At 67.6% G+C, this 53,618-nt stretch carries 63 protein-coding genes (2 of these 63 only partly in view); 19 read left to right on the forward strand and 44 right to left on the reverse strand.

The features are described from left to right. From infB to rimP, 4 genes are all read right to left on the reverse strand, one after another. Nucleotides 1-577 carry the 5' end (the start) of a translation initiation factor IF-2 gene (gene infB / locus VGV37_RS05400; protein ID WP_326878603.1) on the reverse strand. Its footprint begins 2,339 nt before the window's first position, so only the first 577 of its 2,916 coding nucleotides appear in the window; it begins with the start codon at nucleotides 575-577; the stop codon falls past the left edge of the window. Between the two features lie 237 nt (nucleotides 578-814). Next, nucleotides 815-1,480 carry an RNA-binding protein gene (locus VGV37_RS05405; RefSeq protein WP_326878604.1) on the reverse strand — a complete coding sequence of 222 codons (666 nt, stop codon included), beginning with the start codon at nucleotides 1,478-1,480 and terminating at the stop codon, nucleotides 815-817. Nucleotides 1,481-1,487: 7 nt separating this feature from the next. Then, complete coding sequence (gene nusA / locus VGV37_RS05410) at nucleotides 1,488-3,017, reverse strand: transcription termination factor NusA (RefSeq protein WP_326878605.1); 1,530 nt, start codon at nucleotides 3,015-3,017, stop codon at nucleotides 1,488-1,490. A 58-nt stretch (nucleotides 3,018-3,075) separates the two neighbouring features. After that, entirely contained in the window at nucleotides 3,076-3,603 is a 528-nt protein-coding gene (gene rimP / locus VGV37_RS05415) for a ribosome maturation factor RimP (RefSeq protein ID WP_326878606.1), read from the reverse strand. Between the two features lie 247 nt (nucleotides 3,604-3,850). On the opposite strand from rimP, the gene VGV37_RS05420 reads away from it, so the two are divergent. Then, a complete protein-coding gene (locus tag VGV37_RS05420; RefSeq protein WP_326878607.1) occupies nucleotides 3,851-4,246 on the forward strand; it encodes an NUDIX domain-containing protein in 396 nt (131 codons plus the stop codon). Nucleotides 4,247-4,355: 109 nt separating this feature from the next. On the opposite strand, the gene trmB is transcribed toward VGV37_RS05420, so the two are convergent. The 13 genes from trmB to tsaB form a co-directional block, all read right to left on the reverse strand. Next, nucleotides 4,356-5,066 carry a tRNA (guanosine(46)-N7)-methyltransferase TrmB gene (gene trmB, locus VGV37_RS05425; RefSeq protein WP_326878608.1) on the reverse strand — a complete coding sequence of 237 codons (711 nt, stop codon included), beginning with the start codon at nucleotides 5,064-5,066 and terminating at the stop codon, nucleotides 4,356-4,358. Further along, a complete protein-coding gene (gene metK / locus VGV37_RS05430) occupies nucleotides 5,067-6,239 on the reverse strand; it encodes a methionine adenosyltransferase (RefSeq protein ID WP_326878681.1) in 1,173 nt (390 codons plus the stop codon). A 158-nt stretch (nucleotides 6,240-6,397) separates the two neighbouring features. Beyond that, the gene (locus VGV37_RS05435; protein WP_326878609.1) at nucleotides 6,398-6,895 is read right to left on the reverse strand and encodes a helix-turn-helix transcriptional regulator; all 498 of its coding nucleotides are present in this window, start codon (nucleotides 6,893-6,895) and stop codon (nucleotides 6,398-6,400) included. 100 nt (nucleotides 6,896-6,995) lie between these two features. Next, complete coding sequence (gene lnt / locus VGV37_RS05440; protein WP_326878610.1) at nucleotides 6,996-8,591, reverse strand: apolipoprotein N-acyltransferase; 1,596 nt, start codon at nucleotides 8,589-8,591, stop codon at nucleotides 6,996-6,998. Continuing rightward, complete coding sequence (locus tag VGV37_RS05445; RefSeq protein WP_326878611.1) at nucleotides 8,581-9,450, reverse strand: hemolysin family protein; 870 nt, start codon at nucleotides 9,448-9,450, stop codon at nucleotides 8,581-8,583. The genes lnt and VGV37_RS05445 overlap by 11 nt, the downstream gene beginning before the upstream one ends. Then, complete coding sequence (gene ybeY, locus VGV37_RS05450; protein WP_326878612.1) at nucleotides 9,443-9,967, reverse strand: rRNA maturation RNase YbeY; 525 nt, start codon at nucleotides 9,965-9,967, stop codon at nucleotides 9,443-9,445. The genes VGV37_RS05445 and ybeY overlap by 8 nt, the downstream gene beginning before the upstream one ends. After that, nucleotides 9,964-11,016, reverse strand: a complete 1,053-nt coding sequence (locus VGV37_RS05455) for a PhoH family protein (protein ID WP_326878613.1) — start codon at nucleotides 11,014-11,016, stop codon at nucleotides 9,964-9,966. Before VGV37_RS05455 ends, ybeY begins: the two co-directional genes overlap by 4 nt. After that, on the reverse strand, nucleotides 11,013-12,389 hold the full coding sequence (gene miaB / locus VGV37_RS05460) for a tRNA (N6-isopentenyl adenosine(37)-C2)-methylthiotransferase MiaB (protein ID WP_326878614.1): 1,377 nt from the start codon (nucleotides 12,387-12,389) through the stop codon (nucleotides 11,013-11,015). The genes VGV37_RS05455 and miaB overlap by 4 nt, the downstream gene beginning before the upstream one ends. A gap of 47 nt (nucleotides 12,390-12,436) precedes the next feature. Further along, nucleotides 12,437-13,270, reverse strand: a complete 834-nt coding sequence (locus VGV37_RS05465; protein WP_326878615.1) for a lysophospholipid acyltransferase family protein — start codon at nucleotides 13,268-13,270, stop codon at nucleotides 12,437-12,439. A gap of 24 nt (nucleotides 13,271-13,294) precedes the next feature. After that, nucleotides 13,295-13,723, reverse strand: a complete 429-nt coding sequence (locus VGV37_RS05470) for a Fur family transcriptional regulator (RefSeq protein ID WP_326878616.1) — start codon at nucleotides 13,721-13,723, stop codon at nucleotides 13,295-13,297. A gap of 189 nt (nucleotides 13,724-13,912) precedes the next feature. Further along, nucleotides 13,913-14,329 carry a MucR family transcriptional regulator gene (locus VGV37_RS05475; protein WP_326878617.1) on the reverse strand — a complete coding sequence of 139 codons (417 nt, stop codon included), beginning with the start codon at nucleotides 14,327-14,329 and terminating at the stop codon, nucleotides 13,913-13,915. A gap of 334 nt (nucleotides 14,330-14,663) precedes the next feature. Next, nucleotides 14,664-15,152, reverse strand: coding sequence for a GNAT family N-acetyltransferase (locus tag VGV37_RS05480; protein ID WP_326878618.1), 489 nt, complete (start codon nucleotides 15,150-15,152; stop codon nucleotides 14,664-14,666). Then, complete coding sequence (gene tsaB, locus VGV37_RS05485) at nucleotides 15,149-15,826, reverse strand: tRNA (adenosine(37)-N6)-threonylcarbamoyltransferase complex dimerization subunit type 1 TsaB (protein ID WP_326878619.1); 678 nt, start codon at nucleotides 15,824-15,826, stop codon at nucleotides 15,149-15,151. Before tsaB ends, VGV37_RS05480 begins: the two co-directional genes overlap by 4 nt. A gap of 56 nt (nucleotides 15,827-15,882) precedes the next feature. On the opposite strand from tsaB, the gene ddpX reads away from it, so the two are divergent. Next, nucleotides 15,883-16,443: a D-alanyl-D-alanine dipeptidase gene (gene ddpX / locus VGV37_RS05490; protein WP_326878620.1), complete on the forward strand. Its 561-nt coding sequence runs from the start codon at nucleotides 15,883-15,885 to the stop codon at nucleotides 16,441-16,443. 2 nt (nucleotides 16,444-16,445) lie between these two features. Next, a complete protein-coding gene (locus tag VGV37_RS05495; RefSeq protein WP_326878621.1) occupies nucleotides 16,446-17,084 on the forward strand; it encodes a glutathione S-transferase family protein in 639 nt (212 codons plus the stop codon). Nucleotides 17,085-17,096: 12 nt separating this feature from the next. Here VGV37_RS05495 and VGV37_RS05500 read toward each other — a convergent pair whose 3' ends face one another. The 4 genes from VGV37_RS05500 to VGV37_RS05515 form a co-directional block, all read right to left on the reverse strand. Beyond that, a complete protein-coding gene (locus tag VGV37_RS05500) occupies nucleotides 17,097-18,269 on the reverse strand; it encodes an aminotransferase class V-fold PLP-dependent enzyme (protein WP_326878622.1) in 1,173 nt (390 codons plus the stop codon). A 44-nt stretch (nucleotides 18,270-18,313) separates the two neighbouring features. After that, nucleotides 18,314-18,904: a malonic semialdehyde reductase gene (locus VGV37_RS05505; RefSeq protein ID WP_326878623.1), complete on the reverse strand. Its 591-nt coding sequence runs from the start codon at nucleotides 18,902-18,904 to the stop codon at nucleotides 18,314-18,316. Between the two features lie 77 nt (nucleotides 18,905-18,981). After that, entirely contained in the window at nucleotides 18,982-19,608 is a 627-nt protein-coding gene (locus VGV37_RS05510; RefSeq protein WP_326878624.1) for a glutathione S-transferase family protein, read from the reverse strand. A 14-nt stretch (nucleotides 19,609-19,622) separates the two neighbouring features. Next, nucleotides 19,623-20,186, reverse strand: a complete 564-nt coding sequence (locus tag VGV37_RS05515; RefSeq protein ID WP_326878625.1) for a NifU family protein — start codon at nucleotides 20,184-20,186, stop codon at nucleotides 19,623-19,625. 171 nt (nucleotides 20,187-20,357) lie between these two features. Between VGV37_RS05515 and VGV37_RS05520 the strand changes: the two genes are divergently transcribed. The 3 genes from VGV37_RS05520 to VGV37_RS05530 all read left to right on the forward strand — a co-directional run bounded on the left by VGV37_RS05520 (nucleotide 20,358) and on the right by VGV37_RS05530 (nucleotide 21,625). Beyond that, a complete protein-coding gene (locus tag VGV37_RS05520) occupies nucleotides 20,358-20,789 on the forward strand; it encodes an antitoxin Xre/MbcA/ParS toxin-binding domain-containing protein (protein ID WP_326878626.1) in 432 nt (143 codons plus the stop codon). Next, a complete protein-coding gene (locus VGV37_RS05525; protein WP_326878627.1) occupies nucleotides 20,786-21,262 on the forward strand; it encodes an RES family NAD+ phosphorylase in 477 nt (158 codons plus the stop codon). Before VGV37_RS05520 ends, VGV37_RS05525 begins: the two co-directional genes overlap by 4 nt. 75 nt (nucleotides 21,263-21,337) lie before the next feature. Continuing rightward, complete coding sequence (locus tag VGV37_RS05530) at nucleotides 21,338-21,625, forward strand: cupin domain-containing protein (RefSeq protein WP_326878628.1); 288 nt, start codon at nucleotides 21,338-21,340, stop codon at nucleotides 21,623-21,625. A 4-nt stretch (nucleotides 21,626-21,629) separates the two neighbouring features. Here VGV37_RS05530 and VGV37_RS05535 read toward each other — a convergent pair whose 3' ends face one another. Both VGV37_RS05535 and VGV37_RS05540 read right to left on the reverse strand, forming a co-directional pair. Continuing rightward, complete coding sequence (locus VGV37_RS05535) at nucleotides 21,630-22,202, reverse strand: GNAT family N-acetyltransferase (RefSeq protein WP_326878629.1); 573 nt, start codon at nucleotides 22,200-22,202, stop codon at nucleotides 21,630-21,632. Beyond that, a complete protein-coding gene (locus tag VGV37_RS05540; protein ID WP_326878630.1) occupies nucleotides 22,199-23,071 on the reverse strand; it encodes a DMT family transporter in 873 nt (290 codons plus the stop codon). Before VGV37_RS05540 ends, VGV37_RS05535 begins: the two co-directional genes overlap by 4 nt. 146 nt (nucleotides 23,072-23,217) lie before the next feature. Between VGV37_RS05540 and VGV37_RS05545 the strand changes: the two genes are divergently transcribed. Then, entirely contained in the window at nucleotides 23,218-24,099 is an 882-nt protein-coding gene (locus tag VGV37_RS05545; protein ID WP_326878631.1) for a LysR substrate-binding domain-containing protein, read from the forward strand. Here VGV37_RS05545 and VGV37_RS05550 read toward each other — a convergent pair whose 3' ends face one another. The 7 genes from VGV37_RS05550 to VGV37_RS05580 all read right to left on the reverse strand — a co-directional run bounded on the left by VGV37_RS05550 (nucleotide 24,100) and on the right by VGV37_RS05580 (nucleotide 30,174). After that, entirely contained in the window at nucleotides 24,100-24,540 is a 441-nt protein-coding gene (locus VGV37_RS05550) for a hypothetical protein (protein WP_326878632.1), read from the reverse strand. It lies immediately after the preceding gene. A 4-nt stretch (nucleotides 24,541-24,544) separates the two neighbouring features. Then, entirely contained in the window at nucleotides 24,545-25,033 is a 489-nt protein-coding gene (locus tag VGV37_RS05555; protein ID WP_326878633.1) for a universal stress protein, read from the reverse strand. 4 nt (nucleotides 25,034-25,037) lie between these two features. Continuing rightward, on the reverse strand, nucleotides 25,038-25,784 hold the full coding sequence (locus VGV37_RS05560) for a TIGR02186 family protein (protein WP_326878634.1): 747 nt from the start codon (nucleotides 25,782-25,784) through the stop codon (nucleotides 25,038-25,040). Beyond that, nucleotides 25,781-26,695, reverse strand: coding sequence for a sulfite exporter TauE/SafE family protein (locus VGV37_RS05565; RefSeq protein ID WP_326878635.1), 915 nt, complete (start codon nucleotides 26,693-26,695; stop codon nucleotides 25,781-25,783). The genes VGV37_RS05560 and VGV37_RS05565 overlap by 4 nt, the downstream gene beginning before the upstream one ends. 171 nt (nucleotides 26,696-26,866) lie before the next feature. After that, nucleotides 26,867-28,000, reverse strand: coding sequence for a DSD1 family PLP-dependent enzyme (locus VGV37_RS05570; RefSeq protein WP_326878636.1), 1,134 nt, complete (start codon nucleotides 27,998-28,000; stop codon nucleotides 26,867-26,869). Beyond that, a complete protein-coding gene (locus VGV37_RS05575; protein WP_326878637.1) occupies nucleotides 27,997-29,436 on the reverse strand; it encodes an amidase in 1,440 nt (479 codons plus the stop codon). The genes VGV37_RS05570 and VGV37_RS05575 overlap by 4 nt, the downstream gene beginning before the upstream one ends. Nucleotides 29,437-29,757: 321 nt before the next feature. Beyond that, nucleotides 29,758-30,174, reverse strand: a complete 417-nt coding sequence (locus VGV37_RS05580) for a hypothetical protein (RefSeq protein ID WP_326878638.1) — start codon at nucleotides 30,172-30,174, stop codon at nucleotides 29,758-29,760. A gap of 166 nt (nucleotides 30,175-30,340) precedes the next feature. Here VGV37_RS05580 and VGV37_RS05585 point away from each other — a divergent pair, with 166 nt between their 5' ends. From VGV37_RS05585 to VGV37_RS05610, 6 genes are all read left to right on the forward strand, one after another. Then, nucleotides 30,341-30,637, forward strand: coding sequence for a DUF1330 domain-containing protein (locus VGV37_RS05585; RefSeq protein WP_326878639.1), 297 nt, complete (start codon nucleotides 30,341-30,343; stop codon nucleotides 30,635-30,637). 77 nt (nucleotides 30,638-30,714) lie between these two features. Further along, nucleotides 30,715-31,881, forward strand: a complete 1,167-nt coding sequence (locus tag VGV37_RS05590) for a M20 family metallopeptidase (protein ID WP_326878640.1) — start codon at nucleotides 30,715-30,717, stop codon at nucleotides 31,879-31,881. Further along, on the forward strand, nucleotides 31,881-32,726 hold the full coding sequence (locus tag VGV37_RS05595) for a MoxR family ATPase (protein ID WP_326878641.1): 846 nt from the start codon (nucleotides 31,881-31,883) through the stop codon (nucleotides 32,724-32,726). The genes VGV37_RS05590 and VGV37_RS05595 overlap by 1 nt, the downstream gene beginning before the upstream one ends. 74 nt (nucleotides 32,727-32,800) lie before the next feature. Then, nucleotides 32,801-33,991, forward strand: coding sequence for a vWA domain-containing protein (locus tag VGV37_RS05600; protein ID WP_326878642.1), 1,191 nt, complete (start codon nucleotides 32,801-32,803; stop codon nucleotides 33,989-33,991). A gap of 70 nt (nucleotides 33,992-34,061) precedes the next feature. Continuing rightward, nucleotides 34,062-34,319, forward strand: a complete 258-nt coding sequence (locus tag VGV37_RS05605) for a type II toxin-antitoxin system prevent-host-death family antitoxin (protein WP_326878643.1) — start codon at nucleotides 34,062-34,064, stop codon at nucleotides 34,317-34,319. Next, nucleotides 34,319-34,744 carry a type II toxin-antitoxin system VapC family toxin gene (locus tag VGV37_RS05610; RefSeq protein ID WP_326878644.1) on the forward strand — a complete coding sequence of 142 codons (426 nt, stop codon included), beginning with the start codon at nucleotides 34,319-34,321 and terminating at the stop codon, nucleotides 34,742-34,744. Before VGV37_RS05605 ends, VGV37_RS05610 begins: the two co-directional genes overlap by 1 nt. Before the next feature lie 90 nt (nucleotides 34,745-34,834). Here VGV37_RS05610 and VGV37_RS05615 read toward each other — a convergent pair whose 3' ends face one another. Beyond that, the gene (locus VGV37_RS05615; protein WP_326878645.1) at nucleotides 34,835-35,506 is read right to left on the reverse strand and encodes an RraA family protein; all 672 of its coding nucleotides are present in this window, start codon (nucleotides 35,504-35,506) and stop codon (nucleotides 34,835-34,837) included. 1 nt (nucleotide 35,507) lies between these two features. After that, nucleotides 35,508-36,752, reverse strand: coding sequence for a PLP-dependent aminotransferase family protein (locus tag VGV37_RS05620; protein ID WP_326878646.1), 1,245 nt, complete (start codon nucleotides 36,750-36,752; stop codon nucleotides 35,508-35,510). Between the two features lie 99 nt (nucleotides 36,753-36,851). Here VGV37_RS05620 and VGV37_RS05625 point away from each other — a divergent pair, with 99 nt between their 5' ends. Further along, entirely contained in the window at nucleotides 36,852-37,346 is a 495-nt protein-coding gene (locus VGV37_RS05625) for an Lrp/AsnC family transcriptional regulator (protein ID WP_326878647.1), read from the forward strand. Here VGV37_RS05625 and VGV37_RS05630 read toward each other — a convergent pair. The 3 genes from VGV37_RS05630 to VGV37_RS05640 form a co-directional block, all read right to left on the reverse strand. Then, on the reverse strand, nucleotides 37,339-37,935 hold the full coding sequence (locus VGV37_RS05630; RefSeq protein ID WP_326878648.1) for a GNAT family N-acetyltransferase: 597 nt from the start codon (nucleotides 37,933-37,935) through the stop codon (nucleotides 37,339-37,341). The genes VGV37_RS05625 and VGV37_RS05630 overlap by 8 nt on opposite strands. A gap of 72 nt (nucleotides 37,936-38,007) precedes the next feature. Continuing rightward, nucleotides 38,008-38,409, reverse strand: a complete 402-nt coding sequence (locus VGV37_RS05635; RefSeq protein WP_326878649.1) for a GcrA family cell cycle regulator — start codon at nucleotides 38,407-38,409, stop codon at nucleotides 38,008-38,010. 86 nt (nucleotides 38,410-38,495) lie between these two features. After that, complete coding sequence (locus VGV37_RS05640; protein ID WP_326878650.1) at nucleotides 38,496-39,152, reverse strand: extensin family protein; 657 nt, start codon at nucleotides 39,150-39,152, stop codon at nucleotides 38,496-38,498. A gap of 131 nt (nucleotides 39,153-39,283) precedes the next feature. Here VGV37_RS05640 and VGV37_RS05645 point away from each other — a divergent pair, with 131 nt between their 5' ends. Next, nucleotides 39,284-40,279: an NAD-dependent epimerase/dehydratase family protein gene (locus tag VGV37_RS05645; RefSeq protein WP_326878651.1), complete on the forward strand. Its 996-nt coding sequence runs from the start codon at nucleotides 39,284-39,286 to the stop codon at nucleotides 40,277-40,279. Between the two features lie 120 nt (nucleotides 40,280-40,399). Continuing rightward, nucleotides 40,400-41,500 (forward strand): DegT/DnrJ/EryC1/StrS family aminotransferase, encoded by a 1,101-nt coding sequence (locus VGV37_RS05650; RefSeq protein ID WP_326878652.1) that lies wholly within the window; start codon nucleotides 40,400-40,402, stop codon nucleotides 41,498-41,500. Here the strand turns inward: VGV37_RS05650 and VGV37_RS05655 are convergent. From VGV37_RS05655 to VGV37_RS05675, 5 genes are all read right to left on the reverse strand, one after another. Then, the gene (locus VGV37_RS05655; RefSeq protein WP_326878653.1) at nucleotides 41,497-42,732 is read right to left on the reverse strand and encodes an MFS transporter; all 1,236 of its coding nucleotides are present in this window, start codon (nucleotides 42,730-42,732) and stop codon (nucleotides 41,497-41,499) included. The two genes, VGV37_RS05650 and VGV37_RS05655, sit on opposite strands and share 4 nt — an antisense overlap. Before the next feature lie 159 nt (nucleotides 42,733-42,891). Beyond that, complete coding sequence (locus VGV37_RS05660) at nucleotides 42,892-43,227, reverse strand: DMT family transporter (protein ID WP_326878654.1); 336 nt, start codon at nucleotides 43,225-43,227, stop codon at nucleotides 42,892-42,894. After that, a complete protein-coding gene (locus VGV37_RS05665; RefSeq protein ID WP_326878655.1) occupies nucleotides 43,227-44,231 on the reverse strand; it encodes a glycosyltransferase family 2 protein in 1,005 nt (334 codons plus the stop codon). The genes VGV37_RS05660 and VGV37_RS05665 overlap by 1 nt, the downstream gene beginning before the upstream one ends. Beyond that, on the reverse strand, nucleotides 44,224-44,964 hold the full coding sequence (locus tag VGV37_RS05670; RefSeq protein ID WP_326878656.1) for a class I SAM-dependent methyltransferase: 741 nt from the start codon (nucleotides 44,962-44,964) through the stop codon (nucleotides 44,224-44,226). The genes VGV37_RS05665 and VGV37_RS05670 overlap by 8 nt, the downstream gene beginning before the upstream one ends. A gap of 94 nt (nucleotides 44,965-45,058) precedes the next feature. Next, entirely contained in the window at nucleotides 45,059-46,738 is a 1,680-nt protein-coding gene (locus VGV37_RS05675) for a glycosyltransferase family 39 protein (protein ID WP_326878657.1), read from the reverse strand. 394 nt (nucleotides 46,739-47,132) lie between these two features. On the opposite strand from VGV37_RS05675, the gene VGV37_RS05680 reads away from it, so the two are divergent. Genes VGV37_RS05680 through VGV37_RS05690 form a run of 3 tightly spaced genes read left to right on the forward strand, consistent with a single transcriptional unit; the run spans nucleotide 47,133 to nucleotide 50,309 of the window. Then, nucleotides 47,133-48,308 (forward strand): M24 family metallopeptidase, encoded by a 1,176-nt coding sequence (locus VGV37_RS05680; RefSeq protein ID WP_326878658.1) that lies wholly within the window; start codon nucleotides 47,133-47,135, stop codon nucleotides 48,306-48,308. An 8-nt stretch (nucleotides 48,309-48,316) separates the two neighbouring features. After that, nucleotides 48,317-49,495 (forward strand): amidohydrolase, encoded by a 1,179-nt coding sequence (locus VGV37_RS05685; RefSeq protein ID WP_326878659.1) that lies wholly within the window; start codon nucleotides 48,317-48,319, stop codon nucleotides 49,493-49,495. Nucleotides 49,496-49,541: 46 nt separating this feature from the next. Then, a complete protein-coding gene (locus tag VGV37_RS05690; protein WP_326878660.1) occupies nucleotides 49,542-50,309 on the forward strand; it encodes a GNAT family N-acetyltransferase in 768 nt (255 codons plus the stop codon). A 32-nt stretch (nucleotides 50,310-50,341) separates the two neighbouring features. Here VGV37_RS05690 and VGV37_RS05695 read toward each other — a convergent pair whose 3' ends face one another. From VGV37_RS05695 to hisS, 4 genes are all read right to left on the reverse strand, one after another. Next, nucleotides 50,342-50,833: a DUF4167 domain-containing protein gene (locus VGV37_RS05695; RefSeq protein WP_326878661.1), complete on the reverse strand. Its 492-nt coding sequence runs from the start codon at nucleotides 50,831-50,833 to the stop codon at nucleotides 50,342-50,344. 197 nt (nucleotides 50,834-51,030) lie between these two features. After that, nucleotides 51,031-51,888 (reverse strand): peptide chain release factor N(5)-glutamine methyltransferase, encoded by an 858-nt coding sequence (prmC, locus tag VGV37_RS05700; RefSeq protein ID WP_326878662.1) that lies wholly within the window; start codon nucleotides 51,886-51,888, stop codon nucleotides 51,031-51,033. Next, on the reverse strand, nucleotides 51,885-52,961 hold the full coding sequence (gene prfA / locus VGV37_RS05705; protein WP_326878663.1) for a peptide chain release factor 1: 1,077 nt from the start codon (nucleotides 52,959-52,961) through the stop codon (nucleotides 51,885-51,887). Before prfA ends, prmC begins: the two co-directional genes overlap by 4 nt. 5 nt (nucleotides 52,962-52,966) lie before the next feature. After that, nucleotides 52,967-53,618: the 3' portion of a histidine--tRNA ligase gene (gene hisS / locus VGV37_RS05710; protein WP_326878664.1), read on the reverse strand. The gene runs 593 nt beyond the window's last position; the window shows 652 of its 1,245 coding nt (coding positions 594-1,245); its start codon lies off the right edge, out of view; the stop codon is at nucleotides 52,967-52,969.

The raw sequence follows: 53,618 nt of genomic DNA on the forward strand, positions 1-53,618 counted from the left end.
TGCGCGGCACGGTGGCGCCGCCGCGACGCAGCGACGTCGGCGTGGTCGGCGGCGTCAGGATCCGGGCGGCGGGGCGCGGACCCAGCACACGTGTCGGCTCGGCCGGGCGTGGCGCGGCACTTACGACGGGCGCTGCCTCGACCTTCGGCGGCGGGGCGACGGGCGCTTCGGCCTTCGGGGCTTCAGCGGCCGGCGGCACCGCGACCGGCGCGGCCTCGACGACGACCGGTGCCGCCTCGACGACGGGTTCGGGCTTGGGCGCGGGAGCCTGCTGCACGGGGGCGACCACCACCGGAGCGACCGGGGCCGCAACTTTCTGGACGACCGGCGCCGGGGCCGGGGCCACGACCGGTGCCGGCACGGGTGCCGCCTCGACCGTCGGAGCATGACCGGGGCGCGGCGGCTCGATCGCGCGCTTCTTCTTGACTTCGACCGTCACGGTCTTGGTGCGGCCGTGCGGGAAGCTCTGCCGGACCTGACCTGAGCCCGCATCGATCGGCTTCTTCAGCTCGAGGCGGCCACCGGGGCGCGCGAGGCTGAGAGGGCGCTTGGTCTCTTGTTCGTTGCTGTCCGTCATGTCTTCCCGAAACCGTCCATCCACTCGGGTGCCGCGGCACCGTTGCCTGATCGCGGGCGCACCCAGAGCGCCCGCCAGAACTTCGCTCCCGTCTTCGGGCGTCTCCGAGGGGGAGAAGCCCGATCGCGGGGAAACAGCCGACCGGCCCGGAAGCTCCGATACCAGGCGACATCAGCCCCTTGCCCGGCCGCCTGATGGCGTCCGTGCGCGGAGCTATACTCCATCATCCGCGCCGAGTCAGGCGCGGTGTGGTCCTTCGTCCGTCGGCGCCGGACCATTCGGTGCGCGGAACCCGGCCAGACGAGCCGCGTCGACCCGCAACCGCGCCGCCAGCGCCCCTGCGCCGATCGCTCCGTGCACCACGTGTTCACGGCCGAATGCGGCGCCCAATTCGGCGGCATTCAGCTGATCCATCACCGGCAGCCCGGGAGCCATCGCAGCGACCTTGTGCCGTCCGCCGTCGGCACCGTCGGAGGCTGCGACCAGCAGACCGACGCCGCCCTTGCGGATGGCTTGACCGACCTTCTCGAACCCCGCAACCGCCTTGCCCGACCGTCGGGCGAGCCCGACCGCCTCGCGGCAGCGCCGGACCAGCAGCAGTTCGATCCGATCGGCGAGATCCGCGGGTATCGTGACCGAGCGGCGTGCCGCCCGATCGAATGCCCGCTTCTTCACCGCCGTCGCCACTATATCGCGACGGCTGGTCAACCACAAACCTCGCCCCGGCAAGGCTGCCCCGACATCCGGCACGATCACCGCGTCGGGGCCGACCACGCACCGGACCATCGTTTCCTTGGCGAGCCGCTCGCCGGTGACGATGCACCGACGCAGCGGTCCGCTTTCCGGCTCGTCCGGTGGCATCCCGTCCGGCGCGTCGTCCGGGATGCTGCCAGTCTCGTCCATCGTCCGATCAGGCCTCCGGTGCCGCGCCATCTTCCTCGGCGAACCAATGGGCGCGGGCGGCCATGATGATCTCGTTGGCCTGCTCCTCGGACATCTTGGTCACGTCCTTCAGCAATTCGATCAGCTCGTCGCTGGCAAGGTCGCCCAGGTCGTCCAGCGTCTTGATGCCGTTCTCGCCGAGCTTGGCGGCCATGCCGAGACTGAGGCCGTCGAGCTCGATCAGCGCATCCTCGACGCCCAGTTCCTGGCGGCGCTGCTCGAAGAGGGCGTTCTGCTGTTCGAGGAAGCTCAGGGCGCGAGCCTGGAGTTCGCCCGCGACATCCTCGTCGAAGCCTTCGATGCCGGCGAGTTCGTCGAGCTGCACGTAGGCCACTTCCTCGACCGAGGTGAAGCCTTCGTTGACCAATAGATGGGCAATGACATCGTCGACGTCCAGGGCCTCGATGAACAAGGCGCTGCGCGACTGCGTTTCCGCGGTCCGGCGCTCGCTCTCCTCGGCCTCGGTCAGGATGTCGATGTCCCAGCCGGTCAGCTGCGAGGCGAGGCGCACGTTCTGCCCGCGGCGGCCGATGGCGAGCGACAGCTGATCGTCGGGCACCACCACTTCGATGCGGCGCTGCTCCTCGTCCATGACGACCTTGGCGACCTCGGCGGGGGCCAGCGCATTGACGACGAAGGTCGCCGGATCCTGCGACCAGGGAATGATGTCGATCTTCTCGCCCTGCAGCTCGGCCACGACGGCCTGGACGCGGCTGCCGCGCATGCCGACGCAGGCGCCGACCGGATCGATCGAGCTGTCGTTCGAGATCACGCCGATCTTGGCGCGGCTGCCCGGATCGCGCGCCACGGCGCGGATCTCGATGATGCCGTCGTAGATTTCCGGCACTTCCTGGGCGAACAGCTTGGCCATGAATTGGGGATGGGTGCGCGACAGGAAGATCTGCGGGCCGCGGATCTCGGGGCGCACGTCGTAGATATAGGCGCGCACGCGCTCGCCCTGGCGGAATGTCTCGCGCGGCAGCAGCTCGTCGCGGCGCAGCATCGCCTCGGCACGGCCCAGGTCGACCACGACGTTGCCGAACTCGACGCGCTTGACGAGGCCGTTGACGATCTCGCCGATGCGATCCTTGAATTCGCGGTACTGACGCTGACGCTCGGCGTCGCGCACGCGCTGCACGATCACCTGCTTGGCGGTCTGGGCGGCGATGCGGCCGAAATCGATCGGCGGCAGCGGATCGGTGATGAAATCGCCGACCTGGGCCGACGGATCATGCAGCTGCGCCTCTTCTAGGCTCATCTGGGTCGCTTCGTTCTCGATCGGATCGGCGACCTCGCGAAAGCGCATCAGCTTGATTTCGCCCGTCTTGCGGTCGATCTCGGCGCGGATGTCGTATTCCTGGCCGTACTTGGAGCGGCCGGCCTTCTGGATGGCCTGCTCCATCGCTTCCAGCACCTCGTCGCGCTCGATGCCTTTGTCGCGCGCGACCGTGTCGGCGACCAGCAGGAGCTCGGGGCGGGCGGCGAGTGACTGTTCCATGATCGGTCTCACATAACTTCTGTCAGCGAGGGCGTTTCCGCCCGGCTCGTACGGTGTATCAGGCGGCGGGGTCTTCTTCGGGCTCGTCGCCCGGCAGCGGATCTTTGGGGGCGAAGGCCTTCAACAGCGCATCGGTCAAGAGCAGCTTCGCTTTGCGGACCTCGGTGAAGGGCACGGCGACCGTGGCCTTGTCGTCGGTCACGGTGAGGCGATCCTGCTCGTCGATGCCGACGATGACGCCCTTGAAGCGCTTGCGGCCGTCGATCAGGCGCTCGCTTTCGAACTTCGCGTCGAAGCCGGCGTATTTCCTGAAATCTTCGCGGCTGATCAGCGGGCGGTCGATGCCGGGCGAGGTCACTTCCAGCGTATAGGCGAGCTTGATCGGGTCCTCGACGTCGAGCAGGGCCGAGACGGCGCGGCTGATGTCGGCGCAATGCTCCACGTTCATGCCCGAGCCGTCGGCGGGTTCCGCCATGATCTGCAGAACCGGGCGACTGCCGCCACCGAAACTGACGCGCACCAGGCGAAAGCCCATGCTCTCCAGCGACGGTGCGATCATGCGCTCGATGACCTCGACTTCCCTCAACAGCGACCCTTTCCGGTATGGCGACGGGAGCGGCCGGGCCGCTCCCTCTCGAAAACTGAAAGCAGAAACGAAAAGTGGGCCCGCAGGCCCACCGATCAAGCTAACCAACCATCGGTGGGATTAGCAGCGCCGCATAATAGTCGGATGTTGCGGGACTGCAAGCAAACTCGTGGCACCGATCGCGCGGGCCTGCCGCGCGCACCTGTTCGGGATTTCCTCCAGTCCCGGGGGGTGGCAGGATCGCCGGATGGAACGAGAACCCCGCGTCGGCTGCGGCGCCGCCATCATCGTCGACGGCCGGATCCTGTTGATCCGGCGCCGGCACGCGCCCGAAGCGATGCATTGGGGCCTGCCCGGCGGCAAGGTCGAATGGCTGGAGCCGGTCGTCGCCGCCGTCGCGCGCGAGGTGCGAGAGGAACTGGGCATCGTCATCGAGCCCCGGCGCCTGCTGTGCGTCTGCGACCAGATCGACCAGGCCGCCGGCACCCACTGGCTGGCGCCGGTCTATCGGGTCGACCGCTACGAGGGCGAGCCCCGGGTGATGGAGCCGGACAAGCACCTCGCCTGCGGGTGGTTCCCGCTGGACGCGCTGCCGGTGCCGCTGACGGCGGCGACGAGGATGGCACTGGTGTCGCTGGTCTGACGTCCCCCCATCCCGTCACCCCCGGGCTTGACCCGGGGGGCCGCGTGCATCAGCCGATCCGGTCCTACGAGGTATTCCTCCGGGGGACGAATTTGGTCGGAAATGGCGGTTATTGTCGAGCCACCCGCTTGAACCGCAAGAACGCCGGCCGTCGTCCTTGCGTGATCGCTTTCGCCTCGTAGCGCGTCTGTGGCCAGTCTTCCGGGCGTTCGCGCCAGTCGGCGGGGCCGCGGGCCAGCCATTCGAAGTCGGGATGCGCGGTCGTACGGGCAAGCATCCAGCGCAGGTAATCGACATGGTCGGTGCCGAGGCGCAGTTCCGCGCCGTCGACCATCAACTGGGCCAGCCGGTCGAGCGTCTCGGTCGAGACCAGGCGGCGCTTGTGGTGCCGGACCTTGCGCCAGGGATCGGGGAACAGGATGAACACGCGGTCGAGCGACGCCGGCGGCAGGATGTCGAGCACCTGCCGCGCGTCCTCCGTCACGACGCGGATGTTCGTGCTGCCGGTGCGGGTGACGTGGCCCAGCATCGTGACGATGCCGTTCTCGAACACTTCGCAGCCGATCAGGCCGATATCGGGGTTGCGCTCCGCCTGCGCCGCCAGATGCTCGCCGCCGCCGAAACCGATCTCGAGCCAGACGACCCGCGGCTTCGCCGGAAAGATGCCGTCCGGGCCCTTGGCCGCAAGTTCGTCGAGCGGGAGTTTCAGGCTGGGCAGCGCCTCGTCGAGTAGGCGCTGCTGGTTGGCGCGCAGCTTGTGGCCGCGTCGCCGCCCATGCAGACGGTCGCGACGGGGGACCGTCGCGTCCGTTTCGTCCATTTAGCCGAAAACGCGCTTCAGCTCGTCGACCAGGTCGAGCTTTTCCCACGAGAAGCCGCCGTCCGCCTCGGGCTTGCGACCGAAATGGCCATAGCTCGAGGTGCGCGTATAGATCGGCTTGTTCAGGCCCAGATGGGTCCGGATGCCGCGCGGCGTCAGGTTGACCAGCTCCTGCAGCACGGTCGAGAGCTTCTCTTCGTCCACATTGCCGGTATTGGCGGTGTCGATATAGACCGACAGTGGATGCGACACACCGATCGCGTAGCTGAGCTGGATCGTGCAGCGGTCGGCGAGACCGGCACCGACCACGTTCTTGGCCAGGTAGCGCGCGGCATAGGCGGCCGAGCGGTCGACCTTCGTCGGATCCTTGCCGGAGAAGGCGCCGCCGCCATGGGGCGAGGCACCGCCGTAGGTGTCGACGATGATCTTGCGGCCGGTCAGGCCTGCATCGCCGTCCGGACCGCCGATGACGAAGCGGCCGGTCGGGTTGACGTAGAACTTGTCCTCCGGGCACATCCAGCCTTCCGGCAGGGCGGCCATCACGTGCGGACGGACGATCTCGCGCACTTCGGCGACGTCGATCGTGTCGGAATGCTGGGTCGAGACCACGATCGAGGTGGCGCCGACCGGCTTGCCGTTGCGGTACTGCAGCGAGACCTGGCTCTTGGCGTCGGGGCCGAGCAGCGAGGACTGGCCATCCTTGTGACGGGCCGTTGCCATCGAATGCAGGATGGTGTGCGCGTACTGGATCGGCGCCGGCATCAGCTCTTCGGTCTCGCGCACGGCGTAGCCGAACATGATGCCCTGGTCGCCGGCGCCTTCGTCCTTGTTGCCGGCGGCGTCGACGCCGACGGCGATGTCGGCCGACTGCTCATGGACGTAGCATTGGATCTCGGCATTCTTCCAATGGAAGCCGGCCTGCTCGTAGCCGATGTCCTTGATCGCCTGGCGGGCGGTCTCGATCAGCCGTTCCGACGTGACCGAGGCGGGGCCGCGGACTTCGCCGGCCAGCACGACGCGATTGGTCGTGGCCAGGGTCTCGACGGCGATGCGCGCCTGGGGATCGGCGCCCAGGTACAGATCGACGATCGAATCCGAGATCCGATCGCAAACCTTGTCCGGATGGCCTTCGGAAACGGATTCGCTGGTGAAAACGTAGTCGGTCTTGACCAAGGTCAACCTCTCATCGATGACGGCTTTCCCTGACGTCGGCCCCTTGCCGACCGGTGGGCGCACGACGGCCCAAGTCGCCAATCATGTTGGCGGCCGCCTTTCTTGCGAGAGAGGTTGGCTTCCCGTCAAGGGATTTGGTGATTCGACCGACGCGATGCTCAATTGTCCGAGCTGTCGTCACCCTCGACCGGCGCCAGGACCTTGGCCAGTTCGAACAGGCGGCGGCGCACCGACGGGTCGGCGATCCGATAATAGGCGCGTACGAGTTCGAGCGTCTCGCGCCGTGCCATGGGTTCCGCTTCGAAGGCGGCGGCCGGTGGGGGCGTCAGCCCCTGGCTCTGCTGGATCTGACGCATGGCCGTGACAGTGTCCGGGCTCATTTCGCCGAAGAAGAACTGCACCGGCACGTCGAGCACGCCGGACAATTCCCACAGGCGCGAGGCACCGATGCGGTTGGCGCCGCGCTCGTATTTCTGAACCTGCTGGAAGGTGAGGCCGATCGCCTCGCCCAACCGCTCCTGGGACAGGCCGAGCAAGGTGCGCCGCAGCCGGACCCGGGCACCGACATGGACGTCGATCGGGTTCGGCCGGTCCAACTTGGGACGGCGGCGGACGGGCGCTTTGCGCGGGGGCGGGCCGGAAAGATTTTGAGCCATGAACCAACAACCTGACGCTGATGAATGCAATGCGGAAGCACGCACCGCTCTTCTTCCAACGCATCGATCGATAATCGGTTCCTCGGCGGTTTCGCTCGGATCAGCGCCTGCGCGCCAGAACAAGGGCCGCGCCGCCTGTGACAAAAATCAGGAGAAAGAGAATGAGGTCGCCCCAACGGCCGTAGAGAGTGGCGGTCGGCAGGCCCGCCGGCAGCGGCACGTCGAGTACGCCCGATCGGCCGAGTCCGAGGCTGGCCAGCACGCGGCCATGGGCGTCGACCACACCTGAAATGCCGGTGTTCGCGGCACGGACCAAGGGCAAGCCCTCCTCGACCGCACGGGTGCGCGCGATGGCGAAATGCTGATGCGGTCCGGTCGAGGTGCCGAACCACGCATCGTTGGTGACGTTCAGGATCCAGGCCGGGCGGTGCTGCTCGTTGATCACCTCATGGGGAAAGATCGCTTCGTAGCAGATGATCGGCCCGGCCGGCGGCAGGGCGCCGAGCGCAATCGTCGCAGGGCCGGGCCCGGTCGAGAAATCGAAGCGGCGGGCGACGATCTGGTTGAACTTCAGGTATTTGTGCAGCGGCACGTATTCGCCGAACGGGACCAGGTGGAACTTGTCGTAGCTCGAGACCAGGGCGCCGGTCCGATCGATCGCCGAGATGTTGTTCCACGCCTTGAAGTCATCGCCGGTGCCCTGCTGCATGCGCAGGGTGCCGGTGATGACCAGGCCGTCCTTGGGCACGACCTCCGCGATGGCGGCCCGGGCATCGGGTTCCAGGTTGAGCGGGAAGCCGACGGCGCCCTCGGGCCAGATCTGGGCGGTGACCTTGTCGGCGCCGGGGCTGCGGGCCAGCGCCAGCAGCCGGAAGAACCGGTCGCGCTCCAGCGCCTGGCTCGACACTGCGGTCTGTTCGAACGCCGGCTGGACCAGGCGCAAAGTGACGCCGGCGACCAGCGGGTCGGGGCCGTCGGCCAGGCGCAGGCCGCCCCAGATCAAGGCCGCGGCGAGGCCAACGAGGCCGACGAGCGGGGCCAGGGCCGGCCGGCCGGCGTCGCCCAGGCGGGCCGGCAGAGCCGCGACCAGCACGGTCAGCAGGCTGACGCCATAGATGCCGATCAGCGAGACGGACTGCAGCCCGGCCAGCAGCGGCAATGCGTCGCCCGACCAGGCATAGCCGATGAGCACCCAGGGAAATCCGGTCAGGATATGGCCGCGCAGCCACTCGAACAGGCCCCATGCGGCGGCGAGCGCCAGGATGCGCCCGACGCCGGGGCGCCAGAAGAAGCGCCGGGCGAGAGCGAGGGCAGCGCCGTTGAACAGCGATAGCAGAGCGGGCAGGCCCAAGAGCGCGATCGGCACCATCCACCAGAACTGCGCGATATCGACGAACATCGCCTCCGCCGTCCAGTAGAGGCTAGGGACGTAGAATCCCAGGCCCCACAGGAACCCGTCGGCGAAGGCGCCGCGCCAGCCGGGGCGGCCGTCGGCCAGCCAGACCAGGCCGGGGAAGGCCAGGAACAGCAGCGGCACCAGGTTGAACGGCGGCATGCTTGCCGCGGCCAGCACGCCCAGCAGGATGGCAATGCCGGCGCGGCGCCAGCCCGTGGCCTGCCCAATCCGGCGGGCGAGACGCGGCAAGGCGGCGCCGAAATCGCCGCCGGCGCGAACCTGTGCTTCCTCAGATATCATCGCCGGCCGGTTCGATCTTAGGCGCACGCCGGACACGCAGGCGGCGCAGGCGACGCTGGTCAGCGTCCAACACCTCGAACACGATGCCCGACGGATGCTCGATCCGCTCGCCGCGCAACGGCACGTGGCCGGCCAGCATGAAGATCAGGCCGCCGACGGTATCGACCTCCTCTTCGGCATTGACCAGCAGCAGGCGGATGTCGAGCGCCGTCTCCAATTCCTCGATCGGCGTGCGCGCATCGACGATCAGGCTGCCGTCGGCCCGCTCCAGGATATGCGCCGGCTCGGTCTCGTCATGCTCGTCCTCGATGTCGCCGACGATCTCCTCGACCAGGTCCTCGATCGTGATCAAGCCGTCGATGCCGCCGAATTCGTCGACCACGAATGCCATATGGACGCGCTGCTGGCGCATCTGCGACAGCAGGTCGAGGACGCGCGAGGAGGGCGCCACGAACAACGCCTTGCGCAGCAGACGCGGCAATGGCGCGGTCTTGCCGGCGGCGACGTAGCCCAGCACGTCCTTGACGTGGATCATGCCGACCACATGGTCGAGATCGCCCTCATAGACCGGCAGGCGCGAATGGCCCTCGTCGATCAGCAGCTTCACGACGTCGGCGAACGGCGTGGCCAGATCGACCGCCACGATGTCGACGCGCGGCACCATCACGTCCCAGGCCGCCAGATCGCGCAGCTTCAGCACGTTTTCGATGAGCGCGCGCTCGTGGCTGTCGAAGGCCGCGGTGCCCTCGGCATCGGGGTCGTCGTTCTCGGCGGCCGCCCCGCTGGTCCATCGCTTGAAGCGATCCCACAGCGTCGGCTGCTCGCCGTCACGGGCCTTCGGATAGGAGGCGTCAGTCATCGATCGCGCCTGCCAGCTCTGTCACGTAGGGATCGGCGATGCCGAGCCCGGCCAGGATGCGGATCTCGAGCGCTTCCATCCGCTGGGCCTCATCCTCGTCCAGATGATCGTACCCCAGAAGATGCAGCACGCCATGCAGCACGAGATGGGCGACATGGTCGGCGAACCGCTTGCCCTGCCCGCCAGACTCGCGCTCGCAGGTTTCATACGCAAGGGCAATGTCGCCCAATTCGAGCGGCACGCCGACGAACTCCGGTTCCGGCACCATGCCCTCGGCGGTTTCCGTTGCCGGAAACGACAGCACGTTGGTCGGATTGTCCTTGCCGCGCCACGTACGGTTCAACTCGTGCACGGCAGCATCGTCGGTCAGGAGGATGCTGATGCCGGCCGGGCCGATGCCCGGGCAGGCGGCCTCGAGCGTCCGTCGGGCCAGGGCGGCGATCCAGACCTCGGTGTCGGGCAGCGCGCGATGCCAGCTCTCCGCCTCGACCGAGACGAGGATGGGAACGTCGCTCATGGGACCGGGCCAGGCTCCACGACGGGGTTCTCCGCATCGCGGGCTGCCGTGCGTTGGCGGTCGCGGGCGTTGTAGGCATGGACGATGCGCTGGACCATCGGATGGCGCACGACGTCGTCCTCGCCGAAGCGGACGGTCGCCACACCCTCGACCCCTTCGAGCGTGTCCAGCGCGTCCTTCAGGCCCGATTGGGTGCCGCGCGGCAGGTCGACCTGGGTGAGATCCCCGGTCACCGCCATCCGCGAGCCTTCGCCCAGCCGGGTCAGGAACATCTTCATCTGCACGGCGGTTGTGTTCTGCGCCTCGTCCAGGATGACGAAGGCATGGGCCAAGGTCCGGCCGCGCATGAAGGCGAGCGGTGCCACTTCGATGTCGCCGTTGCCCAGCCGCTTCAGGATCTGGTCGGCCGGCAGCATGTCGTGCAACGCGTCATAGAGCGGGCGCAGGTACGGATCGACCTTGTCCTTGAGGTCGCCCGGCAGGAAACCCAGGCGCTCGCCCGCCTCGACCGCGGGGCGCGACAGGATGATGCGCTGGACCTGGCCAGTCATCAGCATGTCGACGGCGGCGGCGACCGCCAGATAGGTCTTGCCGGTGCCGGCGGGGCCGAGCCCGAACACCAGGTCGTTCTGGCGCAGGGCCTGGATATAGGAGCGCTGTGTGACAGAGCGCGCGGTGATCTGGCGCTTGCGGGTGCGGATCGCCAATTCCGGCTCGGGCGGCGGCAGGGGCGCCGCGTCGGGCCGGCGCGGCTCGGTCGCGCGGGCCGGCACGATGCGCAGCACGGCGTCGACCTCTGCCTGGTCGAGCTCGACCCCGCGCCTCAGCCGGTCATAGAGCGTCGTCAGCACGATGCGCGCCTGCTCGACCGCGGAGGCCGGGCCATCGATGGTCATGACGTTGCCGCGCGCGGTCAGGCGGACGCCCAGGCGCCGCTCGATCCGGTCGAGATGCTGGTCATGCTCGCCGACCAGGTGGGCCAGCAGGGAATTGTCGTCGAACGCCATCTGCACGGATGGCTGCTCCGGCAGGTCGGGGGCGGGGCTCATGCTGCGTTCGCCGTTTCGTCGCCGACCAGCACCAGGTCTCCGCCCAGGCTCTGCAGGGTGGCGTCGGTGATATGGACCGGCTGGATCGTGCCGATCAGGCGCGGGTCGGCCAGCGCGTGAACGCCCTGCAGGTACGGGCTGCGGCCGATCAGCTGGCCTTCGTGGCGGCCGGGCTTCTCGAACAGCACGGGCAGGGTCCGGCCGATCATGCCGGCGAAGAACGCGCGCTGCCGGCGCTCCAGCACGTCCTGCAGCTCCAGCAGGCGCGCCTGCGCGAGGTTGTCCGGCACCTTGTCCTCGATATTGGCCGCCGGCGTGCCGGGACGTGGCGAATAGCGGAACGAGAAGGCCTGGACGAACCCGACCTCCTCCACGAGATCCATGGTTGCCCGGAAATCCTCATCGCGCTCGCCGGGGAAGCCGACGATGAAGTCGGACGAGAACACGATGTCGGATCGGGCCGCGCGGAAGCGGTCGATCAGGGTCAGATAATGGGCGGCGGTATGCTTGCGGTTCATCGCCTCCAGGATCCGGTCGCTGCCCGACTGGACCGGCAGGTGCAGGAACGGCACCAGTTGGGCCAGGTCGCCATGGGCCTGGATCAGCGCGTCGTCGACGTCGCGCGGGTGTGAGGTCGTGTAGCGGATGCGCTCCAGCCCGGGGATCTCCGCCAGTGCATAGGCCAGCTGCGCCAGGCCCCAGGTGCCGCCGTCCGGCGCCTCGCCATGGTAGGCATTGACGTTCTGGCCCAGCAGGTTGAGCTCGCGCGCACCCGCGGCGACCAGCCGGCGCGCCTCGACCATCACGGCCGCTGCCGGTCGCGAATATTCCGCACCGCGCGTGTAAGGCACGACGCAGAAGGTGCAGAACTTGTCGCAGCCTTCCTGGATCGACAGGAACGCCGACACGCCGGGCGCCACGCTCTCGGTCGGAAGGAAATCGAACTTCGCCTCGGCCGGGAAATCCGTGTCCAGGATGCCGCGGCCCTTGCCGTCGGGACCGGGCGCGGTGCGGGCGGCGCGGGCGACCATCTCGGGCAGGCGGTGATAGGTCTGCGGACCCAGCACGATGTCGACATAGGGTGCGCGGCGCATGATCTCCGCGCCCTCGGCCTGGGCGACGCAACCGGCGACGGCGATGATCATGTCGCCATCGGTCTTCGCCGATTTCAGCGGCCTGAGGCGGCCCAGTTCGGAAAACACCTTCTCCTCCGCCTTCTCGCGGATGTGGCAGGTGTTGAGGATGACCATGTCGGCGCCGTCGGGCGTATCGGACGGGCTGAAGCCGAGCGGCGCCAGGACGTCGGCCATGCGTGCCGAATCGTAGACGTTCATCTGGCAGCCATAGGTCTTGATATAGAGCTTCTTGGTCAAAGCGACCTCGGGTCCTGGCAAATCATCGGTCTGTCCAACGGGTGCCGTCAGGCCGCGACGGCGGCAGTCTGGGTAGGGACGGGCTCGATGCCCCGGCCGCTGTTGGCGCGGGCCAGCGCGTCGGCAATCACCTTCTCGCAATGTTCGGCCAGTCGCTTGCGCGAACCCAGCGCCTCGACCGTCACGGGCTCATGGAACTCGACCATGATCTCCGTCAGGCCCAGGCCCGCCAGATGCCAGAGATGGTCGGCGAGCGCCATGTCGCCGTACCAGGCGAAATAAGGGCGCATATGGCGCCCGATCGGCGTGCCGTTCAAGCTGACATAAGCGACGGTTACCGGCTGTACCGCCAGCGCATGGCCGTCGACCTGGATCTCGGCGGCGCTGAACAGCGCGCTCTTGAACGGTCTTAGCCGGTTGCCGTCGTTGCTGGTGCCTTCGGGAAACAGGATCAGGTTGTCGCCGGCCTGCAACCGGCCGGTCAGGCTGTCGCGCTGCTGCGCGGTCGAGCTGCGCACCCGGCGCTCGACGAACACGGTGCGCTGCAACTGCGCCAGGATGCCGAACACGGGCCAGCTCTTGACCTCGCTCTTGGCGACGAACGAGCCGGTGATGAGCGCGCCCAGCACCTCGATGTCGATGTAGGACGCATGATTGGACACGAACAGCGTCGGCCGCGCGGTCGAAAGCCGTCCGCGCACCGTGACGCGCAGGCCCAGCACCCGGCAGACCAGGCGATGATACAGCCGCGGCAGGTGCCGGCTGACGCCGCGCCAGCCGAAGGCGAGCGACAAGGCCTGGAGCGGGAGCGTGGTGGCCGTCACCAGCAGATAGCCCGTGAGCCGGGCGAGGCTCAGGCCGTTGGTCGCGAGCTTGGTCACGCGTCGAGCGAGCCCATCGGCGGCTCAGCCGGGCTTGCGGTCGGTGCCGTTGATCGGCACGGCATAGAGCTCCAGCCGATGGCCGACCAGCTTGTATCCGAGCTCCTGCGCGACCCGATGCTGCAGCTCCTCGATAACCGCGTTCTGGAATTCGATGACACGGCCCGACTGGACGTCGATCAGATGATCGTGATGGTCCGCCGGCCGCTCCTCGTAGCGCGCCCGACCGTCGCCGAAATCATGGCGTTCCAGGATGTTCGCCTCTTCGAACAGGCGCACCGTCCGGTACACCGTCGCGATCGAGATCTTGGGATCGACCACGGTCGCGCGGCGATATACAGCCTCGACGTCCGGGTGATCGTCGGCTTCCGATAGGACGCGCGCGATGACCCGACGCTGGTCGGTCATCTTCAGCCCCTTGTCGATACAGACCTGCTCTAGGCGCGAAACCATTCCCACATCCGCCATTAACGCGTCGAAGCCGCCGAACTATATCGAAACCCGGGCCGGCAGCCTACGGCCAATCGAGGATGGCGCAAATGCGCGGGCCTGGATGCCGGTGAAATGCGGCGGGGGTGCCGCAACCCCGGGCGATCGATCGCCCGACAGGCCGCGGCACCCCCGAACGAGGCCGGTATTGGTCTATTCGTCGGCGCGACGGGCGCGGGTGCCCAGGCCGATTTCCTTGGCGAGCTTGCTGCGCTGCAGGGCGTAGTTCGGCGCCACCATCGGATAGTCCGGCGGCAGGCCCCAGCGCTCCCGGTAGTCTTCCGGCGTCATGTTGTAGGAGGTCTTCAGATGCCGCTTCAGCATCTTCAGCTTCTTGCCGTCCTCCAGGCAGACGATGTAGTCGGGATGGATCGACTTCTTCACGGAAACGGCAGGCTGCGGCTTTTCCTGAACCGGCTCCGGGACGGTGCCCATCGACGTCAGCGAGCGGTAGACCTGGCTGATCAGGACCGGCAGCTCGTCCACGGACACCTGATTGTTGGAAACGTGAGCCGCCACGATCTCTGTCGTAAGACCCAGCAAATCCACGCCCTCGGCTTCTTCAGTCATGCTTTCTTGCCCCAAGGTAATTCGCGCGGGGCAAGATAGGTTGGCCGTTGACGCAAAGCAATAACTCTTAAGTGTTTTTCCAATTTGCCGCGCCATCTGCAAAGGCGCCGCGGATAGAAAATTTGTCACGCAGCGGCAATGAGGCGCGCAATTGGTATAGTCCAGCGACGGAAAGCTGGCTTTTTGCAGATGCGAAAGATGTTGCGGCCGATTCGGCCGACGCAGACCTTTGGCAAATCGCTTCCGGCCATCGAGCCCCAGCAGCGGTCGAATGCTGTGCCGGCGCGTCCTTCGACCGGCGCCACCAGGGCCGTCCGGCTGCTTAGATTGCTGCCTAGATTATTGGGCGCCGCAACAGATGGGCGGCCACCCGCTTGTTTCCTGGTCTCTTGTAGTAGTCGCGCCGCGTGCCTTCGACGAGGAATCCGAGTCGGGCATAGAGGCGCTGCCCGGGAATATTGTCGGCCGCGACTTCCAGAAAGGCGTTCGTCGCCCCGCGGCGGCGGCCGACCTCGAAGAAATCCGCCATCAGCCGCATGGCCACCCGCCGCCGCCGAGCCGCCGGGCGCACGCCGACGGTCAACAGCTCGGCATCCTCGGCGACGAACAGCAGCAGAGCGAATCCCAGCGGCTCCGGCGGGTTCACCGCCCGGTCGATTGCCATGCGCCCGATCGCGCCGGGCATGGCGAGCAGATCTGCGATCGCCCGCTCGTCCCAGGCGTCGAAACCGAACGCTTCCTGATGGATCAGTGCCGCGACGCGCAGTTCCGCGGCGCCGATCGTGACGATCGCGATCTCGGGCGGGCGGGCGGGCTTGCTCACGGCTTCGGCTTCAGTTGGGTCACGTCGGGCGCCCGCAGGTAGAGCGGGTGGGCCTGCAGCCGATCGATGCTTCGGCTTCCGAGGTCGGCGACGAGGCGGGCCATGTCGGCCGCGCGGATGCGCCGGGGGGCGGCATCGAGCTCGATGCCGGGCGCGAAGGCCTGGCCGGCAAGATTGGGGACGCCGTCGCCGGCGATATGCCAGGCGCCGGCGCCGAGCCAATCGGCCAGCGAATCGGGGTCGAGCTGGGCCGGCTCGCCGGTCGGTCGGAGTGTCCCGTCGAACCGCTGGGCGAACACCGGTCCGCGCCGGCTGTCGATCACGATCGCGACCGGACGGTCTGCGGGCTCCAGCCCGGCCGCGATGGCCTCGAAGGAGGTGAGGGCCGCGAGCGGCTTGCCTGCGGCGAGCGCCAGCCCGCGGGCGGCCGACAGGCCAAGGCGCACGCCGGTGAAGGAGCCGGGGCCGACCGTGGTCGCGATGGCGTCGAGCTCGATCCAATCCACGCGCGCCTCGGCCATGATCGTGCGGATCATCGGCAGCAGCGCCTCGGCCTGGCCGCGTTCCATGGCGGCGAAGCGTTCGGCCACGACGCTGCCGTCGATCAGCATGGCCGCCGAGCAGCTGGCGCCGGAGCAATCGAACGCGAGCACGCGGGTCAGGCGCTCGCTCACCGGGCGGGCCCCGTGCTAACTGAAGGTTCCAAACCCTGCCGAACGGTCATCGGAACATGCTGGTCGAAATCACCGAAGCCACCCACGACGTCCTCCTCGACATCGCCTACGCCACCACGAACAATTTCACAGGCGCGCCGGTCTATACGCGTTCCGCATGCTATTTGCACCCGGATGCGCGGGTATGCCTGGAGCGCGCGATCGACCTCGCCGGCCGGCAAGGATTGCGCCTCAAGATCTTCGATGCGTTCCGGCCGTCGGAAGCGCAATGGAAATTGTGGAATTTCCGGCCCGATCCGCAGTTCATCGCCGATCCGCGCCGCGGCTCGCCCCATTCGCGTGGCGCCGCCGTCGATCTCAACTTGGTCGACCGGCAGGGGAGCGAACTCGACATGGGCACCAGCTTCGACGCGTTCACGCCGCTGTCGCATCACGGCAATACCGAAATCCCGGCCGAGGCTCAGCGCAACCGGCTGTTGCTGATGGGCCTGATGACGACGGCCGGCTGGGATTTCTATCGGAACGAATGGTGGCATTATCAGCTGTTCGATGCGCGTGCGCGCTATCCGGTGCTGAGCGACACCGTACTGCCGCAGGGGATGATGAGGGGGGCTTGACGATGGCGCGTCCCTTGCTGTTCGGCGCGGCCTATAGCGTCTATGTACGCATCGCGCGGCTGACGCTCGAAGAGAAAGGCGTTGCCCACGATCTGGTGCCGGTCGATGTCTTCGCTGCGGACGGGCTGCCGGCCGACTATCTGCAGCGCCAGCCGTTCGGGCGCATTCCCGCGTTCGAACATGAGGGGTTCCGCCTGTTCGAGACCGGCGCGATCACCCGCTACGTCGACGAGGCCTTTCCCGGGCCGAGGCTGCAGCCGGAAGGCGCGCGCGATCGCGCACGGGTCAACCAGATCATCAGCATCCTGGACAATTACGCCTACCGCACCCTGGTCTGGGACATCTATGTCGAGCGCGTGTCCGGGCCGGCGAAGGGGCGGCCCGCCGATGAAGCGCGGATCGCGGCAGCCTTGCCGCAGGCGCGCCGCTGCCTCGATGCCTTGGTCGATCTGATGGGCGACGGGCCCTGGCTGGCCGGGTCGGACCTCAGCCTGGCCGATCTTCACGCCGCGCCGATGATCGCCTATTGCGTCAGGGCGCCGGAAGGCCGCGCGCTGATCGAGCGCGCTCCGCGCCTCCAGGTCTGGTGGGGGCGCATGGCCGCTCGTCCCGGCATGCTCGCCACCGAGTTCGTACCCTGACGGATCGCCGGCCTATTTCAATTCGGCGCAGACCGCGACAAGCTGGTCGATCTCGGCCTCGCTGTTGTAGTAATGCGGCGAGGCGCGGACGAGCGTTGGCAGAGACCTGGCTTGGGCGTCGAGTAGCGTGCTCGACGGCTGCGATGCGCCGATCGTGACGCCGGCTCGCGCCGCCGCCGCGACCACGGCCGAGGCCTCGTGGCCCTCGATCGTGAAGCTGACGATCGCCGACGGATTGCGGCCGAGGTCGCGGAGCGTCACGCCGCGAATGTCGGCGAGCCCGCCGCGTAGCCTGTCAGCGAGCAACCGGCAGCGCGCCTCGATGGCCTCGAGGCCCAAGGCGAGCGCATACTCGACGGCGACGCCCAGGCCGGCGCGCGCGGCGTAGTTGTTCTCCCAATTCTCGAAGCGCCGCGCGTCCGGCCGCAGTTCGTAGCGGTCGGGCGCGACCCAGGGTGCCGCGAAATGATCGATCATCGGCGGCTCGAGCGTTTCGAGCAGACCGCGACGCACATAGAGAAAGCCGGTGCCGCGCGGCCCGCGCAGGAACTTGCGCCCGGTCGCGGCCAGCATGTCGCAGCCGACCGCCTCGACATCGACCGGCATCTGTCCGACCGCCTGGCAGGCGTCGAGCAGGTAGGGGATGCCGTGGGCGCGTGCGACCCTGCCGACCGCCGCGGCCGGATTGGTCAGGCCACCGTTGGTCGGAACCCAGGTGATCGCGATCAGCTTCGCCCGATCGTCGATCATCCGTTCCAGCGCCGCCACGTCGAGCGCGCCGTCCGCGTCGCTCGGCACCACGTCGATTACGGCGCCGGTGCGCTTTGCCACCTGCAGATACGCCACGTAGTTGGCCGCGTATTCCGCCTCCGCCGTCAGGATCCGGTCGCCCGGCGCGAAGGGCAGGGCGTAGAACGCCATCTGCCAGGCGACCGTGGCGTTTTCGGTCAGCGCGATTTCCACCGGGTCGGCGTTGAGCAGCCGGGCGACCGAGCCATAGACCGCCTCCAGCGCGTCATGTTCCTGCGCGGCGGCGGCATAGCCGCCAATTTCCGCCTCGAGATCGATGTGCCGCTTCAAGGCATCGACCACCGGGATCGGCATCAGCGCCGCGCCGGCATTGTGCAGATAGGCCCGGCGGGCCGTCGCGGGCGTGTCGGCGCGAATGCGCGCGAGATCGATCATCGCAAATCAGCCCACGCCGGTCGCCCGGTGCGCGGCCCCCTGGTTCAGGCGAAGGAACAGACGTCGTCGAAATCGAAGCGCGGGCTGCGTCCGAACAGCTTGGCCGGATCGCCATAGCCGAGGTTGCACAGGAAATTCGTCTGGAACCGGCCGTCCGGGAAGAACTCGGCATCGACCTTCTTGAGGTCGAAGCCAGACATCGGTCCGCAATCCAGCCCAAGCGCGCGGGCGGCGATCATCAGGTAGGCGCCCTGCAGCGTCGAGTTGCGGACCATGGTGGCCTGGATCATGGCGTCGTTGCCGGTGAACCAGGACTTGGCGTCCGCATGGGGGAACAGCTTGGGCAGATGCTCGTAGAACTGCGTGTCCTGGGCGATGATCGCGGTGACCGGCGCCGCCATGGTCTTGTCCAGATTGCCGGCCGACAGGGCGGGCTTCAGGCGCTCCTTGCCTGCGGCGGTGGTCACGAACACGACGCGCATCGGGCTGCAGTTGGCGCTGGTCGGGCCCATCTTGGCCAGGTCGAACACCTGGCGCACCAGGCTCTCCGGCACCGGCTTGTCCTGCCAGCCATTGTGGGTGCGGGCGGTGCGGAACAGGGTGTCGAGGCTGCGCTCGTCGATCGCGGTGGACATGGAGGGCTCCTGGAACGGCGGTAAAATGGCCCTCTGCCCGTATCACGGGGGGCGGCCGGACGGAAAGCACTAAACCGTTATGCGGCCGGCCAGTTTTCCGCCTTGACGGCCGCCAGGCGCGGCTCGGCGTCGACCGCGTCGGCGATCTGGGCCAGGCGCGGGCAATAGCTGCGGAACCAGTCGCGGCGCGGCCGCCAATTGACCATGGCCCAGACGTAGAGGTCGAGGGCCGAGCGCTCGCTGCCCAACATCCAGGGGCCGGCGATGCTGGTCTCGATCTGACGCCAGGCGCGCTGCCGCTCGGCATCGGTCACGGCGCGCAGCTCGTCGCGCCCTTCCTGCTCGTTGACGTAGCGGCTGGGATCGTCGCCATAGGTGAAGGTCGGATAGATCGAGGCGACCAGGAAGATCAGCCAGCGCAGGAAGGCGGGGCGGGTCGCGCTCCCCGGCTTTGGGGCCAGTCCGGCATCGGGTGCCAGGTCGATGATGTGCAGCACCATGGCGGCGCTCTCGGTCATCACGCTGCCGTCGGGCAGGATCAACACCGGGACCTGGCCCAACGGATTGAGCTGGAACAGCCGGTCCCGCTCGGGACCCGGCTGCCACAGGTCCAGCATCTCGGTCTCGTACGGCAGTCCCGACAGGGCCAGCGCCGCCTCGACGATGGCGGAGCCGGTGCCTGGGTTGCCGATCAGCCGGAACATGCCCATCGGCGCCGTCAGATCGCGCGGACTTCCTGCACTTCCGGAATATAGTGGCGCAGCATGTTCTCGATGCCGGACTTCAAGGTCGCGGTCGAGCTGGGGCAGCCCGAGCAGGAGCCGTGCATCTCGAGATAGACCACGCCCTCGTCGAAGCGATGGAACACGATGTCGCCCCCGTCCTGGGCGACGGCCGGTCGGACGCGCGTGTCGATCAGTTCCTTGATCTGTACGACCAGGTCGCTGTCGCCCTCGGCCGCGGTCGAGGCGGGCGTGTTGCTGCCGGCGGTCGTGTCCGGCGTCATGATCGGCTGACCGGTGGTGAACGCCTCCATGATCGCGCCCAGGATCGAGGGCTTGAGCGCGTACCAGTCATGGTCGTTCGACTTGGTAACCGTGACGAAGTCGTAGCCCAGGAACACGCCGTCGACACCGTCGAGGCCGAACAGCTTGGTCGCGAGCGGCGACCGCTCGGCCGCAGCGGCATCGGAGAAATTCGCCGTCCCGCTCTCCAGCACGGTGCGACCGGGCAAGAACTTGAGCGTTGCGGGATTCGGGGTCTGCTCGGTCTGGATGAACATGGTGTTCCGGTCGGTCAGAAGGTGAAAAGGTCAGGCCTGCACGTTGGGACGATCGCGGCGCAAGTCAACCCTTTTGGCGGTAAGGGCGCTTGCCGGACAGAAATGTCGGCCCGCTTGTTTTCTTGTCCACATGGTTCTATTTTCAGGACCAGATGGATCTGGAGGCGAGCGATGTGGCAGAATCAGGAGACCGCGGCCATGCTCGGCTTCGGGACGGCGCATCCGCAAACGCCGATGTCGTTCCTGGACGAGGTGACCGAGGGGCTGTCCGTAGCGGCGCTCGATCGGGTGGCGCGGACCCTGGCGCCCGACGACAGCGGTTTCCGCTACCGGATCGTGTCGAAGACCACCCTGGCCCGTCGGTTGAAGCAGCGCGATACCCGGCTTTCGTCCGAGGAAAGCGCGCGGCTGGTCCGCTTGGCCGACGTCTGGGGAGCGGCGCTCGACGTCTGGAAGGAGGCGGGGGCGGCCCGGGCGTTTCTGTTCCGACCCCATGCCATGCTGCACGGCCGGTTGCCGATCGATGTCGTACTCCAGGCCGAGGTCGGCGCCCGCATCGTGCGCGATATTTTGGGTGGGCTGCAATATGGCTCCGCGGTTTGACGGCGCAACGCCTCGACCGCGTCCTGAGCTGCTACCGGATCGGCGACCCGGACGGTGCTTATCCGATCTTCGACGCCACCGGGTCGAAGCTGTTCCCCGGGCGCTGGAACACGCCGGCCAGCCCGATGATCTATACCAGCGAGCATTATTCGACCGCGATGCTGGAAAAACTGGTGCACGGCAGCGGCAGCCTGCCGCCGAACCAGCACTTCATTACGATCACCATCCCGAACGGCGTTTCGTACGAGCTTCTGAGCGAAGCCCATCTGCCGGATTGGGCCGACGAAATCGGCCGGGCGTCGAAAGCCCACGGCGAAGCCTGGCGGATCCAGCGGCGGTCGCTGCTGCTGATCGTGCCCAGCGTCGTCGCCCGCGTCGAGCGCAATATCCTGATCAATCCGGATCATCCGGAATTTCCGTCGATCGCCACTTCGCTGCACCAGCCGGTCTGGTGGGACGCACGGCTGTATTGATCGCTCAGGCGTGAATTGATTTCGCCCGGCTTCGGTCGCATCCTGTCTTCAAAGAAACGACGACGGGAGGACTCCATGACGGAAATGACGGCATTCCAGCAACGCCTGCGACGGGAAGGATTCATCGAAGGCGACGTCAAGGCGCTCGAGCCGGGCATGACCATGGCCGAACACGACCATCCGTTCGACGTCTGCGCCCTGGTGATCGATGGCGAGATCGCCTTGACGATCGAGGGCACCGAGACGGCCTACGGGCCGGGCGACGTCTTCACCATGGCTGCCGGCTGCGCGCATGCGGAGAAGATCGGTCACGCCGGCGTACGCTATCTGGTCGGGCGCCGGCACCCCTGTCCCGAGTCCTGATCGCCTAAGGGCCCATCTGGTCGGCCGGCGGCAGGTAGCCGGTCGGTGCGCCAGCGGGCAGATCGGTGCGGTCCTGGCCCAGCGGCCGCTGCAGCAGCACGAGGTCCAGCCAGCGGCCGAACTTGATGCCGACGCCGACCGCGTGGCCGACGGTGCGGAACCCCATGCGCGTGTGCAGGCGCAGCGAGCCCTCGTTGCCGCTGTCGCCGACGCCGGCCATCATCTGGCGATAGCCCAGCGCCGTACAGATCTCGATGATGCTGCCCAGCAGCGCCGATCCGATGCCGCGGTTGAGGAAGCGCTCGTCGATATAGATCGAGTCCTGCACGGTGAACCGATAGGCCGAGCGCGCCTGATAGGGGCTGACGTAGCAGTAGCCCACGATCCGCCCGTCGAGTTCGGCCAGGCGCCACGGCAGACCGCGGGCCCGGATGTTGTCGAAGCGCCGGACCATCTCCTCGACCGACGGCGGGATCTCCTCGAAACTGCCGTAGCCGGTCTGTACGTGATGCGCATAGATCGCGGCGATCGCCGGCATGTCGGCGACCTCGGCGTCGCGCAAGATGATCTCGGTCATGGCATCTCCTGGGAACTGGGTCGGGGAATGAGGGTGAGGGCAGCGGCCGCGATCAAGGTCAGGCTGGCGGCCATTTCGCCCGGGCTCGGCTGCTCGCCGTCGACGAGCATGCCGAGCGTCAGCGCCACGACCGGGCAAACATAGGCGTAGCTGGCGACCGCCGAGGCGGACCAGCGGCGCAGCAGCGCCAGATACAGGCTGAAGCCGACGACCGTGCTGAGCACGACCAGGACCGCCCAGTTCGCGAGCGCCATGGGTGCGGTGAAGTCCGCCCAGACCGCCGCGGTCCACGGTTCGACCGACGCCGACAGTGCAAGCAGCAGCGCACCGCCGACCAGGCTGTGCCAGGCGGCGAGGCTGATCGGCGACCGGTTCGTCGCGATCGCCTTCATCCGCAAGGTGCCGATGCCGTAGCAGACGGCGCCCAGCGCGATGGCACCCAGGCCGGCCGGCGCGCCGCCGCCGAGGTCCCGGCCCGAGGTCCAGGCCAGCAAACCCAGGCCGGCGACGCCGAGTGCCAGCGCTGCCATCTGGCCGAGGCTTGGCGGGCGTCCGGCGAACAGCAGGACGGCGAGCGGCACGGTCGCGAAATTGACCGTCGCCGCCAGGCCCGACGGGACCCGGCCGGCGCCCCAGGCCATCAGCCCATAGTTGGCGGCGATCATCAGCACGGCGCCGGGCCACAGCAGCCCCGGCGCCGGCACCCGCGTCCGGCCGCTCGCGAGCCAGAGCACCGCCCCGCCGGCCAGAAAGCGGCTGCCAACGAACAGCAGGGGTGGCAGATGGGCGACGCCATGCTTCAACGGCAACCAGGTCGATCCCCAGGCCAGGCACAGCAGCACAAAGCCGCCGATCGCCGAAATCGACACCCCTCGCCCGGTTCGTTTGACGGAAGCCTCAGTTCGGGTAATGCTCGGGGTTGTCGATATATCCATGTTTCCCAGGATTACGCGGAATGTTGCAGCGCGCAAATCATGATTTCTCCCGGTTCGAGCAATAGATTGGCTAAGGCTAGATGAGCCGGCACCTGCCGTCGCTGGGTGGCCTGCGCGCCTTCGAGGCTACGGCGCGATGCCAGAGCTTCGTCGCGGCGGCCGACGAACTGGGCGTGACCGCCGGCGCCGTCAGCCAGCAGGTCAAGGCACTCGAGGCGCGGCTCGGTCTAGCCCTGTTCGAGCGCCGGCCCCAGGCGCTGGTGCTGACCCCGGCCGGCCGCGACTACGCCCCGGCATTGAAGGCCGCGTTCGATGCGATCGAGACAGCGACCCGGCGGCTGGTGCCGCCGACCCATCGCATCCGCCTTGCCTGCGCCGTGCCGGCCAGCTTCGCGACCTGCTGGCTGCTGCCACGGCTCGCCCGGTTCGAGGCGGCCCATCCCGAGATCGAGCTGGCGATCCTGAATGCCAGCCGCCGGGCCGACCCGGGCCTGGACGGGGCCGACGCCGCGATCCGTCAGGGCCGCGCCGGCTGGCGCGAGCCGGCTTGCGTCTATCTGTTCAACGAGGCTCTGGTGCCGGTCGCGAGCCCGGCCCATGCCGCTGCGACCGATCCGCAGGCCGGGCCGGCCGACGGCGCGACCCTGCTCCAGGCCGAAACGACGCCGGCACTCTGGGCCGCCTGGTCCGCCGCCCATGACCGGCCGCTCGCACCGCGTCGGCGATTGACCCTGGCCGACGACGGGCTGGTCATCCAGGCGGCGCTCAACGGTATCGGCGTGGCGCTGGTCGACCGCCACCTGGTCGAGTCGGCACTGCGCGAGGGCAAGCTGGTGCTGCTCGACGACCGCCCGGCCTGGCGGCCCGGCACCGCCTGGTATCTGGTCCATGGCGAGCGTACCCCGCCGCTTACAGCCTTCGCCCAATGGCTGTTGCAGGAAAGTGCCGGGCCGATGCCGTAGCTAGCGGCGCCGGGTGAAGCCGGCGACGATCAGGCCGAACAGCAGCATCGCCGCCAGATTGAGCGCGAAGGTGAGGGGTGTGAAATGGGGCGGCGGCCAGGCACGCGACAGCGGTACGACGGCGTAGGTCATCACCAGAAAGATCACCGTGCCGGCGGCGAGGCCGCCCAGGACCCAGCGACGCCGCAGCACCGGCAGGCGCGACACCGTGCCCAGATACAGCAGCGCGATCACGATCGACATCAGGCATTGCAGGACGAGACCGAGCAGTGCCGACGGCAGTCCGCCGCTGAACGCCGGCTTGCCGAGCACGCCCGAGGCGATGGCGCGCAGGATGATGACGGGATCGAGCCGATTGATCAGCGCCGCCGCGCCGATGTCGATCACACCGGCGACCAGCCCGCCGGCAATCGCCGTCGTCAGAGGCCGGTATCGGGCCATGGCGCTAGGTCAGGACGTCGATCTGGGCGTCGGTGAGGCTGCCGGGAACGATGGTCAGCGGTACGCGCAGCCGGCCGATCAGCTTGGTCGACAGGGCCGCGATCAAGGGGCCGGGGCCGGTATCGCTGACCGCGGCGGCGAGCACCAGGATCGAGATGGTCGGATCCTCGTCGATCAGCGCCAGCAACTCGTCGTGGACCAGGCCCTCGCGGATATGGATCACCGGCATGGCGCCGGTCAGTCCCGCCACAATGTCCGCGTGACGGCCGACCAGTTCCTCGGCCTCTTCGCGCTTTTCTTCGCGCATCAGGCTTTCCAGCGCCATCCAATGCTGGCGGTCCGGCGGCTCCATGACATGGAGCAATGCCACCCGGCCGCCGGTCCGGCGGGCGCGAAGGGCGGCATAGCGCAGGGACACGCGCAACTCGGGGCTGTCGTCGACGACCACGAGGAAGACGCGTTCGTGCGCTTCGAGGGGAGCAGGGTCGACCATCGGCTCAGGCGTTCCGGAACAGGAAAGTGGCGCTCCATCCTGCCATCGCCGCCATGGCGACCGCAACGAGCCCGTAGAGCAGCGAGCGGTTCTGGGCGAAATCGTTGATGTCGGCCTCGAGGCCGGTCTGCGAAATGATCAGGGGCGTGGTCTGCGCCGCCACGATATCGCCTTTGCGCACCAGGAAAACCTGGACCAGGTAAGTGCCGGTCTGCACCGTCGCCGGAAAGTCCAGGCTGGCCCGGAACAGCCGGTCGCCCAGGAAATTGACTTGCCCCGGCTGCTTGTTATAGAGGCCGCTGCGCTGCTGTTCCTCGATCAGCGCCGCACGGAACGAGACGACATCGCCGGGCTTGGCCTTCTCGGCCGGGTTGAGCTTCAGATTGTCGAAGCCGATCTCGTGCAGTTGGCGCAGGTTCGCCGGCACGATGTCCTCGACCGGCTTGTTCGCCAGTACGGCGTAATAGCTGGGCACGTTCGCGAAGGCGACGCTGCGGGTGTTGAGCCAGATGCCGGCGACCCGGCTCTTGCGGCGCACGACGGTCTCGTGTTCCGGCCCGCGCACGACCACGACGATGTCGCCGCCGCCGTCGACCGCGCCGAACAGCACGACCGAGGCACCGGTGAAGCCCGTGGTGATCGCGACCAGATGGCTGGTCAGGTCCGCGACCAGCTGCTGCGCCCGCGCGGCGGTGGGCAATGCCGCCAGCAGCAGGGCGGCGAACAGGGCCGGCAGCACGCGGCGGGTCATTCCCGCACCACGACGGAGAACAGCGAGTCCGGCGGCACGGTCAGGTCGACCAGCAGCTTGGCGCCGACCGCCAGGATCAGCAGCGCCAGCAGCACGCGCAGATATTCGCCGCGCAGCTTGGCACCGTAGCGCGCGCCGTATTGCACGCCGATCACGCCGCCGACCAGCATGATCAGTGCCAGCACGCCGTCGACCGTCTGGTTGGTCAGCGCCTGCAGCACGGTGACGCTCGCCGCGATGAACACGGTCTGGAACAGCGAGGTGCCGGGCACGACGCTGGTCGGCATGCCCAGCACATAGATCATCGCCGGCACGATCAGAAAGCCGCCGCCGATGCCGAGGATCGCCGACAGCACGCCGATGCCGAAGCCCAGGCCCAGCGGCAGCAGCGCGCTGATGTACAGCTTGGAGCGGCGGAAGCGGACCTTGAACGGCAAGCCGTGGAACCAGGTGTGCTGGTGCAGCCGGCGCCGCCGGGCGTTGGGCTGGCGCGCCCGCACGATGGCGCCGACGCTCTCGATCATCATCAGCGTGCCGAGCGTGCCCAGCAGCAGCACGTAGCTGAGGCTGATCACCAGGTCGATCTGGCCCAGCCGGCGCAACAGGGTGAACAGGGCCACGCCCGCGGCGGATCCCACGAAGCCGCCGGTACTCAGCACCGCGCCCATCTTGAAATCGACGTTGCCGCGCCGCCAATGGGTCAGCACGCCCGACAGCGAGGCGCCAACCAGCTGGTTGGCCGAGGACGCGACGGCGACCGGCTGGGGCACGCCGATGAAGATCAGCAGCGGGGTCAGCAGAAAGCCGCCGCCGACGCCGAACATGCCCGACAGGAACCCCACGCACAGCCCGAGCGCCAGCAGGACGAAGACGTCCTGGGTGACCGCGGCGATCGGGAGATAGACGTCCATGGCGTGGGGACGGACAATAGGGAATGGGGCGGCGCGTCCGAAAACGAACCGATCCAAGAGCTTACGCCGCGATTCTCCAGGGCAAAAGCACGGGCTTGCCGCGGCGGGGGAGATGCGGCCCGGTCACGGCAAAAAAGTCACAGGCCGTGCCGACGCCCGCCCGCTGCCGTCCTATCGCTTTCCCCGGCCATCCACCGGCCAGATCGCGACCAGGGTGTCGCCCTCCATGACATGGAACACGTCATGCAGGTTGACCGTCGGGTCGCAATGGGGCGTCACCAGTTCGATGCGGGCGCCGAGGCCGGGGCGCGGCCCGACCGGGAACAGCTTGCCATGCTCGTCGCCGAACAGCTGGTAACGGCTCGACGGATCGATGCCGGACGCGACTTCGGGCAGCGGGCCGTCGGTCGCAAAGCACTTGATGCCGCCGTCGGTCGTGACCCAGTCCGGCCCGTTGACGCTGACCACGGCGGTCTGCACCAGCAGCGCCACCTCGAAAGGCGGGCCGTTCCGTCCGTCGGCCAGCGCGTCCCGGTAATCCACGTCCATGAACACGTAGGACCCGGCCTGCAACTCGGTGAACACGTCGCCGTCGGGGTCCATGTCGTGGGTGCCGGTGCCGGCGCCGGTGACGATGTCGAACGGCGTGCCCTGGCCGTGGGCGGCCTCGACCAGATGGGCGAGGGTCGCGCGCAGCTCGGTCGCGGCGGCGGCGCGCCTGACGCGCTCGGGAATATGCTGCAGGTTGCCGGCATAGGCCTGCATGCCGCGCAGGCGGAGATGGGGTGCATCGCCGGCCAGCAGCGCCAGGCCCAGCAGTTCGACATGGCTTGCCGCACCGGTGCGGTTGTAGTTCGCGCCATAATCGACCAGCACATCGAGTGGATGGTCGAGCGCGGCCGCGGCGGCGTCGAGGGCGGCCAGGTTCTGCGGATTGTCGATGACCACCATCACGCCGCCGGGGCCGGCCTTGGTGGCGAGCGCGATCAGGCGCGCGATCTTGCTCTCGGTCACCGCCGGCGAGGTGATCAGCACGCCGGGGATGCCGCCCGCCACCATGAGCTCGGCCTCGCCCAAGGTCACGCAACAGACGCCGAGCGCGCCGGCCGCGACCTGCCGCCTGGCGACCTCGACGGATTTGTGGGTCTTGCTGTGCGGGCGCAGGCCGATCCGGCGGGTAGCGGCGAACTCGGCCATGCGGGCGATGTTGCGCTCCAGCGCCGACCGTTCGATCAGCAGCGCCGGCGTGTCCAGGCGCGCCCGGCCGCCGGGCACGCCGATCAGCACTTCGTTCGGATGGCTCATGACCGCAGCCCCAACGCCGCCAGATCCGGCACTGGTCTCGCCAGCTTCGGCCGGGTCGCGAACGCGCGCTCGATGGCGAGGGCCGCGGCCAGCACCTGCGCGTCGCCGCGCCGCTTGCCCACGATCTGGATGCCGAACGGCAGGCCTTTGTGATCGATGCCGCAGGGCAGCGCCACGACCGGATGCCCGGTCAGGGTCAGGCCGTAGGTGAGCGCGATCCACTGGAAATAATGCTCGAGCGGTTCGCCGTTGATCGCGGTCGGGTGCCACTCGGCATGGGGGAACGGGCTGACCGCCGCGGTCGGGCAGATCAGCAGGTCGATATCCTCGAACAGATACTGGAAGCGTCGATAGAGCTTGGTCTGCTCGGCATGGGCCTTGGCATGGTCGGCGAGCGTGAAGCTCTGTGCCTGGTCCAGGTTGGCGCGCACCGGCGGCTGCAGCAGGTCCCTGTGCCGCTCGGCAAGCGTGCGCTGGCCGGCCTCGAAACTCTCGGCGCGCAGCACGGCGAAGGTCCGATGCGCATCGCCCAATTCCGGATCCCGCTCGACCGAGCTTTGGAACAGGTCGGCGAACAGGCCGCAGCGCTCGGTAAAGACCGCGCGGATTTCGTCGTCGACCGGCGCGAAGCCCAGGTCTTCCGACACGGCGATCTTGAGTCGGGCCAGATCGATCTCGGGCAGCGGGAAAAAACTCTTGGGATCGACCGGCCAGGACAGGGGATCGACGGAATCCTCGCGGGCCAGCGCGGACAGCAGCAGCGCCGCGTCGGCGACGCTGCGGCCCATCGGCCCGTCGACCGACAGGGGCGAATAGCCCAGCAGCCGCTTGTCCGACGGAATTAGCCCGGGGGTCGGGCGAAAACCCACGATGCCGCAATAGGCGGCGGGCGTGCGCAGGCTGCCGCCCATGTCGGAGCCGGTGGCGAGCGGCATCATGCCGGCGGCGAGGGCCGCGGCCGAGCCGCCCGACGAACCGGCGGGGGTGCGATCGGGCGCGAACGGATTGCCCGTCGCGCCATAGACGCCGTTGCGGGTGTTGGCGCCGGCGCCGAATTCCGGCGTGTTGGTCTTGGCGAAGATGATGCCGCCGGCCGCGCGCACGGCCGCGGCCGTGCTCTCGTCACGATTCGGGATGTGGTCCTTGTAGATCAACGAGCCCCAGGTCGTACGCAACCCCTTGGTCTCGCTCAGGTCCTTGATGCCGATCGGCAGACCGTGCAGCGGGCCCAGCGCCTCGCCGCGCAGCACCTGCCGCTCGGCCTCGCGCGCCGCGGTCCGTGCGCCCTCGACATCGAGCGCCACGACCGCGTTGATGGCGGGGTTCACCGCCTCGATCCGCGCCAGGCAATCGTCCAGAAGCTCGACCGGCGAAATCTCCTTGGTGCCGATCAACCGCCGAAGGTCGACGGCGCTGCGGTCGCTGAGACTGGTCATGAAGGCGGGCTCCCCGTTCGAATGCGACTGCAAGGATCGGAGGGGATCCGCCGAAGCGCAAGAGGGGAATGCTCGGTCCAGACTCTCGTTCTTCGATGCTGGTGGAACCCTGCGGGACACCATCCGAGAGGATCCGGCACCTCATGTTTTTCCGTCATCCCCGCGAACGCGGGGATGCGGCGCTACGCACGGCACGGGGAAACAGAAGCACTCGTGTCGCCGCAGACGCGGCTCTCGCTGGGTTCCCATCCTGCGCGGGAATGACGGCAAAAATTAAACGGATAGCCGTGGGGCCAAGTCCGGACATGAGCGGCGATGAGCCTACGGCCGATCCTTTGCCGGCAGGGCGGCGACCTGTTCGGGGGTCAGTTTCGTAATGGCCTTGGCGATCAGCGGCTCGCGGAAGCCGTGGTCGTCGGCCACGCTCAGGTCGAGGTCGATCGGTGAGCAGATGGTATCGCCGCCGCGCACGATCGAGACCAGATGCCGGTCGGGCCATTGCAACTGATGCGAGCCGGCGCTGAGGTCGATGCGCCAGATCTGGTTCATGTCGACGTTCAGGTAGATGACGTCCGGGCTGGGCGAGCGCCAGCCGCCGCGCCATTGGCTGAGGCTGAAGCAGTGCCGCGCGGGCTTGGGCGCGGCCGGCTCGGATTGAGCGGCCGCGGCGGTCGCGACCAGGGTCAGCAGCGCCAGGGCCGCGAAACCGGACCGCACGATTTTCGCATGAGAGATCATGGCATCCTCTCCAAGGCGTCCCTACCGAACATGGGTGCCGGCGCGGCCCCGTCAAGCAGACTTGCCGATCGCTGATATTATGCCTTGCACCCCGGCAGCATCCCCTTGTCGGCGCCGGTTGCCCATCCCCATTCTCTCCCGGTCGTTCACTCCTGTGGAGCACCCGATGTCCGCCTATGTCGTCTCCGAACTCGAAGTCCGCGACCCTGCGGCGTTCGAGCGCTATCGCACGCTCGCGGCGGCCAGCATCGCGCAATATGGCGGACGCTACCTGGTCCGCGGCGGCGCCCTCGAGGCGGCCGAGGGCGGTCCGCCGCCCGCGTCGGTGGTCATCGTCGAATTTCCCGACATGCTGCTGCTGCGGCAATGGTACGCCTCGCCGGAATATGCCGCAGCCCTGGCGTTCCGCGACGCAGGCCTGTCCCGGCGGCTCATGTTCGTCGAGGGCGTGGTGCCGACCTGAAGCGCGCCCCATGGCCTCCTCGCCGGAAACCCCGTAAGCTCCGATCTTTGCGTCAGCAACGGAACCGGCAAGGTCGCATGGACGGGCAGCATCTCAGCAATCAGCCGCGGATCGACGCCGCGGAAATCCTCGATGGCATCACCGAATGGGTCGAGATCGAGACCCCGTCGACCGACGGTGCCGCGGTCGACGGGCTGTCCCGCCTGATCGAACGGCAGTTCGCCGAAGCGGGAGCCGAGGTCACCCGCGTACCTGGCCGGGACGGGTTCGGCGACCATCTGCTGTTCCGGGCGCCCTGGGGGAACCCAAGCGAGAAGGGCATCCTGGTCGTCTGCCACATGGACACGGTCTGGCAGCACGGCACGCTCGGGCGCCGGCCGGTGACGCGCGAGGGCGACAAGGTATTCGGCCCCGGCATCTACGACATGAAGGGCGGCGCCTATCTGGCCTATTACGCCTATCGTCATCTGGTGCGGCTGGGTCGGCGCACCAGGTTGCCGGTGCATTTCCTGTTCGTCTCGGACGAGGAGGTCGGCAGCGGCACCTCGCGGCAATTGATCGAGGCCCAGGCGGCCCACGCCAAATACGCTCTGGTCATGGAGCCGGGGCGCAATCACAAGGGCTTGATGAATTGCGTCGTCACCGCGCGCAAGGCGGTCGGCCGCTTCGTGGTCACGGCCCATGGCGTCTCGGCCCATGCCGGCGTCAATCATGATCTCGGCCGCAACGCCATGCGCGAGTTGGCGCGCCAGATCCTGGTGCTGGAGGACCTGACCGACTATGCGCGTGGCATCACGGTCAATGTCGGCGTGGTCAGCGCCGGCAATCCCGGCTTCGCCAACGTCGTGCCGGACAAGGCCTCTGCCGAGGTCGATTTCCGCTGCCCGGACGCCACCAGCGCCGAGGAGATCGCGGCCAAGGTGCATGCGCTGCAGCCGATCGGTCCGGACATCCGGCTCGAGATCGTGGGCGGCGTCAACCGGCCGGCCTATGAACGGGACGACGGGGTCGCGGCCCTCTACGACCAGGCGGCCGCGATCGCCCGCGACATGGGCTTCGAACTGCCGGAGGTATCGACCGGCGGCGGCAGCGACGGCAATTTCACCGCCGCCATGGGCGTGCCGACGCTGGATGGCCTGGGCGTTTGCGGTGCCGGTGCCCATGCCAGCAACGAGCACCTCCTGTATTCCTCGCTCGAACCCAGGACCCAGCTGCTGATGCGCTTGATGGAAAGCCTCGCCTGATGAAATTCACCGGCACCCAATCCTATGTCGCGACCGATGATCTCAAGGTCGCGGTCAATGCCGCCGTCACGCTCGGCCGACCGCTGCTGATCAAGGGCGAGCCCGGCACCGGCAAGACGATCCTGGCCGAGGAAGTGGCGGGCGCGCTCGGGCGCAAGCTCATCTCCTGGCATGTCAAATCGACCACCAAGGCGCAGCAGGGCCTCTACGAGTACGATGCCGTGTCACGGTTGCGCGACAGCCAGCTGGGCGATGCGAAGGTCCAGGACATCGGCAATTACATCGTCAAGGGCAAGCTGTGGGAGGCGTTCGAGGCCGACGTGGCCCCGGTGCTGCTGATCGACGAGATCGACAAGGCCGACATCGAATTCCCGAACGATCTGCTGCTCGAGATCGACCGGATGGAATTCTATGTCTACGAGACGCGCCAGACGATAAAGGCCAAGCATCGGCCGATCATCATCATCACGTCGAACAACGAGAAAGAGCTGCCGGACGCGTTCCTGCGCCGCTGTTTCTTCCACTATATCCGCTTCCCCGATCGCGAGACGATGGAGGCGATCGTCGCGGTCCATTACCCGGGCATCAAGCAGGACCTGGTGCGCGAGGCGCTCGGCGTGTTCTACGACGTGCGCGACGTGCAGGGCCTGAAGAAGAAGCCCTCGACCTCGGAGCTGCTCGACTGGCTGAAGCTGCTGATGGCCGAGGATATCGCGCCCGAGGTGCTGCGCGACAAGGACCCGACCAGGCTCATCCCGCCGCTCCATGGCGCGCTGCTCAAGAACGAACAGGACGTGCATCTGTTCGAGCGCCTGGCCTTCCTCAACCGGCGCCAGCAGAGGTAGGGGCGATGGTGCCTCATTCATCCCGTTATCCCCGCCTTTCGCGGGATGACGGGGAATAGATCGGCGGCATAGCCATGTTCATCGATTTCTTCTTGCGCCTGCGCGCGGCCGGGGTGCCGGTGTCGCTTCGCGAGTTCCTGACGTTGCAGGCGGCGATGCAGGCGGGCCTCGCCGAGTATGAGATCGAGAATTTCTACTATCTTGCCCGCGCCGCGCTGGTGAAGGACGAGCGGTTCATCGACCGGTTCGACCAGGTGTTCGGCCAATGCTTCAAGGGTCTGGTAGCCGAGGGCGCCGGCGAGGATCCGGCTGTACCCGTCGAGCTGCCCGACGAATGGCTGAAGAAGCTGGCCGAGAAGTACCTGACCGAAGAGGAAAAGGCCGAGATCCAGGCGCTGGGCGGCTGGGACAAGCTGATGGAGACGCTCCGCCAGCGGCTGGAAGAGCAGAAGGGCCGGCATCAGGGCGGCTCGAAATGGATCGGCACGGCCGGCACCTCGCCGTTCGGCGCCTATGGCTATAATCCCGAAGGCGTGCGTATCGGCCAGGACGGCAGCCGTCATCGCCGGGCGGTCAAGGTCTGGGACAAGCGTGAGTTCAAGAACCTGGCCGGCGACGTCGAGCTCGGCACGCGGAACATCAAGGTCGCACTCCGCCGCCTGCGTCGGTTCGCGCGCGAAGGGGCGGCCAGCGAACTCGACATGCCGGGCACGATCGGCGCTACGGCGCGCAATGCCGGCTACCTCGACCTCAAGATGGTGCCGGAGCGACACAATGCCGTGAAGGTGCTGCTGTGCCTCGATATCGGCGGGTCGATGGACGACCATGTCCGCCTGTGCGAGGAGCTGTTCTCGGCGGTGAAATCCGAGTTCAAGCATCTGGAGCAGGTCTATTTCCACAATTGTCCCTACGACAGGATGTGGCGGGACGCCTCGTTCCGGCCCGTCCATGCCGTGCCGGTCATGGACCTGATCCACAAGTACGATCCCAGCTGGAAGCTGATCTTCGTCGGTGACGCCAGCATGAGCCCGTACGAGCTGAAGCAACCGGGCGGCGCCATCTCGGACTGGAATCAGGAGCCGGGCGAGATCTGGCTGAAACGCCTGACCGACGCCTATCCGAGGGCGGTCTGGCTCAACCCGGTGCCGGAAGCCTACTGGAAATCGACCATGAGCATCGGTCTGGTCCAGCAGGCGATGGAGGGACGGATGTTTCCGTTGACCATCGACGGACTGGACCGGGCGATGCATCGGCTGATGCGGTAACCGCTGTTGTAAGTATGATTGTACCTACAAAGAAGCTTGTAGTACTGTATCGTCTTGGATGTGAGGGATCATGCCGACGACGATCAGCAGCCGCGAGTTCAACCACGATGTCGGCAGCGCGAAGCGCGCTGCGGAGACCGGTCCGGTGATCGTCACCGATCGAGGAACGCCCGCCTTCGTTCTCCTTCGCTATGAAGACTATCGCCGCCTTGCCGATCAAGGGGCCGCCAACATATTGGACCTGCTGGATCATCCGGACAGCGCCGATATCGACTTCGAACCGCCACGCCTGGGGCAGGAAACGCTGGTACCGCCGGATCTCGACTGATGTACCTGCTCGATACGAACGTGATCTCCGAAATGCGCCGCCGGACGCGCATGGCGCCGGCCGTCGCGGCTTGGGCAATCCAGGTGAGGCCGGTGGATCTTTATCTGTCCGTGGCGACGGTTATGGAACTTGAGACCGGGGCGATGCTGGTTGCTCGCCGGGACCCGGAGCGAGGGCGCGTGCTTGCCGCCTGGATCAGCCAGCACGTCCTGCGCGCCTTCGATGGCCGCATTTTGCCGATCGATCTGCCGGTCGCCCGGCGGTGCGCGGCACTCCATGTGCCCAATCCACGCCCGATGAACGACGCTATGATCGCCGCGACAGCTTTGAGCCACCGGCTCACGGTCGTCACGCGGAACATTCGCGACTTCGAGGGCACGGGCGTGCCGACGGTCAATCCCTGGGATTGGGTCACGCGCTCCTAGACGCGACGCCACGTGGGTGCGGGACCGCCCATTGCCGGCTCCCGGGCGATGCTGCGGCCCATCGGTCGGCTCAGCCGTTCGCCGCCTGGCTCAGCCCCGCTTCGCTGCTGCCAATCCGAGGATGTCTGCGATCGAGCGCCCATCGGCGAGGCTGGCGATCCACTCGGCCTCGCGGGCCAGTTTCGCCTGGGCGTCGCCAAGGCGGGTGCGCACCGATGTCGGGGATAGAGCGACCAAGCCGTCGTCGTCGCCGATGACCAGGTCGCCGGGCGTCACCAACTGGCCGCCGATCACGACCGGCAGGTTGATCGAGCCCCGCTCGGCTGAGGCCGGCCCGCGCGGTGTCACGGATCGGCTGAAGACCGAGAAGTCGGGCCAGCCCGCCAGCGCCGCGACATCCCGCACGGCGCCGTCGCAGACCACGCCGACGCAGCCGCGGCTCCTCAGTTGGCCGCCGAGGATCTCGCCGATCATTGCGAACTGGGCGTGGCCGGCGGCCGCGATCATCAGCACGTCGCCGGGGCCGGCGATTTCGAGCGCGTGGACGACGGCACCGAAATCCGGCGGCTCGCACAGCGCCGTGACCGCCCGGCCGAACAGGAGCGGCTGCCGGCCGGGCGGATTGAGCGGACGGATCGCCGGGTCGATCTGGCCGATGTCGCGCGCCAGGTCGACTGCGACGGCGACGGGCACCGAACGCCACGGTTCGATCTCGTCCGCGGTCAGGTCGCCGGTGGGAACGGAATGGATCGTGACGGGCATCTCAACGTCTCCTTGCCTGCAGGGTCATGAGCGCCGTCGCCAGGCGACGGACGCCTTCCGTGAGCGTGTCAGGGTCGTTCAGGGTGAAGTTTATCCGGATCGCCCGGCGGTTCAGGCCCGACGCGTCGAACACGCTGCTGGGAGCAACGCATACTCCGGCCGCCATGGCGTGTGGAAGCAGAAGATCCGTATCCAGCGACGGATCGTGCGCCACGGCCCAGACGAACATGCCGCCGAGCGGCACCTCCCAATCGAACCAGTCGGCGAGGTGGTCGGTCATGGCGGCGCACAGGGCGTCGCGGCGACGGCGATAGGTGTCGAGGATCGTCGGCCGGATCCGCTCGACCAGGCCGGCCGCCATCGCATCCAGCGCGATCCGTTGCGTGATGCCGCTGGTGCAGATGTCCGAGCCCTGCTTGGCCATCGCCAGGGCCTCGATCATCCCGGGCGCCGCGATGACCCAGCCGATGCGCAGCCCCGGGGCGATCTCCTTCGAACAGGTGCCCATGTAGACGACCGGTCCGTCGTAAGGCCGATCCGGGCGCGCCTCGGCCGAAAGCCCGATCATGCGCGGCAGCGGTGCGCCCTCGTATTGAAGAGCACCATAGGGGTCGTCCTCGACGAGCCAGGTTCCGGTGCGATGGGCCGCGTCGACCAGCGCCTGCCGGGCTTCCAACCCGACCATCCTGCCGGTTGGGTTGGAGAAGTTCGGAACCGTGTAGGCGAACTGGGCGCCGGTGAGGGCAACCACCGGATCGAAGCCGGGCGCGTCGATCACCATGTTGCGGAACACGGGCCCCCGGGGGCGCCAGGCGTCGAGCGCGCCCAGATAGGTCGGGAATTGCCCGGCGATCAGGCCACCGTCCTCGATCAGCACCTTGCCCAGCAGATCCAGGCCCTGCATCCCGCCCGCGGTGACCAGGACGTTGGCCCGCGTCAGCGGCAGCCGTGGCGACGCGAACCGTTGGGCCAGCGCGTCCCGCAATTCGGGCAACCCCTCGACCGGCCCATAGCCCAGCACGTCCGCCGGGTGGATCTCGATCGCCCGGCGCGCGATCTCGGCGATTTCGGTCGCGGGATAGGTCTGCGGTGCCGGCAGCCCGCCGGCCATGTTGATGAGCCCCGGAATGCCGCCGGCCGCGAGGAAGGTCCGGGTGATGTCGTTGGTCATGCCCAGCCAACTGGCGAAGGCCGGCCGGTGCGCGGCGAGGCCCGGTCCGTCGACCAGCGTCATGGTCATGGTCATGGGTGTCAGCTCCCAGAGTGGCGATTTCCTGAAAGCTATCACTCGCGCCGCAGGTGAATCCGTGCAAGTTTCGACAAGGAATGGCAAGGATGGAGCGAGATGCGCCAAAATGATTTAAGCGATGAGGGAAATCCGCCAAAATTGCGGCTGGACGCCATCGACCGTCGTATTCTGGGGGCGCTCCTCGATGACGGGCGCATGTCGACCCTCGATGTCGCCGAGAAGGTCGGGCTGTCCCCGACGCCATGCAGCCGTCGGATCAGGCAGTTGGAGGCGGCGGGCGTCATCGAGGGCTATGCCGCCCGGATCAATCCCGCCGCATTGGGGCTGAGCCTCTGCGTGATGGTTTCCGTACGGCTCGCGCGGCAGGGCCCGGACGGCCACCAGCAATTCCTGGACGCGATCGCGGACCGGCCCGAGATCACGGAATGCCTGCTCGTCACCGGCGCTACAGATTATCTGCTGCGCGTCTGGGTCCGGGACATCGATGCGCTGCGGGACTTCATCACCAACGCGTTGCAGGGCATTCCGGCGGTGGCGGAAACCTCGACCATGCTGGTGCTGAGCCAGACCGTCAAATGGGCAGTCAGATGATCGGGATCTGCGGCGCCGCCGTTCGCGGCAGGTGGCCCAGCAGGCGCGGGTCGTCGGCGATCTCGATCTGCCGGCGATAGGGGCGGAAACCCGAGCGGATATAGAAGCTCAGGGCGGCCGGATGGTCATGGGTGCAGGTATGGACCCAGAACCGCTTGATCGGCCGTTCCCAGGCCCGCTCGATCGCCCGGTTCATCAACCAGCGGCCGCCGCCGGTGCCGATCAATTCGTCGGCGACGCCGAAGAAGGCGAGTTCCACCTCGCCGGACAGGCGGAAATCGAGCATCAGCAGACCCAGATCCTCGCCGTCCCGCGTCAGCGAATATAGCTCCATCGCCGGGTCATGCAACTCGTCGGCGAGCTTCTGGTCGCTCATGCGCAGGCGCGAGAACCACAGGTAGTTCTCGCCCACGTGGCGGAACAGCGCCCGGAACCAGTCGAGATCGGCTTGCGGGACCCGGCGCAGCGCGAAGCCGGCTTCCTCGGGTGGATCGGGACGCAGTGCCGGGCGCTGGGTCATCTCCAGCGAGGTGACCACCGCGGCGATCTTGCCCGCGGGCACGTCGGCATAACCATCGGACAGGATCATGGCAGGGTGTCGCCTCGAACGGAAAACGGCGCCGCCAGCGAGGGCGGCGCCGTTGCAATGTGCGCTGTGGCGTCAAGCGGCGTTGGAGCCGTGGCCCTTCGGGCGAACGTAGGCGAGCGCCGCATGTTCCTGGCAATAAGGCTTGCCCGACTTCGCGCGCGCATCGCAGAAGTGGAAGCCCTTTTCGCCCGGATGGCCGATTGGCCACGAACAACTAGGCCCGGTCATCTCGACCACCTTGGCCTGCGGCTTCACCCGCGGCTTGCCGGTCAACTTGACCGGCGACGGCCGCGGCGTCAGTGACAGGCGATGCGCCTTGCCGACCACCGAATTCTTGGTCACGCCCAGCCGACGACCGATCTCGGCCGTCGAGAAGCCCTCGCTCCAAAGCCTGGAAAGGTTATCGATCCGATCCTGCGTCCAGATGTTTTCCATCGAGTCCCCACCACTGGATAAGGTAGTCACTACCGCCATCCCCTACGAGATATAGTAGCAGATCGGCGCCGAGACGCAAACCCTTCCGTCGTGGAAGCGCTATTTTTCACTAGATCTGGTGAGTCTCAGCCGACGCTGCACAGGCGATCCGGACCGATATCCAGATGCAGGTGGTCGTGGTGCTCGCTGTTGGTCGCGGGTGTCAGCACGACCGAGAAATAGCGGCAGGCACCCAACGCTACGGCATGCAGGAACCTGCCGCGCGGACCGTCGTCGGTCCAGTCTTTTTCGACATCGATGCGTGTGCCGTCGGCCAGCGTCCAGCCGGCGAGGTCGATCGCCCGGCCCAGGGCGTGCTGGCTCGGCCGATGGCCGGAACCGGCCGCCGCCCTGCAGGAAAAGGCCCCCAGGTTGCGTTCGGCGGTCACCGGTTTCCCCAGAATTCCGATGGCATTCGGCTCGACCACCTCGCTCTCGAATCGCATCAGCACGTCGCCCAATTGGCACGCCATCGTCGCCGGTTGGTTCCAGCGAATCGACAAGCCATAGGCGCGAATCGGCGTGTCGATCTGGCAGCTCTCGGAGACCGCGGGCTGACGAGGCACCTGGTAGCTGATGCCATGCCGATTGAGGTCTTGGAGGCAGGCCGGGCCTGACGCGACTCGGGGCAGCAGGGGCGGCGGCCGCACCGGTGTCGCAGCACAGGCGGCGAGCGATGCCGCGAGGACGAGGATGCCGGCCCGCCCGAGTCGCCGCCTGCCGTCGATCAAGATCTTGTGCATGGCGCTCCCGGCCGGTCCGTGGCGGTCGATTGGTGGCGGTCGATTGGTCTGGGCAAAGCGACCGGTGCGCTCTAGTCTCGCCGACCTCGGATCCATCGACCAGTAGAGCCATGTCATCCCCAGACCCCGCCGTGAAGTCCCCGGTCGCCGCCTTCGGCGGCGCCAAGGTTCTGGTCGCCGGCGGCCTGGGCTTCATCGGCTCCACCCTGGCGATCCGGCTGATCGAACTCGGCGCCGAGGTAACCGTCGTCGACAGCCTCGACCCGGACTACGGCGGAAATTTCGCGAACATTGCGGGTTACGAGACGCGACTCGGCGTGGTCGTGGCCGACCTGCGCGATCGCGAGCGCCTGCCGGAGCTGGTCCAGGGCTGCCACTATGTCTTCAACATGGCGGCCCAGACCGGCCACGTCGATTCGATGCGCCGGCCGGTGAACGACCTGGAGATCAATGCCGCCGCCCCGCTGATGCTGCTGGAGGCGGTGCGCGCCGATTGCCCCGAGGCCGTTGTGGTCTATGGCTCGACCCGGCAGATCTACGGCCGGCCGGATTATCTGCCGGTCGACGAACGCCATCCGCTGCGGCCGGTCGACGTGAATGGCGTCAGCAAACAGGCGGGCGAGGGCTTCCACACGCTCTATCACCAGGTCTACGGCCTGAAGACGGCGATCCTGCGCCTGACCAACACCTATGGCCCGCGCATGCGCATCCGCGACGCGCGCCAGACCTTCGTCGGCATCTGGCTGCGCCGGGTGCTGGAGGGCGACCGGTTCGAGGTCTGGGGCGGCACGCAGCAGCGTGATCTCGCCTATGTCGACGACGTGGTCGAGGCGGCCCTTCTGGCGGCGGCGACGCCAGCGGCCCATGGCGGCGTCTTCAACATCGGCGGCTCGCCGCCCTTGAGCCTGCTCGATCTCGCCCAGGCCACGATCGCGGCCAACGGCGGTGCCGGCGGCTTCGACCTCAAGGAGTTCCCGGCCGAGCGCAAAAGCATCGACATCGGCGACTATTGGGCCGACGACGGGCTGTTCCGCCGCACCGTCGGCTGGGCGCCTCAGGTCGATCTCGCGACCGGGCTCCGGCACTCGGTCGAGTATTACCGGGCCAACCTCGCACGGTATTTGTGAGGAATGACGGCCGTCGTTGGTCCGTTTTATCACTCTCGTCGTCATGGCCGGGCTTGACCCGGCCATGACGAAAATCTCAAAGAGCCGCGCTTTTCGTGGCGGCAGCGAAGGCCTTCGACGATGATCCCCCAGACCGACCCCAAGGCCGCCTATCTGGAACAGCAGGCGGAGATCGATGCCGCGATCCAGCGGCAACTGGCGAGCGGCTGGTACATCCTCGGCAAGGAAGTCGCGGGATTCGAGGGCGAATTCGCGGCCTATCTCGGGCTCGCCCATGGCGTCGGCGTCGCGAACGGCACGGATGCGCTGGTGCTGGCATTGAAAGGCCTGGGCATGGGCCCGGGCAGCATGGTTGCGACCGTCGCCCATACCGCCGTCGCGACCGTGGTCGCGGTCGAGCAGGCGGGGGCCACGCCGGTGCTGATCGACATCGACCCGCTGACCTACACCATGGATCCGGTGGCGTTGCAGGCGGCCTTCGAAGCCTATCCCGCTATCGAGGCGGTCATCCCGGTCCATCTCTATGGGCAGCCGGCCGACCTGCCGGCGATCCAGGCGATCGCGCATCGCCAGGGGGCGAAGCTGATCGAGGATTGCGCCCAGGCCCATGGCGCCAAGCTCGACGGCCGTATGCTCGGCACCTGGGGCGACGTCGCGTGCTTCAGCCTCTATCCGACCAAGAACCTGGGTGCGCTCGGCGACGGCGGTATCATCGCGACCGGGGATGCGGCGCTCGCGGCGGAACTGAAGGCGCTGCGCCAATATGGCTGGCGCGAGCATTACGTCAGCGACATCGTCGGCATGAACAGCCGGCTCGACGAACTGCAGGCAGCGATCCTGCGGGTCAAGCTGACGGCGCTCGATCGCGGGAACGCGCGCCGCCGCGCCGTCGCCGCGTCGTACGACGCGGGGCTCGCCGGCCTCGGTCTGGGGTTGCCGCTGGTACGGGCCGGGGCCCAGCACGTCTATCACCAATATGCCATCCGCACGCCCGACCGCGACGGGCTGAAATTCCGCCTGCGCGAGCGCGGGGTCGCCACGAACATCCATTACCCGGTGCCGGTCCACCGCCAGGCGGCCTATCTGGATCGGCTGACGATCGGGCCGGCCGGCCTCGCCGAGACCGAGCATGCGGCGGCCGAGGTGTTGAGCCTGCCGATGTATCCGCAACTGGGCGACGAGGCCGTGGCCCAGGTGATCGCGGCGGTACGCGCGGGCTAAAGCGCGTTCGCGGCCGCTCCGCCGAAACGGCGCCAAGTGAAGAAGCCGATGCCGGCGAAGCCGCTCAGCATCGCGGCGAGGCCCGCGCTCATGATGGTCGGCGCCAGGCCGAACAGGTCGAACAGGGTCGGCGCCACCAGGTAGGCCGCGAGCATGCCGGCGAAGGTCACGCACATCCGCACGCGATAGATCTGGGCCAGGCGGTGCGGCGGAAAGCAGGTCTGCAGCAGGTGCAGTATGGCGAGGTCGCCCAAGGGGCCGTTGATCGCCGCGCAGCCGGCGACAACCATCAGCCAAACCTGGCCGTGTCCCATCGGCAGCAGCAGGATGCCGAGCCCGAACACGATCTTGGACGCGATCAGCCGCACCGCCGGCCGGCCCGGGCCGATGCTGGCCAGCAGCAGGTTGGCAGCCACGTTGCCGATGCCATAGGCCATCATCATCAGGCCATAGGCGGTCAACGGATCGGCGCTGGTCTGGCGCAGGTACAAGACCATGCCCAGCAGATAGCCGATCGCCCACGTACCGTTGGCGACCAGGCTGGCCAGCAGGCCATAGATCACGACGGGGTGGCCGCGCAGCGCGCGGAAGCCGCCGATCACGCTGTCGACGATCGCCGCGGCACCCGTCGCGGTGCGATGCGGCGGCTCGACCGGCAGTCGCCGGGTGACCGCGCGAACGGCCAGCGCCGACAGCAGGAAGGTCGCTGCCGTCACGGTGAAGAACTGGCCGGTCGGCAGGATGCCGTTCACGATCGCGATCAGGCTCGGCCCGGCGATGCGCGCCATGCGCTTGGTCGCGTCGAACAACCCGTTGGTCGCGTGGCGCAGCACCGGATCGGGCGCCAACGCCGGCAGGGTCGCCTGTAGCGACGGATCGAAGCTGGCGGTGATCAGCGAGACCGTGCCGGCGATTGCGACCAGCAGCGGCAGGCTCATGGCATGAAACAGGCCGGCGATTGAAAGCACCAGCACCAGGGCCGCGCGCATCAGGTCGGCCGTGATCATGGTCGTGCCGTGGCGCCAGCGGTCGGTCACGATGCCGCCGAACAGGCTGCCGGCCAGCAGCCCGCCGGCCTGCAACGCCGACAGATAGCCCGCATCATTGCCGACCAGGTCGGTCGCGGCCCACACGACCGCGACCACGTAGAATTCCGCTCCGGTGGAAGCCAGCACTTGGCCGGTCCACAGAAACGCGATCGGTCGGCGGGCGAGCGGCGTCAGGACGAACATGAGGGGCTCTGGTGCCGTGGCAGGGAGTGGCCCAACATGCCTGGGGCTCACCGGTCCCGCTATCCGCAGAACCCGGTAGGAGGGGTTGCGAATTTGGAAAGGGGTCGGCCTTAATCTGCCGTCATCCGCGCCTGCGCGGAGACGACGATCAGCGTGAGCCTACGCCCGGAACATCACGAAGATGCCGCTCGAGATCAGTGCGATGCCGGCCCAATGCTGCCAGGTCAGTGGTTCACGCCACAGGAAGTGCGCCAGCACGGCCAGCAGGCCGTAGCTGATCGAGACGCTGGGATAGGCCAGCGAGACCGGGATCTTCTTGATGGCGACGATATAGGTCAGCGCCGACAGGAAATAGATGCCGAAGCCGGCGATCGTCCAAGGCGACAGGAACTGTGCCAGGCCCTCGCCCGAGGTTTCGGCACCAGCCTTCAGCACGAGCTGACCGGCGACGCCCAGCAGGATCGCCATGCCGAGCCACAGGTAGGGCGACACCATCAGGCGCGCTTTGCCAGTTGGCGGGCTGGTGCCGCCGCGGTGTCCGAGCGCCAGGCGTCGCGCACGATGAATTGCGGCTTGCGGTTGGCGGTCAGGAACATGCGGCCCAGATACTCGCCGACGATGCCCAGGATCATCAATTGCACGCCCGACAGCAGCAGCACGGCCGCCATGATCGAGCCCCAACCGCGCGGCGTCGCCTGCATCACCACCGCTTCGATCGTGACGAAGATCGCGGCCACGCCGCCCAGCACGCTCAGGCCCATGCCGGTCAGGGTCGAGATGCGCAGCGGCATGACCGAGAAATTCACGAACATGTTCATCCACAGCCGGACCAGCTTGCGGATCGTGTAGTTGCTGCGGCCCATCGCGCGCGGCAGGTGCAGCACCTCGACCCGCTCGATGCGCTGGGTGACCTGCAGGATCAGCCCGTCGATATAGGCAAACGGTCCGTCATAGGCCAGGATCTGGCTGACCAGGAACCGGCTCATGCAGCGGAAGCTCGACAGGTAGAGCCCTTTGGGCTTGTCCAGCAGCAGGTCGGCCACCCGGTTGGTGAAGCGGCTGCCCCAATTGCGCCAGGCCGCATGTTCCTTGCTCTGGTACCAGGTGTAGACCACGTCGGCGCCGGTCGCCTGGGCGTGGCCCAGCAGCTTCAGCACCTCCGACGGCGGGTTCTGCAGATCGTCGTCCATGGTGATGACATGGCGACCCCGGGCCTGGTGCAGGCCGGCCATGACTGCATTGTGCTCGCCGAAGTTCCGCGCCAGGTCGACCACGACCAGCGGCACCTTCGCGGTCGCGATCAAGCCGCGGCACACCGCCAGGCTGTCGTCCGGGCTGCCGTCGACCACCAGCACGACCTCGAGCCCGCCCGGTACGTCAAGCCCTTCCAGCGCCGTCACCAGGCTGCCGACCGAGCCTGCGCCATTATAGACCGGCACGACGATGCTGAGGGCGGGATCGCCTCCGCTACGGATCGTCTCGTTCACGTCCTCAGTCATGCTTGATCGCCACCGCCAGCACCGAGCCGCCAAACGGCAGCGCGAGCCCGCATCGCAAGAGGAAATTCTCGATCCGCATCGCGGACCGGAACAGGAATTCGATCGGCGCCGGGAACGGCATCACGTCGCTGGCCGCCCCTTCCGTCTTCATCAGCTTACGGCGCAGCACCATCAGCGGGAAGAGCAGGCTGTTCCAGTAGCTGGTGCGCACTTCGGCGAAACCGGCGTCGCGCAGCAGCGCCTCCAGCCGGGTCCGGGTATAACGGCGCGCAGTATGGACCGCCCGGTCGTGGGCCGAGAACATCCAGTCGTAGGCCGGCAGGTTGAGCACGAGCACGCCGCCCGGCTGCAGGCAGCGGTGGAGGTCGACCAGCGCCCGGTCCTGGTCGACCGAGCGGTGGCACAGCACGTCGGCGCTGAAGATGGCGCCCAGGCTCGCGGGCGCGAACGGCAATTGGTTGATCGAGGCGACGCAGACCGGCACCTGCGCGCGCGCCGCGGTCAGGTCCGCCGCGACCGGCTCGAAATCCATGCCGACGCGCTGCAGGCCGGGCAGGGCGCGGCCGAGCTTGGCCAGGAAACCACCGGTGCCGCAGCCGGCGTCGAGCACGATCGACCCGGCGCGCACCCTGCCGCTGCGCCGGAACGCGGTCAGCAGGTTGGCGTGGATGCCGTGAAACCACCACATCCGTTCTTCGACGGCGTGCATCTTCTCGTATTCGATGCGGTCCATGGGTGAGCGCGAAGGCCTATCTGACTGCCGTCATTTCCGCGCTATTGCGCGCAAGGAGCTGGATTCCCGCCTGCGCGGGGATGACGGGAGGAACTCATTCCGACGCGCCGTTGCCGTCCTGGGCCGCTTCCGGCGCATGCTCGGCGGCCTGCACCATCTCGCGCCGGTCGAGCACGATCGACAGCAGCGCGCCCATGCGTTCGACCCGGAACACCTCCTTGCCGGGCAGCGCGTTGTTGCAATTGTCCTTGGTGAAGGCGATGAAGAAATCCGCCTTCTCCCGATCGTCGGTGAACACGAAATTGTCCGGGAAGAAATAGTCGGCCGAGATCGGCGGGCCGCAGACTGCGACCGTGAAGTCGTGGTCCTCGAATTCGGCGCCATATTCCGTTTCGAGATAGTTGGTCAGGCCCTTGACCGCCTCGGCGTAGGAGTTGCCCCAGTAATCGGTCTTGAACAGGGTTTGGGCGCCATCCACGCCGCCGACCAGGCCATTGTAATAGACGTATTGGTCGGGATGCAGCTCGATCATGATCGCCAGATGGGCGATGCCGTAGAGCGACACCAGGCCGACCAGCAGCGGGCGCCAGCGGAAGGTTTTCAGCCGGTCGATCACATGGTCGGCGACGAGTGCTGCCGCGACCGCGAACGGCGGCAGCACGAAGATGAAGTGGCGCATGCCGTCGAACAGCACCGCCTTGATGGCGACCGCATAGGCGATCGGGAACAGGGCGGCGATGGCGATCACGCCATATTGCAGGCTGCGCGTGCGATCGGGACCGCCGCGCCGGCGTGCCTGCTCGACGAATGCGGCCGGGATCGCCGCCAGGGTCAGCGCCAGGGTCAGTTCCGGCATCGCCAGCACGACATGGGTCGGCAGGTATTCCCAGGGCAGGTCGGTCGCCGGAAAATACTTGCCGGCAAACAAGGTCGTGAACGGGAAGGTGACGTGGGAGAAATAATCGAGCGCCGTCAGCGGATGCTCGATCGGGGCCTGCTGGGCCCAGGGCCAGAACACCAGCATGACCGCGTAGGAGATCGCCAGCATCGGCACCAGCACGCGCCCGCTCGCCTGGACCAGCTCGCGCAGCACCAGGGCGGCGTCGCGGGTCTCGACGGCGCGCCAGGCGCAATAGAGCAGGCCGGTCAGGCCGGCATAGCCGAAGAACAGCAGCCCGCCGACGCGCACGCCCAGGGACAGGCCGATGACCACGCCCAGCTTGACGACGATGCTCCAGCCGGGGCGCGGCAGGGCCGGCACGATGCGGGCCATATAATAGACCGACCAGATGCCGGCGACCGCGAAGGGGATGTCCTTCGGATTGTTGAACATCTGGCCGTAATAGTTCGGGATCGTCAGCAGCAGCACGGCCGAGAAGAAGCCGGCGCGCGGCCCGGCCATGAAGCGGCCCAGCTTCCAGGCGCCGACCACGCCCAGCACGCCGACCAGGCCGTTCAACAGGTGCCGCGTCTCGTAGGTGCCGAACGGCGAGACCTTGTTGATGAAGGCCGCCGTCATGTCGAACGCGGCACCGTAATTATAGAGATTGAGCCAATGGAGCGACCGGTTGTCCTTGAACCAGGACAGGTAGTAATCCATCACGAAAACGCCATACCAATTATGGACGTCCTCGTCCCAGGTGATGCCGTAGTCGTGGAACGTGCCGATCACCAGGCCGATCGCACCCAGGATCAGCACAAGCGTGGCCAGATCCCAGCTCGGGGCGAAACGGCGCCGGCGCGCGGCGACACGGGAAAAATCGATGGCCGTCATCGCGTCACGCCGTAGGATTCGGCGATGGGACAGACCAAGGTGCGTCGAATTCGGTCACTTGAGGCTTGCTCCGCTTTACCTGCGTCTTCCCGTCGTCCGGCCATCGGTGACGTCGTTCGATCGGATGCATAACGCCCGAGGGCGATGACTTATTTCCTAACGATTCGCCCCGATCGGCTTATAGCATGAGGAATAGAGGGAATCGGCAATGAATCCAGCATGTCGCGCCTGCACGTTGCCGTGAAGGGGGGCCAGACGATTTGGCCGAACCGGCCGGGGAAAACAGCGGCTTCCTCTCGAAAGTGCTGGGATAAATGCCGTTTCTCCTCGTGAGACCGTCCAGCCTCGGACGGCCGCTCGACGGCCTGGACAAACAGCCCAAGGATCGGTCCCCATGGTTCCGCTGCCTTTCCCGCCCTCGGAATATGCCAACCGCCTGGAACAGATCCGCCGCGAGATGTCGACGCGCGGGCTCGACCTGCTGGTCGTCAACGATGTCGCCAACCAGCATTACGTCACCGGCTACGACGGCTGGTCGTTCTACACGCCGCAGGTGGTGATCGTTCCGCTCGACGGCGAGCCGGTCTGGATCGGCCGGGCGATGGATGCGGTGGGCGGACGGCTGACCGCCTGGATGCGGCCCGACAACATCGTGGGCTTCCCGGAAGACCATGTGCAGCAGGCGGACCGCCATCCGATGGATTGGATCGGCCGCTGGATCGCCGACAAGGGGTGGGGCCGCGGCCGGATCGGGATCGAGCTCGAGGCCTATTACTATTCGCCGAAGGCCCATGCCCGCCTGACGGCCGCCCTGCCCGACGCGCGGTTTGTCGATGCGGACCTGCTGGTGAACTGGATCCGGGCGGTGAAATCCCCGGCCGAAATCGCCTATCTGCGCCAGGGCGCCCGGCTCGCCGAAGCCGCCGTCCGGACCGCCTACGAGGTCATCGCGCCGGGCGTGCGCGAGTGCGACGCCATCGCCGCGATCCAGACCGCGCAATATGCCGGCCATCCGGATTTCGCCGGCGACATCACAGCCCTGCCGCCGACCATCCTCGCCGGCGAGAACGCATCGGCGCCGCACCTGATGTGGAGCGATCGCAAGTTCGGACAAAACGACACGGTTGCGCTCGAACTGGCCGGCGCCTGCCGCCGCTACACGGCCGGTCTCGCCCGGACTCTGCAACTGGGACCGAAGCCGCGGAAGGTCGCCGACGTGGAATTGGCGGTGATCGAAGGCATGGATGCCGTGCTGGATGCCATGAGGCCCGGGATCCTCGCCCATGACGTCGAGGCGGCCTGGCGCCGCGCGATCGCGCGCCATGGGCTGAAGAAGGAATCGCGGATCGGCTATTCGATCGGCGTCGCCTATCCCCCGGACTGGGGCGAGCACACCATCAGCCTGCGCCAGGGCGACCGGACCGTGCTGGCGCCCGGCCATGTGCTGCATGCCATCCTGGGCATGTGGATGGACGGCTGGGGCATCGAGATCAGCGAGACCATCCTCGTGACCCCCGCCGGCTGCGAAACGCTGACGACTTTTCCGCGCGAAATCTTCGTCAAATCCTGAGGGCCGCGATGATGGATGGCTTCGAGTTCGATCCGTTCCTGCTGGACGAGATCGTCGCGGCGCGGCGGCATCTCCATGCCCACCCGGAGCTGTCGAACCAAGAGACGGCGACCCAGGCTTTCATCGCTGCGTGGCTGGGCGCCCGTGGGCTGGAGGGCGTCCGGCCGGTCGCCGGCACCGGGATCGCGGTCGACATCGTCGGTCAGGCGGGTGCATCCAACCGCAAGCTGGCAATGCGCGCGGACATCGATGCGTTGCCGATTCTGGAGGCGAGCGGCCTGCCGTTCAGTTCGACGCGGCCGGGCGTGATGCATGCCTGCGGGCACGATGCCCATACCGCGATGGCGCTCGGCGCCGCTGTGACGCTGCATCGTTCCCGCGACCAGTTCAGCGGGACCGTGCGGATCATCTTCCAGCCGGGAGAGGAGGCCGAGCCGCTGGGCGGGCGGCGCGTGGTAGAGGAGGGCCTGCTGGACGATGTCGATGGGGCGATCGGCATCCATGTCGATCCTTATCTGGAGACCGGCAGGATCGCCGTGGCCGCGGGGCCCTACACCCTGGCGTCCGACATCTTCGACCTGGTCGTCCACGGCCGATCGGCCCATGCCGCCAAGCCGTCGGAGGGGGTGGATGCCATTGCCATCGCCGCCGCGATCGTGGCCGAACTGCAGAAGCTGGTCTCCCGCGAGACCGATGCCTTCGATCCGCTGATCGTCTCCGTCACGGGCATCCAGGGTGGCGGCAGCTACAATGTGCTGGCCGACCAGGTGATGCTGAAAGGCACGATCCGCTCGGGGCGGGAAGCAACGCGGATGCGGGCGCACCGGCGCGTGGCCGAACTTGCCCAGGGGATAGCGGCGAGCCATGGCGGGACGGCCGAGGTCGCGATCACGCGCGGCGAGCCTCCGGTGGTCAATGACCCGGAAATGGTCCAGCTGTTGAGCGAGGTTGGCGAAACCCTGCTCGGGCCGGGCGGCGTGCTTCCGTTGCCGGGCTGGACCGCCGCCGACGATTTCGGCTTCTACAGCGAAAAGCGGCCTTCGGTATATTTCCGGCTGGGCATCCGCAGCGAGCCGGTCGGCAGTGTGCATCCGCTGCACCATCCGGAATTCCGTGTCGACGAGGCCGCCCTGGTTCTGGGCGCATCGGTCTTGACGCAGGCGGCGAAACGCTTTCTCAGTCGGTGACTTCGGCGCCGCGTGTGGCGGCGCCCTTGTCCGGAGTCCCTTGCCGATGAACGATCGCCTGCTGATCCGCACCATCGAGGAAGCCGCGTTCGGCGCTTGGCCATCGCTGGCGCAGCTGCTCGACGACGGCTGGGTACTGCGCTTCGCCGACGGGCATACCAAGCGCGCGAACTCGGTCAACCCGACCTATCCCAGCTATGGCGATGTCGATGTCAAGATCGCGCGGGCAGAGGGCTGGTTCCGCGACCGGGGACTTCCGGCGATCTTCCGGGTGACGCCGCTCGCCGAGCCGACGGATCTCGACGCCCGCCTGGCGGCGCGCGGTTACGAGTCGTTCGAGACCAGCCGGGCTCTGCATAATCCGGCGCTGCGGGCGGTGGTGCCGACCGATCTGCCGGCGAGCATGACGTTGCGGATCGATCCCCGGCCGGACCAGGGCTGGCTCGATGCCTATCTGGCGCTGACGCCGCTCGACGCAGGGAAAACGTTGGCTCTGCGCCGTATGCTCGATCTCATCGTGCCGACGGCGCGCTTCGGCTGGCTGCACGAAGCGGGACGGCCGTTGGCGGCGGCTTTCGTCGTGGTACAGGGCGGGCTGATGGGAACCTACGACGTGGTCACGGCGCCCGAGGCGCGGCGGCGCGGGCTGATGCGCGCGCTGCTGGGGCAGCTCAACAACGCCGCCATCGAGGCGGGCGCGGTTTCGGCCGCGATCTTCGTGGTCGCGACCAACGAGCCGGCCGGCGCCCTCTACGAAGGGCTCGGCTACCGGGAACTCTATCGATACCATTATCGGATGGTGCCGGCCCGGTGAAGGGCCGGGACGCCATCCGGTAAGGATTTCGGCTATTCGGCCGGTTGGGCTTCCGGCTCGGTCTCGTGCTGCTCGTGACCCCGGCCATGGTCGCCATGGCCGTTGTCGCCACCCTGGTGCTGCTGATGCGGCTGCTGGGTGTGCTGCACGCTCGCCTCGGCCGATTCGGGCTGGTCGCCCTCGGCGGTGTCGGCCGGAGTCGTCGGACGGAAATGCTGCGGGCCTTCGCCGTTCGCATTCATGACCCGGAAGTAATGCTCCGCGTGCTGGTACAGGTTCTCGGCCGCGATTCGGTCGCCCGAGGACGCCGCCTCGCGGGCGAGGGCCACATACCGTTCGAACACCTGATAGGCGTTGCCGCGGATCTTGAGGCCTGGACCGTTGCTGTCGAAGGTCTGGGAGCGATGGGGTGTACGGGGCCGTCCGCCGCCGTTGCCGCCTCCACCACCGCCGCCGCCACCATTGAGGTTACCGGGATTGTTGTTACTGCGGCCGCGCGACCGTTTGTTGGGACCTGATCTCATGGCACCTGGATACGGCTAGTGGCAAAAATCTCTTGAGCGGGTGACGGGCTCGCCGGAACGTGCTGCGCTAAGGGGCACAGCGGGTTCATCGAAGCGGGTTGGGCTGGGGCAGTCCTGGCGCCGTCAGCCCGGAAGTGTGCCCGTCGAGTTCGACCCTAGACGGTGCGGGGGCGCATTCCAACCATTATTTTCGTGTATCACGTCGGTTTGACGAGCACGATGGCGCGTGCGATTCCGCCGAGATCGCGGCGCTGCTCGTGGAGCGCCAGGCCGGCGGTCGTCCCCAGATGTGCCACCGCGTCCGCCTGGCCCTGGCCGACCTCGAACACGACGGTGCCGCCCGGCCGGAGCAAGCGCGCCGTCTCCGGTATCAGGATACGGTAAGGATCCAGCCCATCGATCCCGCCGGCCAGCGCGGTCAGCGGATCATGCGCGCGCACCTCGGGTTCCAGGCCAGGGATGTCGTCGATCGGAATATAGGGCGGGTTGGCGACGATCAGGTCGACCGAACCGGCCAAGGCTGCGGCCCAGTCGCCGACCACGAACCGCGCCCGGTCGCCCAGGCCCAGGCGGCGGGCATTATCGGCGGCCACGCGTGCGGCAGCCTCCGACCGGTCGATCCCGATGCCCCATGCGTGCGGCCGTTCGCTCAGCAGCGCCAGCAGCAGACAACCCGTTCCGGTACCGAAATCGATGAGGAAAATCGAGGCACCCTTATCCGGAATCCGGTCCAGCGCCGCCTCGACGATGGTCTCGCTGTCGGGGCGTGGGTCGAGGGTCGCCGGCGTGACGGTGAAATCGAGCGACCAGAATTCGCGGGTGCCGAGGATACGGGATACCGGTTCGCGGGCGACGCGCCGGTCGATCAGGTTTTGAAACCCTGCTGCCGCCGCGGGTTCGATCGGCTGCTCCGGATAGGCCATGATCCGGGTCGCGGTGAGGCCGGTCGCGGCACCCAGCAGCAGGCGTGCCTCGCGCGCCGGTGCCTCGATGCCGGTGGCCTGAAGCCGGGAAGCCGCCGCCTGCAGCAGGGCGGCGATCGCGATCCCGGTCACTCGATGTCAGCGAGCTTCGCCGCCTGGTCCTCGGCGATCAGGGCTTCGATGATCTCGTCGAGCGCCTCGCCGGCCATGACCTTCTCGATCTTGTAGAGCGTCAGGTTGATACGGTGATCGGTCACGCGGCCTTGCGGGAAATTATAAGTCCGGATGCGTTCGGACCGGTCACCGGTGCCGACCTGGCTCTTGCGGTCGGCGGCGCGGGCGTCGTCGAGCGCCTGACGCTCCCGGTCGTACAGCCGCGCGCGCAGCACCTTCAGGGCCTTGGCCTTGTTCTTGTGCTGGGATTTCTCGTCCTGCTGGATGACCACCAGACCGGTCGGCAGATGGGTCAGGCGGACCGCGCTGTCGGTCGTGTTGACCGACTGGCCGCCTGGGCCGCTCGACCGGTAGACGTCGATGCGCAGGTCCTTGTCCTCGATCTGGATGTCGACCTCCTCGGCCTCGGGCAGCACCGCCACGGTCGCGGCCGAGGTATGGATGCGGCCTTGCGTCTCGGTCGCCGGCACGCGCTGCACGCGATGGACGCCCGACTCGAACTTCAGTCGCGCGAACACGCTGCGGCCGGAAATCTCGGCGGTCGCTTCCTTGAAGCCACCCGCAGCGCCTTCCGAGATGTTCATGGATTCGAAGCGCCAGCCATGCTGGTCGGCGTAGCGCTGGTACATGCGGAACAGGTCGGCCGCGAACAGGGCGGCTTCCTCGCCGCCGGTGCCGGCGCGCACTTCCAGGATGGCGTTCTTGTCGTCGGCCGCGTCCTTGGGCAGCAGCATGACCTGAACCTGGCGCTCCAGCACCGGGATGCGGTCCTTGAGCGCCAGGAATTCCTCCTCCGCCATCGCCTTCAACTCCGCATCGGAATTGTCGGTGATCATCTGGGCGAGGTTCGAGATTTCGTCGCGTGCGGCATTCAGCTCGCCGATCGCGCCGACGATCGGCTCCAGGTCGCTGAACTCCTTGGAGAATTTGGCGATGTCGCCAGACTCGATATTGCCCGCGAGCAGGTCGCGCAGCTCGTCGTAGCGAACGGTCAGGCGGTGGAGCTTGTGGTCGAGCGAGGAACGGTCCATGGCGATCAGACCAGGCCCTTCAGCCGCTCGACCAGCCCATCCAGCGATACTTCTTCCTGGCTACCCGCGTCCAGGTCGCGGAACGTGACGGCGCCACGCGCCAGCTCGTCCTCGCCCAGCACCAGCGCCACGCGCGCCTCGATCTTGTTGGCGCGCTTCATGCGTTTGCCGGCATTGCCGCCATAGCCCAGGTCGACGACATGGCCGGCACCGCGCAGGCGCTGGGTCAGCTTCAACGCTTCCAGCTCCGCCGCCTCGCCGATCGGAATGACCGCGATCGGCCGGGCCGGTCCCTTCGGTTCCGCGATCAGCATGGCCAGGCGTTCGATGCCGCCGGCCCAGCCGACGGCCGGAATTTCCGGGCCGCCCATCATGCCCATCAGGCCGTCGTAGCGGCCGCCGCCCAGCACGGTGCCCTGGGCACCCAGCTGGGTCGTGATGAATTCGAACGCGGTGTGGCAATAATAATCGAGGCCGCGCACCAGACGCGGGTTCAGCTCGTAGGCGATGCCCAGCGCATCGAGCCCGCGCTTGACCTGCTCGAAGAATGCCTTGGCATCCTCGCTCAGGTAGTCGCCGAAGCCGGGCGCGCCGGCCACGAGCAGCTTGTCGCCGTCGTCCTTGCTGTCGAGGATGCGAAGCGGGTTTCGGCCGAGC

The organism is Aliidongia sp., assembly GCF_035943795.1.
Lineage (GTDB): Bacteria > Pseudomonadota > Alphaproteobacteria > ATCC43930 > CGMCC-115725 > Aliidongia.

Bases quoted from the DNA above. Each gene is read 5' to 3' on its own strand.
- VGV37_RS05405 (WP_326878604.1), bottom strand. From the start codon at position 1,480: ATGGACGAGACTGGCAGCATCCCGGACGACGCGCCGGACGGGATGCCA.
- nusA (WP_326878605.1), bottom strand. From the start codon at position 3,017: ATGGAACAGTCACTCGCCGCCCGCCCCGAGCTCCTGCTGGTCGCCGAC.
- VGV37_RS05420 (WP_326878607.1), top strand. From the start codon at position 3,851: ATGGAACGAGAACCCCGCGTCGGCTGCGGCGCCGCCATCATCGTCGAC.
- trmB (WP_326878608.1), bottom strand. From the start codon at position 5,066: ATGGACGAAACGGACGCGACGGTCCCCCGTCGCGACCGTCTGCATGGG.
- VGV37_RS05435 (WP_326878609.1), bottom strand. From the start codon at position 6,895: ATGGCTCAAAATCTTTCCGGCCCGCCCCCGCGCAAAGCGCCCGTCCGC.
- lnt (WP_326878610.1), bottom strand. From the start codon at position 8,591: ATGATATCTGAGGAAGCACAGGTTCGCGCCGGCGGCGATTTCGGCGCC.
- VGV37_RS05445 (WP_326878611.1), bottom strand. From the start codon at position 9,450: ATGACTGACGCCTCCTATCCGAAGGCCCGTGACGGCGAGCAGCCGACG.
- ybeY (WP_326878612.1), bottom strand. From the start codon at position 9,967: ATGAGCGACGTTCCCATCCTCGTCTCGGTCGAGGCGGAGAGCTGGCAT.
- VGV37_RS05455 (WP_326878613.1), bottom strand. From the start codon at position 11,016: ATGAGCCCCGCCCCCGACCTGCCGGAGCAGCCATCCGTGCAGATGGCG.
- VGV37_RS05470 (WP_326878616.1), bottom strand. From the start codon at position 13,723: ATGGTTTCGCGCCTAGAGCAGGTCTGTATCGACAAGGGGCTGAAGATG.
- VGV37_RS05475 (WP_326878617.1), bottom strand. From the start codon at position 14,329: ATGACTGAAGAAGCCGAGGGCGTGGATTTGCTGGGTCTTACGACAGAG.
- ddpX (WP_326878620.1), top strand. From the start codon at position 15,883: ATGCTGGTCGAAATCACCGAAGCCACCCACGACGTCCTCCTCGACATC.
- VGV37_RS05495 (WP_326878621.1), top strand. From the start codon at position 16,446: ATGGCGCGTCCCTTGCTGTTCGGCGCGGCCTATAGCGTCTATGTACGC.
- VGV37_RS05500 (WP_326878622.1), bottom strand. From the start codon at position 18,269: ATGATCGATCTCGCGCGCATTCGCGCCGACACGCCCGCGACGGCCCGC.
- VGV37_RS05505 (WP_326878623.1), bottom strand. From the start codon at position 18,904: ATGTCCACCGCGATCGACGAGCGCAGCCTCGACACCCTGTTCCGCACC.
- VGV37_RS05510 (WP_326878624.1), bottom strand. From the start codon at position 19,608: ATGTTCCGGCTGATCGGCAACCCAGGCACCGGCTCCGCCATCGTCGAG.
- VGV37_RS05515 (WP_326878625.1), bottom strand. From the start codon at position 20,186: ATGTTCATCCAGACCGAGCAGACCCCGAATCCCGCAACGCTCAAGTTC.
- VGV37_RS05520 (WP_326878626.1), top strand. From the start codon at position 20,358: ATGTGGCAGAATCAGGAGACCGCGGCCATGCTCGGCTTCGGGACGGCG.
- VGV37_RS05530 (WP_326878628.1), top strand. From the start codon at position 21,338: ATGACGGAAATGACGGCATTCCAGCAACGCCTGCGACGGGAAGGATTC.
- VGV37_RS05535 (WP_326878629.1), bottom strand. From the start codon at position 22,202: ATGACCGAGATCATCTTGCGCGACGCCGAGGTCGCCGACATGCCGGCG.
- VGV37_RS05545 (WP_326878631.1), top strand. From the start codon at position 23,218: ATGAGCCGGCACCTGCCGTCGCTGGGTGGCCTGCGCGCCTTCGAGGCT.
- VGV37_RS05550 (WP_326878632.1), bottom strand. From the start codon at position 24,540: ATGGCCCGATACCGGCCTCTGACGACGGCGATTGCCGGCGGGCTGGTC.
- VGV37_RS05555 (WP_326878633.1), bottom strand. From the start codon at position 25,033: ATGGTCGACCCTGCTCCCCTCGAAGCGCACGAACGCGTCTTCCTCGTG.
- VGV37_RS05560 (WP_326878634.1), bottom strand. From the start codon at position 25,784: ATGACCCGCCGCGTGCTGCCGGCCCTGTTCGCCGCCCTGCTGCTGGCG.
- VGV37_RS05565 (WP_326878635.1), bottom strand. From the start codon at position 26,695: ATGGACGTCTATCTCCCGATCGCCGCGGTCACCCAGGACGTCTTCGTC.
- VGV37_RS05570 (WP_326878636.1), bottom strand. From the start codon at position 28,000: ATGAGCCATCCGAACGAAGTGCTGATCGGCGTGCCCGGCGGCCGGGCG.
- VGV37_RS05575 (WP_326878637.1), bottom strand. From the start codon at position 29,436: ATGACCAGTCTCAGCGACCGCAGCGCCGTCGACCTTCGGCGGTTGATC.
- VGV37_RS05580 (WP_326878638.1), bottom strand. From the start codon at position 30,174: ATGATCTCTCATGCGAAAATCGTGCGGTCCGGTTTCGCGGCCCTGGCG.
- VGV37_RS05585 (WP_326878639.1), top strand. From the start codon at position 30,341: ATGTCCGCCTATGTCGTCTCCGAACTCGAAGTCCGCGACCCTGCGGCG.
- VGV37_RS05590 (WP_326878640.1), top strand. From the start codon at position 30,715: ATGGACGGGCAGCATCTCAGCAATCAGCCGCGGATCGACGCCGCGGAA.
- VGV37_RS05595 (WP_326878641.1), top strand. From the start codon at position 31,881: ATGAAATTCACCGGCACCCAATCCTATGTCGCGACCGATGATCTCAAG.
- VGV37_RS05600 (WP_326878642.1), top strand. From the start codon at position 32,801: ATGTTCATCGATTTCTTCTTGCGCCTGCGCGCGGCCGGGGTGCCGGTG.
- VGV37_RS05605 (WP_326878643.1), top strand. From the start codon at position 34,062: ATGCCGACGACGATCAGCAGCCGCGAGTTCAACCACGATGTCGGCAGC.
- VGV37_RS05610 (WP_326878644.1), top strand. From the start codon at position 34,319: ATGTACCTGCTCGATACGAACGTGATCTCCGAAATGCGCCGCCGGACG.
- VGV37_RS05615 (WP_326878645.1), bottom strand. From the start codon at position 35,506: ATGCCCGTCACGATCCATTCCGTTCCCACCGGCGACCTGACCGCGGAC.
- VGV37_RS05620 (WP_326878646.1), bottom strand. From the start codon at position 36,752: ATGACCATGACCATGACGCTGGTCGACGGACCGGGCCTCGCCGCGCAC.
- VGV37_RS05625 (WP_326878647.1), top strand. From the start codon at position 36,852: ATGCGCCAAAATGATTTAAGCGATGAGGGAAATCCGCCAAAATTGCGG.
- VGV37_RS05630 (WP_326878648.1), bottom strand. From the start codon at position 37,935: ATGATCCTGTCCGATGGTTATGCCGACGTGCCCGCGGGCAAGATCGCC.
- VGV37_RS05635 (WP_326878649.1), bottom strand. From the start codon at position 38,409: ATGGCGGTAGTGACTACCTTATCCAGTGGTGGGGACTCGATGGAAAAC.
- VGV37_RS05640 (WP_326878650.1), bottom strand. From the start codon at position 39,152: ATGCACAAGATCTTGATCGACGGCAGGCGGCGACTCGGGCGGGCCGGC.
- VGV37_RS05650 (WP_326878652.1), top strand. From the start codon at position 40,400: ATGATCCCCCAGACCGACCCCAAGGCCGCCTATCTGGAACAGCAGGCG.
- VGV37_RS05655 (WP_326878653.1), bottom strand. From the start codon at position 42,732: ATGTTCGTCCTGACGCCGCTCGCCCGCCGACCGATCGCGTTTCTGTGG.
- VGV37_RS05660 (WP_326878654.1), bottom strand. From the start codon at position 43,227: ATGGTGTCGCCCTACCTGTGGCTCGGCATGGCGATCCTGCTGGGCGTC.
- VGV37_RS05665 (WP_326878655.1), bottom strand. From the start codon at position 44,231: ATGACTGAGGACGTGAACGAGACGATCCGTAGCGGAGGCGATCCCGCC.
- VGV37_RS05670 (WP_326878656.1), bottom strand. From the start codon at position 44,964: ATGGACCGCATCGAATACGAGAAGATGCACGCCGTCGAAGAACGGATG.
- VGV37_RS05675 (WP_326878657.1), bottom strand. From the start codon at position 46,738: ATGACGGCCATCGATTTTTCCCGTGTCGCCGCGCGCCGGCGCCGTTTC.
- VGV37_RS05680 (WP_326878658.1), top strand. From the start codon at position 47,133: ATGGTTCCGCTGCCTTTCCCGCCCTCGGAATATGCCAACCGCCTGGAA.
- VGV37_RS05685 (WP_326878659.1), top strand. From the start codon at position 48,317: ATGATGGATGGCTTCGAGTTCGATCCGTTCCTGCTGGACGAGATCGTC.
- VGV37_RS05690 (WP_326878660.1), top strand. From the start codon at position 49,542: ATGAACGATCGCCTGCTGATCCGCACCATCGAGGAAGCCGCGTTCGGC.
- VGV37_RS05695 (WP_326878661.1), bottom strand. From the start codon at position 50,833: ATGAGATCAGGTCCCAACAAACGGTCGCGCGGCCGCAGTAACAACAAT.
- prfA (WP_326878663.1), bottom strand. From the start codon at position 52,961: ATGGACCGTTCCTCGCTCGACCACAAGCTCCACCGCCTGACCGTTCGC.